This is a genomic window from Microtetraspora niveoalba (assembly GCF_001570405.1).
GTDB classification, from domain to species: domain Bacteria; phylum Actinomycetota; class Actinomycetes; order Streptosporangiales; family Streptosporangiaceae; genus Microtetraspora; species Microtetraspora niveoalba.
Genome location: NZ_BBYM01000002.1, coordinates 31402 through 89072, shown reverse-complemented (window position 1 = coordinate 89072; position 57671 = coordinate 31402). Strand labels below are relative to the sequence as shown.

Here is a 57671-nt window from a genome sequence, read left to right as displayed (position 1 = left end):
CATGGTCGACTACTCCACCACGACGCATCGGCACGACGTCGTCGTGGACGTGGACCCGGTGCTCGACGCCAAGCTCGACGCCTGCCTGGCGCACGCCTCGCAGTTCCTGGAGTACGCGCCCTGGCAGCGCGGCTTCCTCGATCGGGCGCCCGCCCCTGGTGACGTCCCGGCCGGCCGCGCCTTCGTCCGGGAGCACTGGGCGCGCTTCCTGCGGGCCGGGGAGGAGATGCGACCGGCGCTGGCGCGCCGCTACGGCGCCGCGGAGGTCGGCCACGCGGAGACCTTCCAGCTCGCCGGGTACGGCAGGCAGGTCGACGAGGATGAGCTGCGGCGCCTGCTCCCGATCTTCGGTGACCCCTCACCCGCGGCGTCCGGCGCTGGTCAGGGGTGAGGGCCGCGCCGCCTGGTCCGGGTGGCGGTGACCGGGTTGAAGTGCGGGTCGCTCCACTCCTGGGCCATCCGCATCGACAACTCGCGGCCGGCGGCGGCGTGGGCGCGGGCGAGCGCGCCGGCCTTCTCGGGATCGCGCGCGGCGATCGCCTGGTAGAGCCGGGCGTGCTCGGCGCACTGCTCGCCCGGGTCCCGGACCGCCGTCAGGCGGAAGAGCCAGCGCAGCTTGGTGGCGAGCGGATCCATGATCGACTGAAGCAGCGCGTTGCCGGAGGCGTCGACGACCTCGGTGTGGAAGGTGGCGTTGGCGAGGGCGAGGCCGCGCTCGTCCCCGCGCGCCCGCGCGTCCTCCGCGGCCCGGAGGGGTTCGCGCAGGCGGGACAGGACGCCCTCGTCGGCGCGTTCGGCGGCACGGCGCGCGGCCAGTTCTTCGAGGTGCTCGCGGATGTCGAACAGGTCGGAGACGTCCGCCGGGGTGAAGGGGCTGACCAGCGCTCCCTGGCGGGGGACGAGGATGACGAGGCCCTCGTCGTGCAGCCGCCGCAGCGCCTCGCGCAGGGGGATCCGCGAGATGCCGAGCTCGGCGGCCACGTCGCGTTCGACGATGCGCCGGCCGGGGTGCCAGACGCCTTCGACGATGCGCTCGCGCATCGCCTCGTAGGCGAGGTCGCGCAGCGAGCCGGGAGCGGGTGCGGGCTGGTTCATCTCCCGGCCGATTCTGCCCTCGCCGCAGGTACGCCGCAAGCTAGCGGTATACCGAAGTCGTCGTGCGTCGCCCGCGCCTGGCGGGAGCTCCCGCGCCGGCACCTCCGTATGCGCCCGATTCTCGGCCAGTTCCACGGCGACCCCGGAACGGCCTACGCCGCACGTGCCGCCAACCGGTAACCAGGCAGCCCGCGAATCTCGCGAGGTGCTGGGGCCGACGACTCCCACTCAGGCGAGCGCCTCGGCCAGGGCGACCACGTCTCCGACAGCCGGCCCCACCACCACGATCAACGGGCTGCCCTTGAGCGCCTCGACCGCGTGGAAGCCGAGGTCGCGGTATTCGGCCATGCCCTCGGCGCCCGGCAGCACTAACGGCTTGTGGCCGCCTTCCCGATCAGCAAGCCGGACATCCGCTCGGTGATGTAGGGCGCCGACTCGGGGCTTCGGCCCCGCCCGTTCGAAGATCCCCGGGGCGCGGCGACCCGTCGAGCGTGGCTCGGTGCGCCTCCTGTCCGGGAGCGCGCCTCTGGGCGCCGCCGCCCTTTGTCCCTCGCATGATGGCTGGAGGGGGTGCTCGCGGAGGGGCCGGGCAAGGTCACGTGGCGTCGTACGGTGCCGGTCGCGTGAGCGGTCCGGCGAACTTGCCGTGCCCGCGTTGTAGATCGCAATATCTGATGTTAACGTCAGATTCAGTTTTTGTGCCGCCGTCATGCCCCCTGCCCTGTGGGCTGCCTCGAACGATCGGTGCCAGGCAGAAAGAGGTGTCCGTACATGCTCGACGACGATCAGAAGGACCTCCCGCCCTCCGCGCGCGCCCGCGGCCCGCTGGCCGGGCTGCGGGTGGTCGAGACCGGCTCGCTCATAGCCGGGCCGTTCTGCGGGCAACTCCTCGGGGACTTCGGCGCCGAGGTGATCAAGGTCGAGGATCCGGGCGGCGGCGATCCGATGCGGCAGTGGGGGAGCCATCGCCCGCAGGGACTGTCGTTGTCGTGGCCGATCATCGCCCGCAACAAGAAGTCGATCACCTGCGACCTTCGGCAGGCCGAGGGGCAGCGGCTGCTGCGGGACCTGCTCGCCGACGCCGACGTGCTCATCGAGAACTTCCGCCCCGGCACCCTGGAGCGCTGGGGGCTGGGTCCCGAGGCGCTGGCCGAGCTGAACCCCCGGCTCGTGATCACCCGGATCACCGGTTACGGCCAGGACGGCCCCTACTCCAAGAGGGCCGGCTTCGGTTCGATCGGAGAGGCGATGGGCGGCCTGCGGTACGTCACCGGGGAACCGGATCGTGCCCCCAGCCGCGCGGGGATATCGATCGGCGACTCGCTGGCCGGCACGTTCGCCGCGCTCGGCACCGTCATGGCGCTGCTGTCCCGCGAGCGCACCGGCCGCGGCCAGGTGGTCGACTCCGCGATCTACGAGGCGGTGCTGGCGCTCATGGAGTCGATCCTTCCGGAGTGGGAGCTGGGCGGGGCGCGGCGGGAGCGCACGGGCTCCATCCTGCCCGGGGTCGCGCCCAGCAACGTCTATCCCACCCGCGACGGCTTGGCCGTGCTGATCGCGGCCAACCGCGACACCGTGTTCGACCGGCTGGCCGACCTCATGGGCCGGCCGGAGTGGCGGGCCGACGAGCGGTACCGAACGCACGGCGCGCGCGGTGAGAACCAGGAGGAGCTCGACAAGCTGGTGGCCGAGTGGACCCGGGAGCAGGACTCCGACGCGCTGCTGGAACGCCTGCACGAAGCCGGGGTGCCGGCCGGTCTCATCTACACGGCGCAGGACATGTTCGCCGATCCGCACTTCGCCGCGAGGAAGGCGATCGTACGGCTGACGCACGACAAGCTGGGCGCGTTCCCCATGCAGAACGTGGCTCCGCGCCTCTCCGAGACCCCGGGCGACGTCCGGACCCTGGGCCCGGAGCTGGGGCAGCACAACGACGAGATCTACGGCGGCGTCCTGGGACTGGACGCCGAGGCCCTGGCCGGGCTCCGGTCGCGGCGGGTCATCTGAGGACGGGCCGCGGGCCCGCGACGAACCGGGGAGAGTCATGACCGTCAGGATCTGCGAGGTGGGCCCGCGTGACGGCCTGCAGAACGAGCCGGAGCACCTGAGCCCGCGGCGGCGGGCCGAGCTCGTCGACCGGCTGTCCGTCACCGGGTTGACCGGCGTGGAGGTGGGCAGCTTCGTCAATCCCGCCCGTGTGCCGCAGATGAGCGGCGCGGAGGAGGTGCTCGCCCTCGCGAAGCCGGTGGAGGGTGTCGACCACGTCGCTCTCGTGCTCAACGAGCGGGGCTACACCCGCCTGGCGGCGACGCGCTGCGTGGAGGCCAGGCTGGCCTTCTGCGTCACCGAGACCTTCAACCGGCGCAACCAGGGGCGCGGCGTCGAGCGGTCGCTGGCCGAGGCCGCCCGGATCGTCGCCGCGGCGCACGCCGACGGGCGGCGCGCGAGCATCACGCTGGCCGCGTCCTTCGGTTGCCCCTTCGAAGGGGCGGTCGATCCGGGACACGTGCTGGCGATCGCGGAGCGGGCCGCCGCGACCGGCGCGGACGAGCTCATCTTCGCCGACACGATCGGGGTCGGCGTTCCCCGGCAGGTGACCCGCCTCCTCGCCGGCGCGGCCGGGTTCGGCGTCCCGCTCGGCCTGCACCTGCACAACACCCGCAACACGGGCTACGCCAACGCGATCGCCGGGCTCGACGCGGGGGTGGCGGTGCTCGACAGTTCCGTCGCGGGCATCGGCGGCTGCCCGTTCGCGCCGAACGCGACGGGCAACATCGCCACGGAGGACCTCGTCTACCTCCTGGAGGGGCAGGGCGTGGACACGGGCGTCGATCTCGACGCGCTGCTGTCGGTCTCCGCCTGGCTCACCGAGGTGCTCGGCAGGCCGTTGCCGGGCCAGTTGCTGAGGGCTGGAAGGTTCCCGTCCCCGGTCATGTGATCGACCCCGCGAGCACCCGCTCTTCCCTCCGACGAGTCCGCACCAGCGAAACTGAATTTACCTTCAGAATCCGTTGACGCGTCCCTCGCGGGCCAATTACTGTACCGATCGGTCGGTACGCGACACGAAAGGTCTCCCCCATGTCCGAAGCAGTGATCGTGGAAGCGGTGCGCACCCCGGCGGGCAGACGCCATGGCTCGTTGTCCGGGTGGCATCCCGCGGAACTCGCCGCCGAGACGTTGAACGCGCTGCGGGAGCGGACCGGCATCGACCCCGCCGTCGTCGACGACGTCATCATGGGATGCGTCACCCAGAACGGCGCGCAGAGCACGAACGTCGGGCGCACCGCCGTCCTGGCCGCGGGCTGGCCCGAGACCGTCCCCGCCACCACCGTCGACCGTCAGTGCGGCTCCTCCCAGCAGGCCGTCCACTTCGCCGCCCAGGCGATCATGGCGGGATCGTGCGACGTGGTGGTCGCCGCGGGCATCGAGTGCATGTCGACCGTGCCGATGTTCTCCAACGCGCCGGGCGGCGACATCCGCGCCGTCTACGGTCAGGCGGCGCAGAACCGGTACGCCGACCGCGAGGCGTACGGACACACGGGCCTGGTGCCGCAGGGCATCTCGGCCGAGCTCGTGGCGGACCGGTACGGCATCGCCCGGGAGGAACTGGACGCCTACGGCCTGCTCAGCCAGCGGCGGGCGGCCGCCGCCCGCGACGAGGGCCGGTTCGATCGCGAGATCGTCCCCGTGGCGCGCAGGCGGCGCGACCGGGAGACCGGCGAGGTCACCGTGCCGGGCGGGAACCTGGCCGCCGACGAATGCATCCGCGACACCTCGATGGAGGCGCTGGCCGCGCTCAAGCCGGCGTTCGTGCCGGAGGGCCGGATCACCGCCGGCAACTCCTCGCAGATCGTCGACGGAGCGGCCGCGCTCCTCATCATGAGCTCCGGCCGGGCGCGAGCCCTGGGCCTGCGCCCCCGCGCGGTGATCCGGCACATGGCGGTCGTCGGCGCCGACCCGGTCGAGATGCTGACCGCGCCCATCCCCGCCACCCGGCGCGTCCTGGACCGCGCCGGGATGAGCGCGGACGACATCGACCTGTTCGAGGTGAACGAGGCGTTCGCCTCGGTGGTCCTCGCCTGGCAGCGCGAGATCGGCGCCGACCCGGCCAAGGTCAACGTCAACGGCGGGGGAATCTCCCTCGGGCACCCGCTGGGCGCATCCGGCGCCAAGCTGATGGTCACCCTGCTCCACGAACTCGAACGCACCGGCGGCCGCTTCGGCCTGCAGACGATGTGCGAGGGCGGCGGCATGGCCAACGCCACCGTGATCGAGAGGGTGTCATGAACTCCGCCGAGCGGTTCACCGACCTCAGCGGGAAGGTCGCGGTCGTCACCGGGGCGTCGAGCGGGCTGGGACGGCGGTTCGCCCAGGTGCTCGCCCGTGCCGGGGCGACCGTGATCGCCGCCGCCCGCCGTACGGACCTGCTCGACGAACTGGCCGCCGAGCAGGACGGTGTGCTCGCCCACCGGTGCGACGTCACCGACGACGCCGACTGCGCGCGGCTGATCGCCCGCGCCGACGAGCTGGGCGGGATCGACATCCTGGTCAACAACGCCGGCTGGGCCGATCCGCTGCCCGCCTTCGACCAGCCGATCGAGTCCTTCCGCCGGACCCTCGACATCGACCTGACCGCGCTGTTCCAGCTCAGCGTGCTCGCCGGGAAGTCCATGGCGGCGCGCGGCGGCGGCTCCGTCGTCAACATCGCCTCCATCCTCGGCATGGTGGCCTCGGCCCCCGTCCCGCAGTCCGCGTACGGTGCGGCCAAGGGCGCGGTGATCAGCCTCACCCGGCATCTGGCCTGCGAATGGGCGCGCACGGGAGTGCGGGTCAACGCGATCGCGCCGGGCTGGTTCCCCAGCGAGCTGACCGAGCGCATGCTCGCCGACGACTCCGCGCGCCGGTGGATCGAGCGCAACACCCCGATGGGGCGCCCCGGCAGGCCCGAGGAGCTGGACGCGGTCCTGCTGCTGCTCGCCGGGCCCGGGTCGGCGTTCGTCACCGGGCAGACCATCGCCGTCGACGGCGGCTGGACCGCGCGATGAACCAGGAGGAGAGACGGCATGGCCGTACATCGTGACCTGTTCGACGACACCCACGAGGATTTCCGGAGCAGTTTCCGGGCGTTCGTGCGGAGCGAGATCGAGCCGCACCACGAGAAATGGGAGACGCGGGGACGCGTGGACAGAACCATGTTCCTCGCGGCCGGCGCGGCCGGTTTCCTGGGCATGGCGGTGCCGGAGGAGTACGGCGGCCTCGGCGAGCCGGACTTCCGGTACAACGTGATCATCTCCGAGGAGCTGCAACGGGCCAACGTCATCGGCTCGGGCATGTGCATCACCCTGCACAACGACATCGTGCTGCCCTACCTGCTGACCGCCACCACCCCGGAGCAGCGCGCCCGCTGGCTGCCCGGGACGGTCACCGGGGAGACGATGGGCGCGATCTCCATGACCGAGCCGGGAACCGGGTCGGACCTCGCGTCGATCCGCACCACCGCGGTCCGCGACGGCGACGACTACGTCCTCAACGGCTCGAAGACGTTCGTCACCAACGGGCTCAACGCCGACCTGGTCGTCGTGGCGGTCAAGACCGATCCGGAGCGGCGCCACCGCGGGATGAGCCTCATCGTGGTGGAGGAGGGCGCACCGGGGTTCACGCGGGGCCGCGCCCTCAAGAAGATCGGGCTGAAGAGCCAGGACACCGCGGAGCTGTTCTTCGACGACGCCCGCGTCCCGGCGGGGAACCTGCTCGGCGAGCCGGGGACCGGGTTCGGCACCCTGATGCGCAACCTCGCGCAGGAACGGGTCGCCCTGTCGGTGTCGGCGATCGCCGGGGCCCGTGCCGTACTGGAGTGGACGGTCGACTACTGCCGCGGGCGGACCGCGTTCGGCGAGCGCCTGTCCTCCTTCCAGAACACCAAGTTCGTGCTGGCCGAGCTCACCACGGCCACCGAGGTCGCCCAGGTGTACGTGGACTACCTCATCCGCCGGCACGTGGCGGGCGAGCTGACGGCCGAGGAGGCCGCCAAGGCCAAGTGGTGGACCACCGAGCTGCAGCAGGACGTGGTCAACCGCTGCCTGCAACTGCACGGCGGCTACGGATTCATGCAGGAGTACCCGGTCGCCCGGGCCTTTCTCGACGCGCGGGTGCAGACGATCTACGGCGGCACCAACGAGATCATGAAAGAGATCATCGGCCGGTCCCTCGACGCGCCCGGGGAGCGGGCGTGAGCGTCGACGGCGAGGTGCGGGACGGCGTCGCGACGATCACGCTCAACCGTCCCGGCAAGCTCAACGCGATGACCGACGCCATGTGGAGCACGCTGGACGCCATGCTCGCGGAGCTGTCCGCGGACCCGGAGGTCCGGGTCGTGGTGCTCACCGGGGCCGGCGGCGCGTTCTGTGGCGGATCGGATGTCGGCGGCCTGCTCGACGACCTCGACACCCTGCCGGACCGGATCAGGGTGTCCAACCGGTGCGTGCTGGCCGTGCACGAGGCGCCGGTCCCGACCGTCGCGATGGTCGACGGCATCGCGGCGGGTTCGGGCGCGAACCTCGCCCTCGCCTGCGACTTCGTCGTCGCCAGCGACCGGTCCCGCTTCCTGCAGCTGTTCATCAGGCGCGGGCTGTCGCTGGACAGCGGGGCGAGCTGGCTGCTGCCCCGGCTGGTGGGGGACCGGCGGGCGCGCCGGCTGGCGTTGCTCGGCGACTCCCTGGACGCGGCGACCGCGCTCGAATGGGGGATGGTCACCGCGGTCGTCCCGCAGGACCGGCTGCCCGCCGAGGTGGCCGCGCTGACCGACCGGCTCCGCGGCCTGGCGCCCGGGGCCCTCAGCGGTACCAAGTCATTGCTCAACGCCGCGTGGGAGACCGACCTCGCCGCCGCGCTCGAAGCGGAGATCGCCAACCAGGTGGACGTGATCTCCTCTCCCGAGGCGCGGGCGGCGATCGCCGACTTCCTCCGCAAGCACTGAGTCGTTCATCAAGCTGAAGGAGACACAGGTGGATCTGACTGGCAGCTCGGCCATCGTCACCGGCGGAGGGTCCGGACTGGGGGAGGCCACCGGCCGCCTCCTTGCGGCCAAGGGGCTGAAGGTCACCGTCATCGACCTCGACGCCGACAACGGGAAGCGGGTCGCCGCCGACATCGGCGGCGGGTTCGTCGCCGCGGACGTGACCGACACCGAACAGGTCATCGCCGCGATCGACGCCGCGGCGGCGCAGGCCCCGCTGCGGGCCGTCGTCAACTGCGCCGGGATCCCGAGCCTGTCCCGCACGATCGGCAAGGACGGCGAGTACGCTTCGGCGCACAGCCTGGAGGCGTTCCGCAAGGTGGTCGAGGTCAATCTGATCGGCACCTTCAACGTCGTGCGCCTCGCCGCGACCGCGATGTCCCGCAACGAACCCGACGCCGACGGCGCCCGCGGCGCCATCGTCAACACCACGTCGGTCGCCGCGTTCGAAGGCCAGATCGGGCAGGTCGCCTACAGCGCCTCCAAGGGAGGCGTGGTCGGCATCACCCTGCCGCTGTCGCGCGACCTCGGCGTCGTGGGGGTGCGGGTCAACACCATCGCCCCGGGGCTGATCGACACGCCGATCTACGACACGGTGCCGGACCCGGACGCGTTCAAGGCCAAGCTGGCCGAGGACGTGGTGTTCCCCCGCCGGCTCGGTCAGGCCGAGGAGTTCGCCAGCCTCGCCTGGGAGCTGCTGACCAACGGCTACATCAACGGCGAGGTCATCCGGATCGACGCCGGCGTCCGGCTCCCGCCCAAGTAGCCGCCCGGGATCGCGGGGCCGGGGGTGAGGACCCCGTATCGTACCGTCGGCGCCGGAGCTGACCGGTGATCCCCACCCTCGAGAGATCGGCAGGTTCATGGTCCGCGAGTCATCGCAGAAAGCTCGGATTCTGCGCGTCGCCGCCGAGTTGTTCGCCGAACACGGATACCACGGAACGGGAGTGGCGCAACTCGAAGCGGCCGTCGGCCTCCAGCGCGGCGCTCTTTACCATCACATCGGCAACAAGGAGGCGCTGCTGTTCGAGATCAGCACCGCCCAGTTGCGGGTGATGGTCGACGCGGCCCACGACATCGAGACGCGTGTGGCGGACCCCGAGGAACGATTCCGGGAACTGGCCCGGACGCTCATGGAGAACGTCGCGGACCACGTTCTCGAATGGACCGTCCACTATCGCGACTTCACCGCGCTCACCGGCCCGCGCAGGGAGACGATGCTCGATCTGCGCAAGCAGTACGAGCAGGTGTGGGGGCGTGCGCTCGACGCGGGGGTGGCCGAGGGGAAATTCCGGAAACTGCCCGACCCCGTGGTTCTGAAAGGAATCCTCGGGATGTTCAACTACTCCTACGTCTGGCTGAAGAGGGAGGCGGCGCTGCCGCCGAGGGCCGTCGCCGACGTCTTCTGCGACACGTTTCTCGCCGGTATCCGGCGGCCCGATCCGCACGAATCAGAAGAGTGAACGAGTAAGGGTGAATATGGGGAATCGAGAGGACGGCGACGGGACGAGGGAGGTCCTCGTCGAGCGCGTCGGCGGCGTGCAGGTCATCACCATCAACCGGCCGGCGGCGAAGAACGCGCTCAACCTCGCCGTCGCCCGGGGCATAGCCGACGCGGTCGACGAGCTGGACGCGTCCGACGAACTGCGGGTCGGCGTCCTGACCGGCGCCGGCGGGGTGTTCTCGGCCGGCATGGACCTCAAGGCGTTCCTGCGGGGGGAGAGTCCCACGATCGAGGGCCGGGGACTGGCCGGCATCGCCGTGACCCCGCCGCGGAAGCCGCTGATCGCCGCCGTCGAGGGCTGGGCGCTGGCCGGCGGGTTCGAGCTGCTGCTCGCGTGCGACCTGGTCGTCGCGGGCGAGACGGCCAGGTTCGGCGTTCCGGAGGTCAGCCGCTCGCTCGTCGCCGCCGCCGGAGGCGCGCTGACGCTGCCGCGCCGCGTCCCGTTCGCGTTCGCCATGGAGATGCTCCTCACCGGTGAGCCCGTCACCGCGCGGCGCGCGTTCGACGTGGGCCTCGTCAACCGGGTGGCGCCGGCGGGAGAGGCGCTCGCCGGCGCGCTGGAGCTGGCCGCGAAGATCGCCGCCAACGGCCCGCTCGGCGTCGCGGCCACCAAGAGGATCGCCCGCTCCGCCGCCGACTGGACGCTCGCCGAGGGATGGGAGCGGCAGGAGCGGATCATCGCGCCGGTCTTCGCGTCGGAGGACGCGAAGGAGGGCGCCGCCGCGTTCGCGGAGAAGCGCAGCCCGGTCTGGCGGGGCCGGTAAAGCCCTCGTAGCAGGGTGACGGGAGCGGTGAGGACCGTGTGGCGGTCCTCACCGCCCGGTCGCATGCGGTGACCGGTCAGGCCCGCGGGGCCTCGAAGTGGAGCGTCCGGTACCAGATCGCGCTCAGCGTCTCGATCGCGGTCTCGTCGTCGGGCGGCTCCACGTTCGCGTCGCCGCCCGCGGCCATCCACGTCCAGCAGAAGGACTCGAGCAGCGAGACGATCGCGGACGCGAGCGTGCTCTGATCGAGGCCGACCCGGTACCCGTCCTTCTCGGCGTGCTTGATCCCCGCGAGCACCGCCCGGATGCCGGCCGCCCGGTTCTCCCGCCAGCGATCGGCGAAGACCGGGTCGGTCATCGACATCTGGAAGACGCCCACCATCTCCGCGAGGTACTTGCGGTAGGTGGTCCAGTACGCCCGCACGGCCCCGCGTATCCCTTCGAGGGGGTCGTCGGTCTGGCTCTTCAGGGACTCCTCGAGAACCTCCGCCGAGAACTGCTCGAGGAGCGCTTCGAGCAGCTCCTCCTTGTTCTCGTAGTAGTTGTAGAAGGACCCTGGCGACTTGCCGGCAGCCTGCGCGATGTCCGAGATCTTCGCGTTGAAGTACCCCTTCTCGGCGAAGACCTGCCGGGCGGCTTCCAAGAACGCGGCCTCGGTGCGCCGTCCCTTCGGCGTGGCTGGCATGGCCCGCTTCCTCCGTCTCTCATCTACTGGCGAACCGTCTACTGCCGCGTGTCGGCGGACCCGAGTCTAGATGTTCATGCACCGGGTTCTGTTCTCCTCTCACAACCATTGACTAAAACTGAATTTAGCATCAGGATTCTGGTGGTGTGAGGGTGTGCACGAACCGAGGAGTTGCACGATGGCGATGATGACGGGTGGCGAGTATCTGGCCTCGCTCAACGACGGCAGGCGGATCTTCGCGGACGGGGAGGAGGTCAAGGACCTCGCGACCCACCCGCAGTTCGCCACGGCGCTCGACCTGGTGGCCGGGGGGTACGAGCGGCATCACCGCCCCGGAGACGACGCCCGCGGGCCGTACTTCATGATCCCCCGCAGCCGCGAGGAGCTGAAGGACCTGCTGGACCTGCTGCTGGGCTGGGACATGGTGACCGTGACCACCTCGCAGGGCCTGCTCGCGCTGCTCACCGCCGCCGCGCGGATCCGCCCGAAGAGCGAGGAGTACGCCCGGCGGATCGAGGACTACTTCGCGTACTGCCGGGACAACGACCTGCGCTGCGTGCAGGCGATCACCGACGCCAAGGGGGACCGCATGCGGCCCCCGGGCGGGCAGGACGACCCCGACAGCTACACGCGGATCGTCGAGCGGCGGCCGGACGGCATCGTCGTACGAGGGGCGAAGCTGCACATCTCCTCGGCGGCGGTGAGCCACGAGCTGGTGGTGATGCCGACCAAGAAGATGAAGCCGGGTGAGGAGGACTGGGCGGTCGCCTGCGCCATCCCGGTGAACACCCCGGGCGTCAAGATCGTGAACACGAACTACGCGCCTCGCGAGCGGGTGGCGGACTTCCCGGTCAGCTCCCGGCACAACATGCCCGAGGGCTTCGTCATCCTCGACGACGTCTTCGTCCCGAACGAGCGGGTGTTCCTCGCCGGTGAGACCGAGCACTCCGCGACGTTCGCGCACTCGCTCGGGCTCTGGGAGCGCCTGGGCGGGACCGCGCACCTGGCCGAGTACGGCGACACGCTGGTGGGCCTGGCGCAGCTCGTCGCCGAGGCGAACGGCACCGAGCGGGTCCCGCACATCCGCGAGAAGATCGCCGAAATGATCATCTACGCGACGCTCGTGCGGGCCGGCCTGGAGGCCGCCATCGCGAACGCCGAGGCGAGTCCGGAGGGCTGGTACTTCCCGAGCGAGCTGTTCACCAACGCGGCCAAGCACTACGGCGCGGCCGAGTTCAGCCTGATGGTCCGGCACCTGCACGACATCGGAGGCGGCTCCATCGTCACCGCCCCCTCGATCGCGGACGTCGAGCACGACGAGGTCGGGCCCTTCATCAAGAAGTACATGGCGGGCAAGGACACGGGCGACGGCGAGTACCGCACCCGCCTGTTCCACGCGATCCGCGACTTCACGGCCGACGCCTACGGTGGCTGGCAGCTGGTCACCATGATCCAGTCCGGGGGCGGCCTCTTCGCCCAGCGGCTCGTCGCGCGCAAGCACTACCCGATGGACGACGCCAAGGCGCTGGCCCTCAAGCTGGCCGGGATCTCGAAGGACTGAGGGGACCGCACCGTGAACAACCCGAGCGCTCCTCCCAGCCCGGAGGCGTTCCGCGAGGAGGCGGGCGCGTTCCTGCGATCGATCGCCGGCGAGTACGCCGCCGCGGACGCCCGAGCGGCCGACCGGCGCGAATCCGACCGCATCGCCGCGGTCGAGGAGCTGGGGGAGGGGCATGAGCTGCAGGTCGAGCAGGCCCGGCGACTGCAGGCCCGGCTGTTCGACGCCGGATACGCCTGGCCGAGCGGCCCGCCCGACTGCGGCGGGCGCGGCCTGACCCGGGAGCACGACCAGGTCGTCGACGATCTGCTGGCCGAGCTGGGACTCCCGTCCAGGGAGGTGCTGTTCGTCGGGCTGCGCATCGTGGCCCCCGCGATCGACCGGCACGGCTCCCCGTCGCTCCGGTCGCGGACGCTGCCCGCGCTCATGCGCGCGGACATCATCGGCTGCCAGCTCTTCTCCGAGCCGAGCGCCGGATCCGACCTGGCCGGCGTCGCCACGCGGGCCGTCCGGGACGGCGACGACTGGATCCTCACCGGCCAGAAGGTGTGGACCTCCATGGGGCACCTCGCCGACGTCGGCGAGGCCCTGGTCCGTACGGACCCCGACGTGCCCAAGCACGAGGGGCTGACCATGTTCCTGGTGGACATGCGCGCGCCGGGGGTGACCGTGCGGCCCATCCGCCAGATGACCGGCGGGGCCGCCTTCAACGAGGTCTTCCTCGACGGCGTGCGTGTTCCCGACGCGGACCGCATCGGAGCGGTGGGGGAGGGCTGGCGGGTCGCCGCCACCAGCCTGGGCAGCGAGCGCAACTCCATGAGCGGCGACGACGGCCCGGTCAGCCCGTACGTGCTGCGGCGGCTGGCCGCCCTGGTCACGCGGCTGGACGCGGTCGCCGACCCGGCGCACCGCCAGGAGATCGCGCGGACCGTGGCCTCGATCATCGCGATGCGGGCCGCGGCCGAGCTCCCGGACGCGTCCTGGAGCCACAGCCTGGGGCCCGTGTCGGGTTCCGTGCTCAAGCTGCTCATGACGAGGGCGGTCGACCGGATAGCCGGGCTCGCGGGCTCGGTCCTGGGCGAGCGCGCCTTCACCGACGACGGCGGGTGGGACACCTACGCGTGGTCGGAGTTCGTGCTCGGAGCGCCCGCCCTGCACATCGCGGGCGGCACGGACGAGATCCAGCTCAACATCATCGCCCAGCGCGGCCTCGGCCTGCCCCGTCCGCCCAGGCCCGCCGGCCGCGAAACGACACGGAAGTAGAGGACACTGCAGTGGAATCCTTCGTTCAACTGCGCAAGGGACGCACGCCGCGCCAGGTCCACCGCGATCTCGACGGGCTCAAGGACGACGAGATGGGCAGGTCCGGGTTCACCGGACGCACCGCCCACCTCTACCGTCGCAACGATCCGACCGCATACCGCGCCGAGGGCCCCCTGAGCCCGCTGGACGTCCAGACGTGCGACCTCGAGCCCGGCGACCTGCACGACCCGGAAGGCGGGCCGATGCCGCTGTTCGGCAACGAGGACTGCCGCGTCTCACTCAGCCGGCGGCGGGCGGCCGCGCCCTTCTACGAGCGCAACGTCGACGGGGACGAGCTCTGGTTCGTCCACCGGGGGCACGGGCACTTCGAGACGGAGTTCGGCCGCCTCCCCTACCGCCCCGGCGACTACGTCTACCTGCCCAAGTCCACGACGTACCGGCAGGTGCCGGAGGACGACGGGCACCTGCTCCTCATCGAGGCGACCGAGGAGTTCCGGGTCCCCCCGGCGGGCGTGCTCGGCAGGCACTTCCCCTACGACTCCTCGCTCGTCACGGTTCCCGAGGCGGAGGCGTTCGAGGAGCCGGTGCTCGATGAGTACGAGGTCCGCCTCCGCCACGCCGGCGGGCGGACGTCGCTGTTCTACCCGCATCACCCGCTCGACGCGGAGGGCTGGAAGGGCGACAACTTCCCGTTCACGTTCAACATCGAGGACTACGACGTGATCACGTCGGAGAGCGTCCACCTGCCGCCGACGGTCCACCTGTTCATGCAGGCCACCGGCGTGTACGTGATGCACTTCCTGCCCCGCCCGGCGGAGGCGGCCCGCGGCGCGGAGCGCATGCCCTGGTACCACCGCAACGTCGACTACGACGAGGTCGCCTTCTACCACGGCGGCAGCGTCTTCGGCGTGGACATGCCGTCGGGCCTGATCTCCCACGCCCCGCAGGGTGTGCACCACGGGGTGCCCGAACGCGCGCGCGAACGTTCGCGGAGACGGCACGACGTCGACACCCGGGTCGAGTGGAAGGTCATCTCGATCGACACCCGGCGCCGCATGGTGGCCAGCGAGGCGCTGCTGGCCGCCGCCCGGGCCGAGGTCTCCGCGGAGGCGCAGGCATGACCGCCGCCGCCCGCTTCGAGTACGAGCGCATCCCCTACCTGGTGTTGTTCCGCGACGAATCCGCCTACCGCGACACGTACGGCGGCGTCGGGGAGGACGTCGTCCTGGAGAGCTACCTGCTCCGGCCGAAGAACATCCCGTCCGACACCGTCATCCTCTTCATGCACCCGATCGGGGGCGGCGCCTACCTGCCGATGACCAACGCCCTGCCCAGGGCCGGGCACCACGTCATCTACTGCAACAGCCGATACCGCGGCGTGGACAGCGCGCTCATCATGGAGAAGGTGGTCCAGGACCTCGGCGCCTGCGTCCGCGACGCCCGCGAACGGCTCGGCTACCGCAACGTCATTCTCGCGGGCTGGAGCGGGGGCGGCTCCCTGTCCCTGTACTACCAGCAGCAGGCCCAGTCGCCCACCGTCACCCGCACCCCGGCGGGCGAGCCGCCGGACCTCACCGCGCTCGACCTCCAGCCCGCCGACGGGGTCATGCTGCTGGCGGCGCACGTCAGCCGGCACGGCACGCTCACCGAGTGGCTGGACGCGTCGATCCTGGACGAGAACGACCCCGGCAGGCGCGACCCCGAGCTCGACCTGTACGACCCGGCGAACCCGAACCGGCCGCCGTACACCCCGGAGTTCGTCGCCCGATACCGGGAGGCGCAGATCGCCAGGAACCGGCGGATCACCGCCTGGGTCAAGGACACGCTGGAGGACCTGCGCTCGTCCGGTCGCGGGCTGGAGGAGCGCGGCTTCGTCACCCACGGCACGATGGCCGACCCGCGCTGGCTGGACCCCACCCTGGACCCCAACGACCGGGTGCCGGGCACCTGCTACCTGGGCGACCCCAGGATCGTGAACATGGGCCCGGTCGGCCTGGCCCGCTTCAGCACGCTGCGGAGCTGGCTGTCGCAGTGGAGCTACGACGACGCGCACGCCGACGGCGTCCGCTGCGCGGCCGACCTGCGGGTGCCCACGCTGGTCATCGGCAACTCGGCCGACGACGCGTGCACGCCGAGCCACACCGATCGTCTGTACGACGCGGTCGGCCATCCGGACAAGACCCTCCACACGGTCCAGGGCGCCACGCACTACTACTCCGGTAGGAGCCAGCGCCCCCAGCTCGCCGAAGCGGTGGGCGTGATCACTGACTGGATGGCGGAGCGAGGCTGGGCGGGATCGTTGTGACGGAACACCAGAACTGGCCGGTACACACCATCGACATGGCCGTGCGCGAGCACGCCCGGACGCGCCCGGACGCGCTCGCGGTCGTGAGCCCGCGGCTGTCCCTGACCTGGCGCGAGCTCGACGAGGCCGCGGACCGCTGTGCCGGGCACCTGGCCGGTCACGGCGTCGGGCCGGGGGCGCGCGTCGGATGGCTGGGAGGCAACGACGCGGCCTTCCCGGCCGTACTCCTCGCCACCTGGCGCAGGCGCGCGTCCCTGGTGGGGCTGAACTGGCGGCTCCCCGACGCCGGCCAGCGCGCGGCGATCGAGGCCGTGGGGCTGACGCACCTGGTCTCCGGCCCCGGGCTCGCCGAGCGCGGAGCGGCGATCGCGTCCGGACTGGCCGCGCATTCGGCGGTCGGGGAGCGGCTGTGGCCGGACGACGCGCCGGGCGAGGTCCTCGAACCCGAGCCCGGCGACGAGGCCATCGTCTTCTTCACCTCGGGATCGACCGGCGTGCCCAAGGCGGTCCCGCTGACCCGGATCGCCAACGAGCTGGGCGTGGCCAACCGCACGGTGCACCGGTTCGGACCCGAGTCGCGACAGCTGATCGTGCCGCCGGTGTTCCACCTCGCCGGTGCGACCTGGGTCCAGTACGGGCTGCGGTACGGCACCACCCAGGTCTACATCGCCGAGGCCGGACCGGCGGCGATCACGGCCGCGTTCGCCGAGCACGGCATCACGCACGCGGTGCTCGTGCCCACCCTGATCCGGGCGGTCGTCGACCACCTGAAGGAGCACCCGAGGAAGCTCCCCGAGCTGCGGCACATCGCCTACGGCGCGGCCCCGATCACGATGAGCCTGCTGAAGGAGGCCATCGACGTGCTGGGCTGCGAGCTCTGCCAGATCTACGGCATGACCGAGGCGGGCAGCCCGGTCACCTGCCTTCCGCCGGAGGACCACCGGCCCGATCCGGAGCACGCCGGCCGGCTGTCGTCGGCGGGCCGGCTCACCGCCGGCGTCGAGGTGAGCGTGCGCGAGCCGGGCGGCGGCGCCGAGGTGCCGCCGGGAGCCTCCGGCGAGCTGCACTTCCGCTCCCCGTTCATGATGCGCGGCTACATCGGCGGGGGCGACGCGACCCGGGAGGTCCTGGTCGGCGGCTGGCTCAACACCCGCGACGTCGGGCACGTCGACGCGGACGGTTACGTGTACGTCGAGGGCCGGTCCGACCACATGATCGTGACCGGTGGGATGAACGTCCACCCGGGCGAGGTGGAGAACGTCATCGACCAGATGCCCGAGGTCCTGGAGTGCGCCGTGTACGGCGCGGCGGACGAGCTGTGGGGGCGGCGGGTGTGCGCCGTCGTGGTCTGCCGCGACGACGGCCTGACGGAGCAGGCCGTCAAGGACCACTGCAGGAGACACCTGCCCGGATACAAGGTGCCCAAGACCGTGAGATTCCTGTCCGCGCTGCCGAGGACGGCGACGGGAAAGGTCGTCCGGGCCAAGCTCGACGACGGCGCAGGGGAGGCGGGCGCGTGAGCGACGATCTGCTGAGTCCCGACGAGGTCAGGTCGGCGGTGCGGTCGTACTTCGCGGACCACCCGGGGCTGGACGAGGCCCGGTCGCTCCGCGACGGCGCCCCGGACGGCGATGAGCCGGGTTTCGACCGCGGGCGCTGGCGCACCCTCGCCGAAGAGGTCGGCCTGGTCGGCATGGCGGCCCCCGAGGAGGCCGACGGGCTGGGCCTCGGACTGGAGCACGTGGTCGCGGCGGCCGAGGAGGCGGCGGCCTGCCTGTACCCGGGGCCACTGCGCGCCTCGGTGCTCGCGGCCTGGGCGCTCGGCCTGGGCGGCCCGCTGAGCGAGGACCTGCTCGGCCACGCGGCGGGGCTGCTGTCCGGCGCGGTGGTCGTCGGCATGCCGCAGGCGTTCGCGTCGCAGGAGCCCGGGCCGGTGCTGGACCCGGAGGGCCGGGTGTCCGGCACGGTGCGGCACGTCACCCACGGCATGACCGCGGACGCGCTGCTCGCGGTCGCCGCCGGGCCGCGGGGTCCCGCCGTCGTCCTGGTGCCGCTCGCGCCGGACGCGGACGGACGCGCCCGGGTCACCCGCCGTCCGGTCAGGTCCGTCGACCTCACCGCGCGGCTGGGCGACCTCCACCTCGACGCGGCTCCGGCCGTGCCGATGACGGCGCCCGGCGACACCGCGGCGGTCGCCCGCCTCGGCGACGTCGCCCGGCTGCTGCTCGCCGCCGAGCAGGTCGGCGGTGCCCAGGGTTGTCTCGGCCACATGGTCGAGTACGCGAAGATCCGCAGCCAGTTCGGCCAGGTGATCGGCGCCTACCAGGCGATCCAGCACCGCTGCGCCGAGGTCGCCGTCGCCGTCACGGCGGCGCGGGCGCTCGTGCTCGCCGCCGCCGGGGCGACCGACGCGGGCGACCACGAGCAGGCGCACCGCATCGTCCTGCTGGCCAAGGCCGAGGCGTCCGAGGCGTTCGCCGCCGCGGCCGACACCCTCGTCCAGGTGCACGGGGGGGTCGGGTTCACCTGGGAGCACGACGCCCACCTGTACTTCCGGCGGGCGAGGGCGGCCGCGGCGCTCGACGGGCGGCCGGCGCGGTTGCGGGACGCCGCGGCGGCGGCCGGCTGCCTCTCGCTGCTCACCGGAGCGGCGGAATCCCGGCGGACGACCGAAGGAGGACAGTGAGAGTGTCGCGACCCTACCGGGTGGTGCAGTGGGCCACCGGCGCCATCGGCCGGGTCACCGGCCGCCACGTGATCGACCGGCCCGGCCTGGAACTGGTCGGCCTGCTGACCTACAGCGACGACAAGGCCGGCCGCGACGCCGGAGAGATCCTGAGGCGGCGGCCGATCGGCGTGACCGCGACCAAGGACATCGAGGACATCCTCGCCCTGGACGCCGACGTCGTCCTGCACACCCCGCTCAACGGGGAGTCGCCCGGCCAGCATGTGGACGACCTGGTCCGGCTGCTGCGCTCGGGCAAGAACGTCATCACGACGGTCGCCTTCACCTACCCGTGGCCGATCACTCCCGGCGGCACCGGCAAGGCGGAGCCGGAGCACACCGCCAGGCTGCGGCGGGCCGCCGTCGAAGGAGGCGCCACGCTGTTCGGCACCGGCGTGAACCCGGGACTGATCACCGAGCGCCTGGCGGTCGCCGCCACCACCATGTGCACCGACGTCAAGCACATCCACTTCCGCGAGGTCTACGACTGCTCGCCGGTCATCTCGCCGGGATTCATTTACGAGTTGTGCGGATTCGGGATGACCCCGGAGCGGTTCAAGGAGGCGACCGCGGGCCGCGCGGCGTTCTTCACCGAGCTCTTCGGCGAGATCACCGGGTACGTGTCGCACGCCCTGAACGTGGAGTTCACCTCGGTCGAGGAGGACCACGAGATCGCGGTGGCCAAGGAGGACGTGCGCATCGTCGTGGGCACGATCCCCAAAGGCACCGTCTCCTGCGCCCGCTGGCGCTGGCACGCCAACACGGAGGCCGGCCGGTTCCTGACCATCCAGATGGACTGGCGGGCCGACGACGACCAGCCGGACTTCCAGGGCGAGGACGGCTGGACGATCACGATCGACGGCGCGCCCAGGCTCAGGATCCAGGTCGGCCTGGACGATCCCGAGGGCTATCCGGACAAGTCCAAGGCGATGCAGTACGCGGTGGCCGGACCGGTCGTCCGGGCGATCGAGGAGGTGTGCGCGGCGGCCCCGGGGATCCTGGTGCTCCCCACGTTCGCGCCGTGGCGCCCCGCGCCCCTGCCGCGCTGACCGGCCCGCGGTCGGCCGGTGCTTTTCCGTTATCCGACGCCTGCCGTCAAAGCCTTGTCCGCCGCAAGAAGCTGAGGATAAAGTCAGTTTCAGAAATCTCCCTCACACTCTGTTTCCGGGACGTGTGTCCCGCGGAAGGGTGGGCTCCCACATGAAGAAGCAACTGGCGGTCATGGCCGCCGCTCTGGGATTGGGCCTGGTCTCGGCCTGCGGCGGCGGCTCGGGGGGCGGGGCCGCGACCACGGGGTCCGCCGCGGACGGCGTGCTGAAGTTCGGCGCCGTCCTGGCGGGCACGACCCTGGACCCGGACCTCATCCCCGTACGGCAGATGGTGGTCTACACCCAGCCGCTGTACGACTCGCTCACCTATCTCGCGCCGGATCACAGCATCCAGCCGATGCTCGCCACGAAGTGGGAGGCCGGTGAGGACGACAAGGGCCCGTACCTGGACATGACCCTGCGCGAGGGGCTGACCTTCCCCGACGGGACCCCGTTCACCACCAAGACGGTCATCGCCAACGTGCGCCGCTCGCAGACGCTCAAGCAGAGCACCAACGCCGCCGAGCTGGCCGGCGTGACCGTCGAGGAGTCCGGGCCGTCGACGGTGCGGTTCCGCCACGAGGCCGGCGTGGGGGACCTCCCGCGCACGCTCGCCGGACCCTCCGGGATGATGATCTCGGACAAGGCCGTCGCCGACGGCATGGACCTGACCCGGCAGTCCGCGGGCATCGGACCCTTCACCCTGCAGACCGTGCAGCCCAACCGGGTCGTCTACAAGAAGAACCCGGCGTACTGGGACCCCGAGGCCGCGGCCACCGAGACGTTGGAGCTCACCTACCTGACCGACGACGCGAAGCTGAACGCCATCCGCACCGGCGACCTGGACGTCACGGTCGTCCCGGAGCAGATGGCCAAGGCCGCGCAGGACGCCGGCTACAAGGTGGACCGCGCCTACGGCACGGAGAACTTCTCCTTCTCCTTCAACACGCGGACGAAACCGTTCGACGACCCCCGCGTCCGCGAAGCCGTCAACCTGGCGGTGGACCGCGAGGCGGTCTGCGCGGGGCTGTTCCAGGGGCAGTGCGAGCCGACCGGCCAGTTCTTCGCGGCCGGCACCACCCAGTACGACAAGGACCTCGGCCTCAATGCGGTGCCGTACGACCTGGAGAAGGCCAAGAAGCTGGTCCAGGAAGCCGGGGCGGCGGGCGCGAACGTGGAGATCGTCACGGTCGCAGGCAACCAGATCATGGAGCAGCTCGCGTCCGTGGTGCAGGAGCAGATGAACACCATCGGCCTGAAGGCCGCCGTCAGCCCGGTCGCGCCACCCCAGGTGGTCGGCAAGTTCACCGCCGAGAAGAGTGTCGCGATGGCGGTGGGCGCCAGCGGCAACACCTTCGATCCCTCCGCCACCGTCGCCCGCTACGTCCTGCCGGAGGGGCTGTACAACCCCGGCGGCTACACCAACGACGAGGTCGTGAAGCTGGCCGCGGAGGCCGTCCGGGAGACCGACCAGGCCAAGCGCGACGAGATCTACAAGAAGCTCTCGGCCGCCGTGATGGACGGATTCCAGATGGTGCCCGTCCTGAGCGTCAAGACCAGCTACGCGGTGTCGCCCGCGGTCACCGGATGGCGGAACCCCTGGTCCCAGGCCTTCCCGACGTTCCGCGGCGTCAAGGGCTGAGCGGATGCGCCGGATGCCCGGCGGGAGTCGTCCGGTCCGCCGGACGGCTCCCACCGATTCCCGAAGGTCCCCCCGATGCTCACACTGATCCTCCGGCAGGCCGCGCTGCGGGCCCTCGCCGCCGTCCCGACCCTCGTCGTCGTCACCGCCTGCACCTACGTCATGCTCTTCGCCATCGGCGATCCGGCCGCCGTGGTCGCCGGCGAGTCCGCCACCCCCCAGCAGGTGGCGCAGGTCCGCCACAGCCTGGGACTGGACCGGCCCGTCATCGCGCAGTACCTCGACTGGCTGGGGAACGCGGTCCGGGGCGACTTCGGAGCGTCCCTGCACAACAGGGGGACGGTACTGGACCTGATCGGCCAGTACCTGCCGCCGACGCTCCTGCTGTCCTTCCTCGCGCTGACGGCGGCGGTCCTCGCCTCCGTCCTGATGGGCAGCGCCGTCGGGTCGCGGCCCGGCGGGCCGGTGGACCGCGGCCTGGGCGCCGTCGCGGTGCTCGGCATCGCGGTCCCCAACTTCCTCGTCGGCTACGTGCTCATCCTGGTGTTCTCGCTGTGGTTCCGGTGGTTCCCCGCGGGCGGCTACCGGGATCCGGCCGAGGTGGGCTGGGCGACCGCGCTGCAGTTCCTGACACTGCCGGCCGCGTCGCTGGCGCTGGGCCTGATGTGCGTCCAGATGCGCACCTTCCGGGCCTCGCTCATCAAGGAGTACGAGGGCGACTACGTCCGCACCGCGCGCATGAAGGGCGTCTCACCGGGCGGCGTCTTCTTCCGGCACGTCGCCCGCAACGCCGCCGCGCCCTGGGTCACCGTCATCGGCCTGGAGGTCGGCGTGCTCATCACCGGCGCGCTGCTCGTGGAGTCGGTGTTCGCGATCCCGGGCATCGGCACCCTGACCCTGGAAGCCGTCCAGGGCCAGGACTTCCCCGTCGTGCAGGCGCTGGTCGCGTTGTGCGCCCTGGTCATCCTGGCGGCCAACCTGGTCACCGATCTCATCGCGCTCTGGCTCAATCCCGCATCGAGGGGGCTGTCATGACCGAGGTGGTGGCCACCGGACGGCCCCGCTCCACCGGGATACTCGCCGGCCTGGGCGTCACCCGGGCGCTCGCCCTCGGGTTCGTGCTCGTCTGCCTCGCCGTGGCCGTGGCGGTGCCGTTCCTCCCGCTCGGCGAGCCCAACCGGCAGCACCTCGGCGACACCCTGGCCTCGTACTCGGCCGAGCACCTGCTCGGCACCGACCAGTTGGGACGCGATCTGCTCGCGCGGCTGCTGTGGGGCACGCGCACGTCGCTGTTCGCCGCGCTGACGGCGATCGCCGTCGCCACCGCCGTCGGCCTTCCCTTCGGGATGCTGGCCGGGTACCGCCGGGGCTGGGTCGAGGCGGCCACCGGACGGGTCGCGGACGTGATCCTGACGGTCCCCGCGCTGGTGCTGCTGCTCACCGTGCACGCCGCGCTCCGGTCGGGGATCACCGGGCAGATGGTGACGCTGGGGGTGGTCTTCGCACCGCGGATCTACCGGGTGGTGCGCACGGAGACCGTCAAGGTCGCCACCCTGCCGTACCTGATGGCGGGCCGGATGTCGGGCTGCTCCCACACCCGGATCCTGCTGCGCTACCTGCTTCCCGGGATCAGGGCCCAGTCGCTCGTCCAGGTGAGCTACCTGCTGGGGCTCTCCCTCCTGATCGAGGCCGGCATCAGCTTCCTGGGAGTCGGCGTCGAGTCCCCGAACGCGAGCCTCGGCACCATGCTCTCGGGCGCGGCGGCCATGCTGGCCTCCGCCCCCCGGGTCGTGCTCATCCCGGCGGCCGTGCTGTCCCTGCTGATCCTCAGCCTGAACGTGATCGGTGACATCGAGAGCAAGGGGGAACGCCGTGGCTGACGCGCAGGCCGTGCTCAGGGTGACCGGCCTCACCGTCGAGCTGGACCGCCAAGGGGGGAGCACGCCGCTCGTCACGGACGTCTCCTTCGCGATCGGGCGCGGCGAGATGGTGGGCATGGTCGGCGAGTCCGGCTCCGGCAAGAGCCTGACCGCATCCGCCGTCGCGGGGGTGCTGCCGCGCGGCGTACGGCCGGCCGGCGGCGCCATCGAGGTCGACGGCGCGGTCGACGGCGGGGCGACCGGCCCGGCCACGCGTCGCGCCGCGCGCCGCGGAGTGGCGATGGTCTTCCAGAACCCCATGACGAGCCTGAATCCCTCGATGCGGGTGGGGGACCAGGTGGCCGAGGCGATCCGGTTGCGCAGGCCCGGGACGTCCCGGCGCGAAGCCCGGCGCGCGGCGGTGGAGGCGCTGGACCGCGTCGAGATCACCCGGCCCGCCGAGCGGGCCCGCCAGTACCCGTTCGAGTTCTCCGGCGGCATGCGGCAGCGGGTGATGATCGCCATCGCGATCGCCGGCGAACCGTCCGTCCTCGTGGCGGACGAGCCCACCACCGCCCTGGACGTGACCGTGCAGCGCGGGGTGATGGACCTCCTCGACCGGCTCCGCCTCGATCTGGGGCTCGCCGTGCTGTTCGTGTCCCACGATCTCGCGCTGGTCGGCGAGCGCTGCGACCGGCTGCTGGTGATGTACGCCGGGGAACTGGTGGAGTCGGGCGTGACGGCGGACGTGCTGCGGCGGCCGTCCCACCCGTACGTGCGGGCGTTGCAGCAGTGCACCCCGGAGCACGCGCTGGCGGTCGGCGCGCTGCGTCCGCTGCCGGGGCGGGTGCCGCAGGCGGGTGAGGTGCGGTCGGGATGCCGGTTCACGCCGCGGTGCGCACTGCGCACCGAGGAGTGCGAGCGGGATCACCCGGCGCTGGAGACGCGGGGGAGCGGGCATCTCGTCCGTTGCCACCACGCGCGCGGATCGGAGGAGTAGGGGCGATGGCGGAGCTGCTCGTCGAGGTCGAGTCGGTGACCAAGACCTACCGGCTCGGGGGACGCCTGGCACGCAAGCCGCCGACCGTCGCGGTCGGCGGCGTCAGCGTGGCGATCGCCGCGGGTGAGTCCGTCGGCGTGGTCGGCGAGTCGGGATCGGGTAAGTCCACGCTCGCCGGCATCATCTGCGGGCTCGTGCGGCCGGATTCGGGATCGGTGCGGGTCGCCGGCCGGGAGGTGTACGCGCGCCGCGGGCTGGACCGGACCATCTGGAGGACGGTCCAGATGGTCTTCCAGGATCCGTACACCTCGTTGAACCCGGCGATGACCGTCGCGGAGATCGTGGCCGAGCCGTCGCGCCTGTGGCACGGCATGGACCGGAGGGAGGCGGACCGGCGCGCGCTGGAACTGCTGGACCGGGTGGGACTGTCGGCGGGAGCGGCGCAAAGCAGGCCGGACAGCCTGTCCGGCGGGCAGCGGCAGCGCGCCTCGATCGCCCGCGCGCTGGCCGTCTCCCCGTCCCTGGTCGTGCTGGACGAGTCGGTGTCGGCCCTCGACGTCTCCGTGCAGGCGCAGATCCTCCAGCTTCTGCTCGACCTCAGACGCGAGAACGACCTCGCGTACATGCTGATCAGCCACGACATCAGCGTCATCCGGCTCGTCTGCGACCGGATCCTCGTCATGAACGGGGGTGAGGTGGTGGAGGAGCTGCTGTCGGCCGGCCTGACGGAGGAGGCGGCCCGGCATCCCTACACGCGCCGCCTGCTGTCGGCCGTTCCCACGATGGCCGTCGACCGGCAGGGATGACGGAGCCGGGCACTCCCGCGCCAGTGCTCTCAGGGGGCTCCGGCCCCGCGTGGGGGAGGCTCGGTCGTGCGCCGTCCGGTCCGTGCGCCGTCCGGTCCGGCCGCTCATGCCCGGGGCCGGAACCCGCTCGGGCCCCGGGCATGAGGCCGGTCAGCCCATCGCCGTCGGGCGGAGCCGCGGTTCGCGCGCGGGGGCGAGACTCGCGTGGAGGTCGGCCACGAGTGCGGCGCGCACATCGGCCGCAGCCGGGTCGTCCCACCGGTTGACCCACTGGTGCGGGTCCTCCTCCAGGTTGTAGAGCTCACCCTCGCCGCCGTCGTAGACGATCTCCCGATCCGGCGGGACCATGCCGAAGCTCGCGTACCGCTCCGCCTTCGGCATGCCGTACTCGCGATCGGTGGGCTCGTACGCGGTGCACAGCCAGCCGTCCTTCACGATCGTCCTGAGCCGGTAACCGGTGTCGAGCTGGCTGTCCCACTCGATGACCGCCCGATCCCGGCCCGACCCCTTCTCGGTGGGCAGCGGGGCGCCCTGCATCCACTCCGGGACGGGGACGCCGGCGATCTCGCAGAACGTCGGCGCCAGGTCGACCTGCCCCACCGGATCGGGCACCACGGCGGCGGGTGTCCCCGCCGACCTGGCCGGGCGCCAGATCAGGGGCAGCCGCAGCAGTGCGTCGACGTGGTAGGGCCCCTTGAACAGCAGCCCCAGATCCCCTTGGAACTCGCCGTGATCGGTCGTGACGAGGACGTCCGTGTCGTCGCCCCATCCGCGCCGCTCGATCGTGTCGAGTACACGTCCGAACGCCTCGTCCAGCATCTCGTTCTTCGCGTGGATCACGGCGTTGATCTCGCGGATCTGGTCGTGGGTCAGCTTCGCCGGGACGAAGTCGCCGGGAGCGCCGTCGATGTTGGGGACCGACCCGTCGTACCAGGCGAGCCAGTGCTCCGGCCGACCGGCCAGGATCTCGCGGATGCGCTCGTCGGAGCCCGGGTGCCCGGCGGGAAGGTCCAGATCGCGCCAGTCCACCCGCCCGGCCTCCGAGGCCGGCAGGTCCCAGGGGTGGTGCGGGTCAGGGAAGCTCATCCAGCAGAACCAGTCGTCGTCGTCGGACAACGAGTCCAGCCACGCGATCACCCGGTCGGCCACCCAGTCGGTGTGGTAGTGCTCGCGGGGGATCGGGTTGGGCGCGACGGCCGGGGCGCCCGTCTCCCCGCCGGGGGCGCTCGCGAAGGTCCGGAGGAAGCCGCCGGTCTCGTCGGGGTGCTCGTTCCGCAGCCAGTTCGCGTAGTGCGAGGCGCCGAAGGTGCCGTGGCCGGCGAAATCCACGTACTCGAACCCGCGATAGGGCCCGTGCTCGTCGGCCAGGGCGAGCCGGTTCTGCTCGTAGCGGCCGGTGGGGTCGGCGATCGGCTCGAAGTGGACCTTGCCGATGAGCGCGGTGCGGTAGCCGGCGTCGTTCAGCACCCGGGCGACGCTGGGCGCGTCCTCCGGCAGCGGGACTCCGTTGGCGATCACGCCGTGCGTCCGCGGGTACTGTCCGGTGAGGATGCTGGACCGCGCGGGGCTGCACACCGCGTTCGCGCAGTAGGCCCGTTCGTACCGGACGCCCTCCGCGGCGAGTCCGTCGGTCACCGGAGTCCGGGCGATCCTCCCTCCGTTGCACCCGTACGCGTCGTAGCGCTGCTGGTCGGTCGTGATGAACAGAATCTTGCGACCCATACGTGCCGTCCTCCGGTCTACGCCGACGCGACCGCCCGCGGGCGTGCTCCGCGGAGGCGTGGGCGAAAACTGATCCTAATGTCAGAATCATAAACATCGCCTCCGGGCCATGACCAGCCGCTTCCGGCAGGGGGATCGGGAGCCGCGTCAGGACGTGTCCAGCCGGGCCGCGCGGGTCAGCAGGTAGCGGCGCTCGGGGAGACTGGTCGTGAGCCGGGCCGCGGTGCGGTACTCCGCGATCGCGCCCGCCGTCTCGCCGGCCTGCTCGAGCAGGTGGCCGCGCACCGCGTGCGGCCGGTGGTGGCCGGCCATCCGCCGGTCGCCGGCCACCGTCTCCAGCACGGCCAGCCCAGCCGCGGGGCCGCTCAGCATCGCCACCGCCACGGCGCGGTTCAACGTGACCACCGGGTTGTCGGCGAGCCGGTCGAGCACCTGGTACAGGGCGACGATCTGCGCCCAGTCGGTGTCCTCGAACCGCTCCGCCTCGGCGTGCACGGCGGCGATCGCGGCCTGCAACTGGTAGGGCCCCGGCCGCCTGCGCGGCAACGCGTCGGTCAGCAACGCGATCCCTTCGTCGATCAACGCCCGGTCCCACCGGCCGCGGTCCTGCTCCGCGAGCGGGACCAGTTCGCCGTCCGGGCCGGTGCGCGCCGGGCGGCGGGCGTCGGTGAGCAGCATCTCGGCGAGCAACCCGCTCACCTCGGGCACATCGGGCCGCAACCGGTGCACCATCCGGGCCAGGCGGATCGCCTCGGCGCACAACTCGCCCCGGTGCAGCGAATCACCCGCCGTGGCCGTGTGGCCCTCGGTGAAGATGAGGTACACCACGTGCAGGACGACGTCGAGGCGGCGTGCGAGGTCGCGCTCGTCGGGCATCCGGAACCGGCCGCCCGCTTCCAGAACGCGTTTCTTGGCGCGGCTGATCCGCTGCGCGAGCGTCGCCTCGGGCAGCAGGAGCGCGCGGGCGATCTCCGCGGTGGTCAGGCCGCCGACGGCCCGAAGGGTGAGCGCGACCTGCGCCGGCGGATTCAGCGCGGGGTGGCAGCACAGGAACAGCAGCAGCAGGGTGTCGTCGGCGTCCCCGGTCGGCGGCACGTCGGCCGCCGGGGACAGCAGGTCGGACGGCAGCGCGCGGAACGCCTCCTCCTGCTCTCGCCGGCGGCGGGCCTGTTCGCTGCGCAGCAGGTCGGTCATGCGTCGGGTGGCGACGGTGGTCAGCCAGCCCGGCGGGTTGTCCGGCAGGCCCTGGCCCGGCCACTGGGTCGCGGCCGCGAGCAGCGCCTCCTGAACGGCCTCCTCGGCGAGGTCGAAGTGGCCGTACCGGCGGGTGAGCGCGGCGAGGACCCGCGGCGCGAGCTCGCGCAGCAGGTCCTCCATCCGCCGGAGTCCGCTCACATCTCCCGGCCGGCGTCGTCCATGACCGGCCGCAGCTCCACCCGGCTCCGCACGATCGCGGCGAATCGCGCGGCCAGCTCGACCGCGCGGTCGTGCGAGGCCACGTCGATGATCCCGAACCCGGCGAGCACCTCCTTGGCCTCGGCATGCGGTCCGTCCGAGGCGACGGGCCGCCCGTCCCGGATCTCCACCGTCATGGTGTGCGAGGGGTCCGCCAGCCCGAAGCCGGTGACCATCTCGCCGGAGGCCGCGAGGTCGGCGTAGAACGCCGACATGGCGCGGAAGTGCTCGGCGACCTCCTCCTGGGACCAGGTCGCCTCCTCGGCGCCGAGGCCCAGCGTGTCCCACGCGGACGCGTCGCCGAAAGTCATGATCATGTACTTCATCGGGCCGGCTCCTCCACTCGCGTCATGTTCGACTCGTAGCCTCCGCCCGGCCACTGCCAGGCGCCGGTGTTGCGCACGCCGTCGGCGTCGAACCTGCCGACGAACCTGGCCGGGGAGTCGACGTCGCCGTACCAGATCGTCAGGGTGTCGCCGGCCAGCTCGTAAACGTACTCCAGGAGCTCGCCGTTGTCGCCGAAGTAGTGCGAGCGCAGCCGCCCGCTCTCGGCATGGAAGCCGATGTACTCGACGCCGCGGGTGGCCTCGCCGTCGTGGACGAGCTCGACGTGCTGCACCAGGAAGCCGCCGCCGTCCGTCCACGCGTAGCGGACCGTCCCCGAGAGACCGGGTCCGTCGATGGCCCAGGTGCCGATGAGCGGCTCGAGCGTGCGCAGGGTGTTCGTCGTCGTGCTCATGGTGTTCTCCCTCTGATGTGAAGACCGTCGCCGTGCTTTCACCTCCTCTGTCGGAGACGTACGGGCGGTCTCGACAACCGAGCCGAGATTTCTTTTCGCCGCGCGGCGACAGGGCCGGCGACACCCTAGGCGGCCGCGGCACGGTCGCCGGGCCCCGGCTCCTCGCCGGCGGGCGGACCGGGGGCGCCCCGCCTGCCGGGGAACCCGCGCCCGGGCGGGGCGAAAGCCGCGATCAGCGCGGTGAGCAGGGGCGATCCGGCGGCGAGGGCGGCGATCGACGGCCACGGGACGCCGAAGTCCGGGCGGGGGACGGGGTCCCAGTCGATCGAGGCGGTCATGGGCCAGACGAGCAACAGGCCGATCAGACATCCGGCGGCCACGCCCAGCACCGTGCCGCAGGCGGCGCGGAAGGCCGCGCGGGACGCGATGAGAGCGCGGACCGGCGAGCCGGCGCCGGCCCTCAGCAACACGCGGCGTGACCGCGAACCGGGCGGGGCCGGCCAGGCGGCGACCAGCGCGCCGCCGAGGGCGAGCGCGGCCGTCGCCGCGGCGAACGGGATCCATCCGGTCCGGGCCTGGAAACCCCGTTCGGCGTAGACGGCCGCGTCGTCACCGAGCCGATCGGAGAGCGGTCGCGGCAGCCGTCCGGCGTGCCGCTCGGCCGCCCGCAACAGCCATGGGACGAACGGGCCCAGTCCGAGAAGCAGCGTCAGGCCGCCCAGCACGCCCGCCAGGGAGGTCATGGCCGAGCCGAAGTCGTCATAGTGGACGTCCTCACGGGTGGCGAGCGCGGTGAGCGCCATCACCGCCGTTCCGGCGGCGCAGAGTCCCGCTCCCAGAGCCAGATGACGGAGGGAGACCGGCGACCGGCGGTCGCGAGGGGCTGAATTCGCCGCCCATGCCACCGAGCCGCACAGGAACCCCAGCGGGATGGCGAATATCACCGATAACGCCCAATCCACCTCGGTCATGCGCGTGATGGTAGGTCAGTTCGACACCGTCCGCCCGGGTTCCCGGAGAGGTTCTCAGGAGGAGTTCAAGTACGCGTCGATCGCGAGGGGCCCCGATCCCGCGAGCGTCGGCGGGGATCCGGTCGACGTGCAGGCTCTGGCGCCGGTGGAAGGATGGCGCCGACAAGCTGTCAGGCCACGCTCTCACATATCCACCGTTCAAGGCGATTCGGCAAGCCGCCAGCGCGACCGACTGTCGTAAGCGTTACCAGGACCTACGGAGTGCCCGCCCCGAACTCGGTCTGCCGCCCGCTGGAAGCGCGAAAGCAGTGGACGACGCGCTGACTGCCTGGGAACGGGCGCACCCGGACGATCTCGAAGGGGTGGAACTCGCCGCGGATACTCACTTCTTCGGGTTCGCCGGTCAAGCGAAGATGACGGGGCTCTTCGACTACGTGTTCGTCAGCGCCGACCTGCGCGCAGGGGAGGAGGGCCGCGACTCCAAGGGGTCCATCATCGGCCGCATCCTCGATCAAGCCATCAAACGTAGCCAGGCGGAGCCGAGATCGCCGACCTCCAGATGCTGGTCAACGCGAGCCGTGAGAGTGACCCAATACGGCGCGGAATTACCGATCGCCCACCACGCGGCTATCGGACCCGAACGGCGGACCCGATGGCTCCCGTCAGGCGGCGGGAGGGGGGAGCAGGCCGCGCACCAGCGCCCGTATCCCCTTGTCGTAGGTGTCGCGGGCCGTCAGCTCCTCCCACTGTGCGCCGAGCGCGGCCAGGCGCGGGAGCCGGGCGGCGTCGAGGTTTTCGAAGACCTCGCTCCGATGCGTCGGCCGGTCGTCCTCGCGCCGGCGCGCGGCGGCCGCCCGCGCGGTGATCTCGCCCGCCGTGTAGTGCCAGATGATCCGGTACACGTCCACGGCCTCCTCCGGAGTGAGGCCGGCGAGGACGGACGCGTCGATGATCTCCTCCGGGTACCACAGGGCGCGGACCGACATCAGGTCGTCGGCCCTGAGCACCTCGATGATCCAGGGCACCCCCATGAGCGCCCCGCGCATGGCGACGGCGGCGGCCACGACGCGCTCGCCCGGGGCCGCCCCGGCAGGCGGCTCCGGGCGCGGCACGCCGGCCGCGTAGTCGTCGAGGAGCATGAGGAGCAGCTCGTCCTTGTCGCGCACGTGGTGGTAGAGGGCCATCGGCGTCGTGCCCACCTCGCGGGCGAGCCTGCGCATGGTCAGGGCTTGCGTGCCCTCCGACCCGATGACGCGGTGCGCCGCGGCGAGGATGTCCGTCTTCGAGATTCTCGGGGGTCGTCCCGTACGCGTCGGCATCCTGCCATGCTACTTTCTATACATGTATAAAAAGTCTCCCTGGACAGCCGTGTGCGTGCTCGCGTTCGGCGTGGCCGTCGGCACCCTGCAGATGACGGCGGTGGTGCCGATGCTCCCCACGCTGCAACGTGAGCTCCACGCGCCGCTGACCTCCACCTCCTGGGCCCTGACCGCCTCATTGCTCTCCGGAGCGATCTCCATCCCCCTCCTGTCGCGCCTCGGCGACCTGTACGGGAGGCGGCCCATGGCCATGGCCTCCCTCGGTCTCCTGGTCGCGGGGTCGATCGCCGCCGCGCTGGCGACCACGCTCGCCGGAGTCATCGCCGGCCGGGTGCTCCAGGGAATGGCCGCGCCCCTGCTCCCCCTGGCCATGGGCATCGCCCGGCAGGAGGTGCCCCGTGACCGGCTGCCCACGGCGATCGGACTACTGAGCGCCATGATGGGCGTCGGCAGCGGGGGCGGCATGATCCTCGCGGGGCTGGCCGGAGGCGGCTACCAGGCGTTGTTCTGGATCCTGGCGGGGCTCGCGGTCCTGGGGCTGGCCCTCGTCGCCCTGTTCGTCCGCGAGCCCGTCCGCCCGCGGACCGGCGGGCGCCCCGACTTCGCGGGCGCGGCTCTGGTGTCCGCCTGGCTGATCTGCCTGCTCCTGGCCATCAGCAAGGGAACGGCCTGGGGCTGGACGTCGGCGCCCACCGTGGGGCTGCTGGCGGCGGGCGCCGTGCTGTTCGCGGCCTGGGTGGTGTCGGCCCGGCGCGCCGCGTCGCCGCTCATCGAGATCCCGATGCTGCTGCACCGGGGGACCGTCGGAGCGACCGTGGCCTCGCTGCTGCTGGGGTTCGCCCTGTTCGGCGCCATCACCACGCTGTCGTCCGTGGCCCAGGCCGCGCTCGGCGCCTCGGTGCTCCAGGTCGGCCTGTACCTGTCGCCGACAGCGCTGCTGATGCTCGCGGTCTCGCTGCTCGCGGGCCGGCTGATGCGCCGGTTCACCGCGTCGTCGCTTGTCGGCGTCGGATCGTCGGCGGTGGCCGTCGCGACGCTCTGGCTGGCCGTCTCGCACGGGTCGGCGGCCGATCTGTACGGTGCGGCGACCGTCCTGGGCCTGGGCGTCGGCCTCGGGTACGCGGCACTCGGCACGATGGCGGTCGAGCACGTCGAGCCGGCCAAGACGGCGGCGGCGGGAGGCGTGAACGCGCTGGTCAGGGTCGCCGGAAGCAGTGTGTCGGGCGCGGTGACGGCGGTGGTGCTGGCGAACGCGGGGGCGGGATGGAGTTTCGCCGCCTCGGCGATCGCGGCCCTGGTCTCGGCGGTCTTCGCCTTCGCGCACGGCGCGCTCGGCCGCACGCCGGTCTTCGTACAAGGGGAGACGGCGTGACCGGCGGCGGGAACACGCCCGATGAGCGCACCGTCGCCTGGGGCGACGAGCTCGTGAAGCTGCACGCCGCGTTCCGGCGCGACCTCGCTGAGCTGCGCGGCGGGTCGATGCGCGCTCCCGACCTGCGGGAGCACTGCCTGACGTTCTGCGAGGCCCTGCACGCCCACCACACCGGTGAGGACGACGTGCTCTTCCCGCATCTAGACGGCCTGCATCCCGAGCTGACCGCCGTCCTCGACCGGTTGAGGGAGGAGCACCGGGTGGTGGGCCGGCTACTGGCCCGGATCCGGGCCCTCGCCGGAGCGGGCGGGCGAACGGAGATCGGGGCCGAGCTGGACCGGCTCGCCGGCGAGCTTGAGGCACACCTCGACTACGAGGAGGAGCAGCTCGTGCCCCTTCTCAACGCGATGACCGACATGCCGGAGAACCTCTAGCGGCCTCGTCGTCCGGCCTTCCGCACGGAAGCGGGAGGCGGTCCGGAGGCGAATGAACGATCGGTGACACGGACCGCGCGGGTCACCCCCGCCCGGTTCGGCGTCCGCCGCGCCGGAGGCCACCCGGCCATGCCGTGCGTCACGTCGGCGCACGTCCGGCACGTGGTCAGTCGAGCCAGCCCAGCCGCGTGGCGCGTACCCCGGCCTGGAAGCGGCTGCCCGCTCCGAGCATCGCCGTGAGCTCGCCCACGAGACGGGTCACCGTACGCGTCGAGACGCCCAGGCTGCGAGCGATGGCGTCGTCCTTGGCGCCGGCGGCAAGCAGGCGCAGCACGGCCCGCTGCTGCACGGTGAGAGACGCGCCGTCCGCCGATCGCGGGACGTCGACCAGCTCGGACGCGTTCATCCAGCAGAACTCGTAAAGCGCCGCGAGGGACCTGACCACGTCACTTCCGCGGATCAGCACCGCGCCGCCGCCCAGATCCTCCGGGTCGGCCTGGACGATCGCGACCTGCCGGTCGTAGATGAGCATCCGCGTCGGGATCATCGGCGCGACCCGGACCTCCATGCCCCCGTCCCTGCGCGCCCGCAGCCGGTCGCGGACCAGCGGGTTGGACAGCATCACTTGGGCGTACAGACTGCGCACCCGCATGCCTTGGCCGATGCGGTGTTTGGTCCTGGCGTCGCCGGCGTCCAGCGTCTCCCGCGTCCAGTTCGCCGCCGGATGCATCGCCATGACCTCCGACCGGGCCAGGTCCGCCAGCTCGTCGATCCGGTTGTAGAGCGCCGCCACCCGCTCGCGCTCGTAGAACTCGACCCGGAGGTCGTCGTTCGCGTGGCGCGTGAACCCGAGGTAGTCCCGCGCCAGAGTCGCGACCATCACATGCTGCTCGACCAGCCGGTCCAGTACACGATGGTTGTTCTGCAGGCGGCGGGCCAACGCCGCGGCCGCGTCGACGGTGGTCTCCGTCTCGGTGTCCAGCAGGCCCAGACGCACCAGCTTGTCCCTGATACGAGTGATCTCCTCGGCCGCCAACCCGAGGTCCTCCGCGGCGTCCGCGAGCGACTCGCCCCGCTCGTGCATCCGCGCGTAGAGGGTCTGGGCGGCGTGCTCGTCCTCGGTGTGAGACCCGTCGGTCACCGGCGCCTGCCACTCCCGTTCAGTGTCTAGGAACGCGACAACGATGACAGGGAGCGCGTCTTCCACCAAATCCGGACGGGCGCCGCCGACTGGCTGATTCGCGACATGGCGTTCTTCGGCAACCTCGCCTGCCCCCGTTCGCCTCGGAACTGGGGCAGGCTCTTCAGCGGCGAACTCGATCGAGTCGCCTTCCCCTCCACATCTCGACCGAGGAGATCGGTGTGATCACCATTGCCTACAGTCTGGTCGCCTACCACGTCACGGGCCTGTCCTCCGCCACCTGCGGGCATTGTGTGGCCGCGCTCAAGGCCGACCTCATCCAGGTGCCCGGTGTCGTCGGCGTGGACGTGGATCCCGCCGCCGGGAAGGTCAGCGTGCTCACCAACCGGGCGGTGGAGGAGGAGCTCGTACGCGCGGCGATGGACCTGGCGGGCTGCGAGATCATCGGGGCCACGACGGAGGAGGGTCCGAGGGAGTGAGCTCCCCCCACGCCCTGCCGCGCGCGACCGTCAGCCGGCGACCATGTCGACCAGGCCGGCCAGGCCCTCGTCGCCGTGGCCGCCGGCGAGGCGGCGTTCCATCAGCGTCGTGAACGGGGTCAGCAACTCGGTGCTCACCCCCTGCGCGGCGGCCGTTCCCAGCAGGGTGGAGTTGCCCTGGACCATCATGGCCAGGTTCGAGGTCACCCCCTTGGTGTAGTCGCCGCTCTCCAGGTGCTCGGCCAGCCCGTACGCGTACCCGGCCATGGCCGTGAGCCATTCGGCCAGCAGGGGCGCGAGGTCCCCGGGCGCGACGTCCTCCTTGCGGACCAGCGCGAAAGCGTGCGTCACGCCGGCGAGCATCCCCGTCATGGCGCTCAGCAGCGCCACGTCGTGGAGAGCGGCGAAGCCGGGGTCCTCACCCACGTACCTGGTACCGGCCGGTACGGCCAGCGTGCCCTGGTGGGCGCCGAAAGCGGCCTGCGACCCGCTGTAGAAGACGTAGCCGCCCGACTCCGGGGAGCCGATCATCGGAGGGACCGCCATGATGCCGCCGTCGAGGTAGCGGGCGCCGCGCTTCTCCGCCCACTCCGCGCGGGCCCGGGCCTCGGCGGGCGTGCCGGTGGTCAGGTTGACCACGTCCTTGCCGGTCAGATCGACGCCGTCCAGCGTCTCGCCGACCGAGGCGTCGTCGAGCAGGCAGACCACCACGAGGTCGCTCGCGGCGACCGCCTCCGCGGCCGTACCGGCGACCTTCGCGCCCTCGGCGGCGAGCGGCTCCGCCCGGCCCGGCGTACGGTTCCACACGGTCAGCGGGTGCCCGGCGGCGAGCCAGGCGCGGGCGAGCGCCGCGCCCATGGCGCCGAGTCCGAGAAGGGTGAGACGAGCCTTGTCGAATTCCATGTCAGTCATGCCGATTAGGCTGGCGGCCGGCTCCCGGACGCTCAAGTACGCACTTCGAAGTGCGCGCTTACCCGGGGGTGAGTGAGCAGGCAGAGGGGGCGGGACATGGCGATCGGCCGGAGGCCGGGGGCGTACGTCTGCGGGATCGACGCGGCGATGGACGTGATCGGCGGCAAGTGGAAGGTGCTCATCCTGTGGGAGCTCGACGAGCGCCCGTGCCGCTTCGGGGAGCTGCGCCGGCTGCTTCCCGGGGTGACCGAGAAGGTGCTCGCCTCGCACCTGCGGGAGATGGAGGCGGACGGCATCGTGCACCGGGAGGTGTTCGACGAGGTGCCGCCCCACGTCGAATACTCGCTGACCCCGCTCGGCGCCTCGCTCAACGAGGCGCTGCGGCCCCTGGGCGCGTGGGGGAGGGAGAACGTCCTCGGCGCCGACCATGTCGCCGACGCCGCCGTCTAGCGGTCCCGGCGGTCGCCTCGGCGGTGCGCCCAGTCGTTGGAGCGGCACTGGCCACGGGAGGCGTCAGCCGGGAGGAGCGTGACATCTGGGTGGCCGAGCAGGCGTGGCGGGCCGGTCGAGACCGCATGTTCCTGGCCATGCCGATGTTCCTGGCCGCGGCCCGTCGTCGCTGAAGGGGCGGACCTGGCCGACGCGAACACGATTGCGGTAGCGGGTCAGCGATACGCGCATCTCGTGGGAGAAGACCCGGCTCAGCCGGTACGGCGAGACCTTCAGGAGCCCGGCCAGCGAGCACAGCCCCGCCGCCTCCGGCGCCCGCTCGATGACCGCCTCACGGGCCGCCGCGACCAGTGCCCGGTCGGAGGGCCTCGGCCGGCCGTCCGGAGGCCGTCGCGACGAGACGGAGCGACTCCTCCGTGAGCGCGTAGTCGATGTCGCCGCCGCCGGCGGGGGCGAGCAGACGACGGTGCGCCAGATCGACGCGCGCGTCCACGTACACCGTCATGCCGCCCGCGAGCCCCTCCCAGAGCCAGGGCTCGAAGCGCACCGAGGTGCAGACGTCGCCGCCGGTGGGATGCGCGAACCGCTCCTCCTTACCCGGGGCGCCCAGGTAGGCCACCGTCGAATCCGGATCGGTGTCGGCCCCGTCGGCCCACTGCCGGAACCTGCCGCGCCGTACGAGCACCATCCGGTGGTCGCCGCGCGCCTCCGGCTTGTCGCCGGCCCCCGTTCCCGAACGTGAGAAGTGCCTTTGACGGAGCGCTGACAGGACTTCGGCCCCGCTGCGCTTTCCGCTCAAAGGCACTTTCTTTCACGGTGTGTTCATCAGCAGCAGTGCGCCTGGTCGGCCGAGGCGGACGACGCGACGGCCACCCCGCCGGCCGTGGCGGACACGGCGAACAGCACGGCGGCCGCCAGGCGTATCAACGTGCGCTTCATGGGATCTCCTTCGTTGGCGACAGGCGGCCTCCTCGGTCCGGGCGGTGGATCCGTCGGCGACCGCATCCCGGTTCGTAGATGACGATGCGCGGCCGACCCTGGACAATCCTTGCGAACAACCTTGAAGCGGCAGATCGGAACCGTTCCCCACGGGTGATCGAGAGATGGGGGTGTGGCGTGCCGGTGGAGTTCCGACTTCTGGGTGACCTGGAGGTCCGCGTGGACGGCCGGTACGTCGAACTCGGGCATCACCGCCAGCGGTGCGTGCTCGCGGTACTGCTGGTCGAGGCCGGCAGGAGCGTGTCGGTCGATCAGCTCCTGGACCGGGTGTGGGGGCACCACCCGCCTCGGCATGGTCGCGACACGCTCTACAGCTATCTGTCCCGACTGAGGCGGATGCTGGCGGCGGTCGACGGCGCGCGGATCGCACGGCAGAACGGCGGTTATGTGATCGGCGTCGATCCCATGACAGTCGACTTGCACAGGTTCCAGCGCTGGGTCGGAGCAGCCCGAACCGCCGACGACGACGCCACCGTCCGGCATCTGCTGGAGCAGGCGCTCGCCCTGTGGCGTGGGGACGCCCTCGCCAACCTGGACACCCCCTGGCTGAACACGCTGCGCGAAGGGCTGGTCCAACAGCGGCATGCCGCCGAACTCGACCTCGCCGACGCCCACCTCCGTTCGGGGCGGCACGCCGAATTGGTGCCCGAGTTGACGGTACGGGCGGCACGCCACCCGCTGGACGAGCGACTGGCCGGTCAGCTCATGCTCGCCCTGTACCGCAGCGGCCGGCCGGCCGAGGCCCTGCGGCACTACCAGCGGATCCGGCTGCACCTCGTCGAGGAACTCGGCGCCGATCCCGGCCCGTCACTGCAGGACCTGCACCGCCGCATCCTGGCCGCCGACCCCACGACGACTCCGCCTGACCCCACGCCGGCCACAGGGGCCACAACGGCCACACTGTCCGGGCCGCCCGGCATCGTGCCGCGTCAGTTGCCGGCCCCGCCGGCCGGGTTCACCGGCCGAAGAGCCGAACTCGGGCAGCTCAGCAGAGCATCGGACGAATCCGGCCGGCCAGGGGGCACGGTGGTCATCTCCTCCGTCGGCGGGATCGGGGGCATCGGGAAGACGTGGCTGGCCCTGCGCTGGGCACACGAGAACATCGACCGCTTCCCCGACGGACAGTTGTTCGCCAATCTGCGGGGCTTCGATCCGATCGAGCAGCCGCTGTCCCCCGCCACCGCCGTACGCGGCTTCCTGGAGGCGCTCGGCGTCGATCCCCAGGGGATGCCCACAGACCTGGACGCGCAGGTGGGCCTCTACCGCAGTCTGGTGGCCGGACGGCGGATGCTGATCGTGCTGGACAACGTCCGCGACGCCGACCAGGCCGCGCCCCTGTTACCCGGCAGCCCCACCTGCACGGTCGTGGTGACCAGCCGCCATGACCTGGCCGGAATGACCGCGGCCGACGGCGCCCGGCCGGTGGCTCTGGACGCGCTCGACGACGCCGAGGCCCACCAGTTGCTCCTTCACCGGCTCGGCGCCGAGCGGTTGGCGGCGGAACCGGAGGCCGTGGCCTACCTGCTGGCCTGTTGCGCGGGTCTGCCGCTGGCTCTGGCCGTCCTCGCCGCCCGCGCCGTGCTCAGCCCGCGGTTGCCGCTGGCCGCACTCGCCGCCGAACTACGGGACACCACCGGCCGGCTGGACGCGTGGGACACCGGGGACCTGCGGACCAACCTGCGCGCCGTGTTCACCACCTCCTACCTCGGCCTCTCCACGCGAGCCTCAGAGGTGTTCGGGCTGCTGGGCCTGGCACCGGGCCCGGACATCGGCCTCGGCGCCGTCGCCGCCCTGACCGGCCTGCCTCCCGCCGGAGTACGCGGACCGCTGCGAGAACTGGAAGGGATGTCCCTGATCCACCAGCACACCCCGGGCCGGTGGCGCATGCACGACCTGGTCCGCCTCTACGCCGCCGGACAAGCCCGCGAGGACCAGCCCGAGACCGCTCGGCAGGCCGCGCTGCGGCGGTTGGTCGATTTCCACCTGCACACCGCCTACGCCGCCGAACGGCTTCTCGCGCCGCATCGCGCACCGATCACGCTCGGCGCCCCCGCTCCCGGATGGTGGCAGGGCCCGCCGGCCGACCACACCGCCGCCTGGAACTGGTTCGCCGACGAACACGCCTGTCTGCTGGCCGTCCGGCACCTCGCCGCGAAGCAGAACTGGCACGAGGCGGTATGGCGGCTCGCCTGGAGCCTGGACACCTTCCACTTCCGGCGCGGAACCGTACAGGACCAGTACGACGACTGGCTGGCGGGACTGGACGCCGCTCGCCGTCTCGACGATCCCGAGGCTCAGGGGCTGGCTCACCGGATCCTCGGCCACGCCTGCGCCCGGCTGGGCCGGCACGACCTGGCCATGGATCACTTCCAGCAGGCGCTCAGCCTCGCCCGGCGCACCGGGGACCTCGCCGCCCAGGCCCAGATCCATCAAGGTCTGGCGGTGTCCTGGGCGCAGCGGGAGGAGTTTCGGCAGGCTCTGGAGCACACCACCCATGCCCTGCACCGCTACCGAGCCCTCGCCGACCCTGTGCGGACCGCCGACGCGCTCAACGACTTGGGTTGGTACACGAGCCGGCTCGGACTGCACGCCGAAGGCCTCGCCCACTGCGAGGCCGCCCTGGCCCTGTTCCGCCGCCACCGGCACCGCGACGGAGAAGCCAACACGCTCGACAGCCTGGGATACATCGCCCACCAGACGGGTCGGTACGACCAGGCCCTGAGCTACTACGACGAAGCTCTCAGGCTGCTCCAGGAGATCGGCAACGCGTTCGACGAAGCCAACACCCTGGAACACCTCGGAGACGTCCACGCCGCGATCGGTGACCACCGACAGGCCCGCAGCGCCTGGGGGCAGGCGCTACGGCTCTACCAGGCCCAGAACCGCGCCGAGGACGCCGACCGCGTTCAGCGCCGGTCGCCGGCCGGCTGAGCGTCGACCCGAGTTCCAGCCGGCCGGCCGCCGCGTGACCGCGCGTCCGCTTCGGCCGGGCCGCTCACGGCGCAGGAGCGGCCGAGCCTCGTCTCCCGCCCCCGAACCGGGGCGTACGGCCCTCACGCTGGCACAGAACCCGAGATCAGGGCCTTGATCACGACCGCTCACTGGTGATCTACAAGTTGCCCGCCATCGCCTCCAAGCCCTTTCCAAGGTGCCCGGGAAATGGTGATCAAGCACGTCCGAAAAAGCGTGTTCGGAGCTGTCTCGATATCGGAGGGGCGGGGTGGCAGAGGCATTCAGCGGTGCGGTCGGGACACCGTCCGCGACGTCCTCGGAGGAGGACGGACCCGGCAGGGAGGACGCCGACCGGGCCGTGGTGGTTCTCGGCACGGAGACGGCGGGCCGGGACCTGGCCGGGGAGTTCGCCGGCCGGGGCTGGCGGGTGTGGACGGCCGGAGTCTCCGGCGACGCCGGCGTCGAGGAGATCACGGACTTCCTGGCGGCGCCGGAGAGCCCGGACCGCGCGGTGCTGCTCGGGCGCGGTGCGTCCGGTGCGGCGGCGGTTGAGGTCGCGGACCGCCATCCGGAGCGTGTGGTCGCGGTGGTCGTGGTCGGCGCCGACGCGCACGACGAGGGGCCGGGGTCCGGAGACGACGTCTCGGACGCGCCCTGCCCGGTGCTGGTGCTCCACACCGCCGACCCGCGGGATGTGGTCGCGGCGGCCGACGCCCTTCTGGCCGGACCTGACCGGGGGGCGGGCGTCCCGGAGCCGCCTCCGGCGCGGCTCCAGCCGCTCACCCCCACACGCCTGAACGACCCCGACGCGATAGGGCGACTGCGGGAAGCGGGATCGGTCCACCGGATCGACTCGGCGGGCGTGGCGGCGTCCTGGATCGTGACCGGGCACGCGGCGACCACCGCGCTGCTGTCGGACCACCGGTTGATCGGGGACGTGGAGATCACGGCGGGCTTCCGGCTCCAGTCGGACGATCCGGCCCTCGCGCACCGGGGCGAACTGGACCTGATCACGATCAGCGGGACGGAACACGCCCGCCTGCGCCGGCTGCTCCACGACCACCTCACGCCCGAACGGGTGGAGGCGCTGCGCCCGCGCATCGAGCGCGAGGTCGACGCGCTGCTGGACACGGTCCCCTCCCGCGAGGTGATCGATTTCCTGCCGGCGTTCGCCTACCCCGTCCCGGTCATCGTCCTGTGCGAGCTGCTCGGCGTGCCGGCGAAGGACCGCGACTACCTGTACGAGTGGATCGTGGAGCGGCTGGCCTCCCCGCCGCCCAAGGCGCACGGCGACATCGACGACTACCTGCGCGGCCTGATCGCCGCCAGGAGGGGACGCCCCACGGACGACCTGCTCGGCCGGGTCGTCGAAGCGGAGGGGGACCGGCTGTCCGAGGAGGACCTCGTCTCCGCCGCGAGGTTCCTGATGGTGAACGGGCACCGAGCGCCGACCACCGTGCTGGCGAGCGGGGTCGCGGCCCTGCTGCGGCGGCGCGACCGGTGGGAGCGGCTCGTGGCCGATCCCGCGCTGGTCCCCACGGCGGTCGAGGAACTGCTCCGGGTCGTCACGCCCTTCCCGGTGACCATCGCCCGGCACGTGGCGGCCCCGATCGAGGCGGGAGGCAGGCGGCTCCCGGAGGGGGACCTCCTCGTCGCGTCGCTCGTCGCCGCCAACCGGGACCCGTCGTTCTTCACCGACCCGGACGTGCTCGACATCGGGCGGGAGGACAACCCCCACCTGGCCTTCGGCCACGGACACCACCACTGCCTGGGGGCGGAGCTGGCCCGGGCCCAGCTCCAGGTCGCGCTCGGCACGCTCGTACGGCGCTTCCCCCGCATGGAGCTCGCCCGCGACTCCCGGAGTCTGCACTACCGGCAGAGCAGCGTGCGCTACCTCCTCGGGTTGCCGGTCGTCCTCGACCCGGACCCCGCCCGGCCCGCCCCGGCCGGCACGTGACGCGGGGAGACCGCCGCGTACGCATGATCCTCTTCACGCTCTCATCCAGGAGTCCGACCCGATGAAAGAGACGCTTCCCCAGCTGGTGGCCTACTGCCAGGCCGATCCGCTGTTCTTCGAACCGGTCTGGCGCATACCGGACGACGACAACCGGTTTCCCACGGCGCGACGTCCTCTCCCGAGCGGATGGCGCGTCGGTGAGAGCGAGCTGTGGGTCGTGATGCTCCCGCCCGGCGTCGCGCTCCCGGAGCAGGGCTGGAAGATCCACGTCTCGGCGACCGACGCCGACGCGGGCGCCGTCTGCGACCTCGTGGTGGACTTCTGCGTCAGCCGGAACATCGCCGTGAAGTTCCTCAGGAGCAAGATGGCGGTGCGGCTGCTCAACAACAAGTACGCCGACCGGGGGAGCAGCGGCAAGCTGCTCACGCTGTACCCGGTGGACGACGAGCAGCTCGGCGAGGTGCTGCCGGAGCTGGCCGACCTCCTGCGCGACTTCACCGGCCCCTACATCCTCAGCGACCTCCGCTACGAGGACTCACCCGTCTACGTGCGGTACGGCGCGTTCCAGCCGATCACCTACACCAAGTCGGACGGCAGCCTGGGGTACGCGATCCGGACCCCCGACGGGCGACTGGTGCCGGACCAGCGCACTCCCGCCTTCACCGTGCCGGAGTGGGTCACGCTCCCCGAGGTGCTGCGCGCCTCAGCGGAGAGACGCGGCTCGGGCGAGGGGGAGGAGTTCCCCTTCCAGATCGAGAGGGCGCTGCACTTCTCCAACGGCGGAGGGGTCTACCTCGCCCGCGACGGGGCGTCCGGAGGATACGTGGTGCTGCTGGAGGCCAGACCGCACGCCGGACTGGACACGGGCGGCACCGACGCGGTCGCCCGGCTGGAGCACGAACGCGACATGCTGGAGCGGCTGAGCGGCCTCGACTGCGTACCCCGCCTGCTCGGCCACCGGGTGATCTGGGAGCACCACTTCCTGGTCGAGGAGTACATCGAGGGCAAGACCCTGCTGGACGAGGTGTTCGAGCGCTATCCGCTGACCAGCCCCGACCCGAGCCCCGACACGCTGGCCGCGTACACCCGGTGGGCGACCGACGTCCTGGCCAGGGTCGACCACGCGCTCATGTCCGTGCACGCGAGAGGGGTGCGCCTGGCCGACCTGCACCCCGAGAACATCATCGTCCGCCCGGACGGGCGCGTCGTACTGATCGACTTCGAGATCTCGTCGGACCTGACCGACACGCGGCCCCCCGGGCTCGCCGCGGCGGGGTTCGCCGCGCCGCGCGACGTCTCCGGCCGTGACGCCGACAACTACGTCCTCGACTGCCTGAGGCAGTGGATGTTCCTCCCGATCAGCCCGCTTCAGGAGCGCGACCCCGTCAAGCTCGCCAGCCTCACCGACGTCGTCACCGAGCACTTCCCGCTTCCGCAGGGGTTCGCAAAGCGCCTGGTCCGGCGGTTCGAGAAGGTCAGAGGCCCACTCGGCGATGACGGACCGGCCCGGATGTTCGCCGCCGAGGAGTTCGACTGGCCGGCCGTACGCGACTCGATCGTGGCGGGGATCGCCGCGAGCGCGACACCCGACCGCGAGGACCGGCTCTACCCGGGCGACCCGCAGCAGTTCGCGACCGGCGGGTTCACGGTGGCCAACGGCGCGGCGGGAGTGCTCTGGGCGCTGCGGCAGGTCGGCGCCGAGGTGCCGCCCGGCCACGTGGACTGGCTCGTCGCGGCCGCCCGCCGCGCCGCCGACCCGCGCCCCGGCCTCCTGAACGGCCTGCACGGCGTGGCGGCGACCCTGGAGGCGCTCGGGCGCCGGGACGACGCCCTCGACACCCTCGACCGCGCCCGCAAGCTCCACGACGGCCTCGACGTGCCCGGGGTGCACGGCGGGCTGGCCGGAGCCGGCCTCAACCTCCTGCACTTCTTCGGGATCACCGGAGACGAGGAACTGCGCGCCGAGGCCGTCCGCATCGGCGAGAGGCTGGCCGCGGAGCTCGGCGACGGCGGGTCCGCGATGTTCCCGCCGGAGGGCAGGGTCGGTCTCCAGCACGGACTGACCGGGGTCGCGTCCTACTTCCTCGCGCTGCACGACGGCACCGGGGAGGAACGCTACCTCGACCTGGCCCGGACGGCGCTGGAGCGTGAGATCGCCCGGGGCCAGGTGCTGCCGGACGGCGGCTTCTGCCTGCTGGAGAGCAACCGCTACCTCGCCTACCTCGGCGGCGGCAGCGGCGGGCTGGCACTGGTCCTGTCCAAGTACCTGAGCCTGCGTGCCGAGCCGGGCTTCGCCGACGTCGTCGAGGGCGTCCGCCGTGCCTGGCGGGCGGTGTTCACCCGGCACCCGGCCCTGCTCATGGGACGGGCGGGCACCATCGCGGCCCTCCATCTCCTGGGCCTGCCGGAGGACCGGCCCCTGATCCGTGACCACACGCGCCGGCTCTCGTGGCACGCCCTCTCCTACCAGGGCCACCTGGCCTTCCCCGGCAACCAGCTCATGCGGCTCTCCATGGACCTGGAGACGGGGTCGGCCGGCGTCCTCGTCGCCCTCGGCGTCGCGTTCGGCCAGAACGCGTCGCTCCTCCCGGCTCTCGACCTGCGGACCCCGCGGGCGAGCTGACAGACCTCGACCCGCGGAACCTCCGCGGGCGAGCAACAGAAAGGAAACCGGAAATGGCACAGATCCTCCAGCTCCAGACGCTGAGCACCGCCGAGAGCAAGGCGCACCCCTGCTCCAGCCTGGTGACGTCGTACAACGGCACCGCCTGCTACATCTGCGTCTGATGACGCACCGCCGGGGACCGGCGACGGTCCCCGGCACCAGTCGGCCCCGGCCCGGCGTCCCCCTCTGCGCCCGGCCGGGGCCGCACTGCGGGGGAGGACAGGAGTCCCCGCAGTCCCCGCTCCCCGACATCCTTGTGAGGAACCCGTGGACACGCAGCGCGACCAGTTCGACGCCCCAGCGGTGGCGGCCGAGGCTCGCGTTCCCGGACCGGATCGGCCCGCTCCCGGCGAGGCGGCTCTCCGGGAAGCGGCCGGCCCCGCGCCCGCCTGGCGCGTCCTGCTGCGCTACATGCGCCCGTCCTGGCGGCGGCTCGCCCTCGGCGGACTGCTGAATCTGGCGGCCGGAGCGGTCGGCCTGGCGCTCCCTCTCGCGGCCAAGCGGCTGCTCGACGACCTCGGCGCCGACCGGCCCCTGTCCGGAACGCTGGCGCTGATGGGCGTCCTCGTCGTGGTCACCGCCGCGGTCGGGCCGCTGGGCGAGTACGTGCTGCGCCGCGCCGGCGAGACGATCGTGCTCACCGCCCGCCGCCGCCTGGTCTCCCACCTGCTGCGGCTGCGGATGTCCGCCGCCGACCACACCGAGCCCGGCGACCTGATGTCCCGGGTCACCTCCGACACCACCCTGCTCCGCCAGGTCACCACCGACTCGCTCGTCGGCGTGGTCACCGGCAGCGTCACGGTCCTGGCGACCGTGACGATGATGGGCCTGCTCGACCCGACGCTGCTTGCGGTGACGGCCGGCGTGCTGGTCCTGGCCGGGACGGTCGTCCGCGTGGCCATGCCGCGTCTCAACCGGGCGAGCAGGGACGCCCAGAAGGCGGTGGGGCGGATGAGCGCGGCTCTGGAGCGGACCCTGGGCGCGCTGCGCACCGTGAAGGCGTCCGGCGCCGAGCACCAAGAGGAGGCGGCCGTCAACCGGGCCGCCGAGGAGTCGTGGCGGGCCGGCGTGCGCGCCGGCAAGTGGCTGGCGGTCGCCGGGCACACCGCCGAGCTGGCCCTCCAGGTGGCCTTCTTCACCGTCCTCGCCGTGGGCGGCGCCAGGGTGACCTCGGGGACGATCGGCGTGGGCACGCTGGTCGCGTTCCTGATGTACGTGTACTACCTGGTGCCGCCGCTCCAGCAGCTCGTCGGCGCGGCCGGGCAGTACCAGATCGGAGCCGCGGCGGTCGCCCGGATCCGGGAGGCCGAGCGGCTCCCGGCCGAGCCGGCGGCGCCGCCCGCGGAGCTCCCCGCGCCGGGCGCCGCGCCCGCGCGGCTGGAGTTCCGCGACGTCCGCTTCCGCTACACGCCCGACCTGCCGCTCGTGCACCGCGGGGTGACCTTCACCGTCCCGCCGCGCGGCATGACCGCCTTCGTCGGACCCTCCGGCGCGGGCAAGACCACCCTCTTCTCCCTCATCGAGAGGTTCTACGACCCGACCTCGGGAAGCATCCTCCTCGACGGCCGCGACCTCGCGAGCTGGGACATCCCGACGTTGCGGTCGGCGATCGGGTACGTCGAGCAGGACGCCCCGATCCTGTCGGGCTCCCTCCGCGACAACCTCGTGCTCGGCGCCCCCGGCGCCACCGAGCACGACCTGCGGCGTGTCCTGAGCGTCGCCCGTCTCGACGACCTCGTGGCCCGGCTGCCCCGGGGCCTGGACACCCCGGTCGGCCATCGCGGCACCAAGCTCTCCGGCGGCGAGCGCCAGCGGGTGGCCATCGCCAGGGCGCTCCTGCGCCGCCCCCGGCTCCTGCTGCTGGACGAGGCCACCTCGCAGCTCGACGCCGTGAACGAGGCGGCGTTGCGGGACACGGTCGTCGACGTCGCCGGGACGACGACGGTGCTCGTCGTGGCGCACCGGCTGTCGACGGTCACCCTGGCCGACCGCATCGTCGTCCTGGACGCGGGCACGGTCCAGGCCGTCGGCACCCACGCCGAGCTGGTCGCCTCGGACCCGCTCTACGCCGAGCTCGCCGCCACCCAGTTCCTCACCGTCGCCCCCTGACGCGCCCGGGGCCGCCCCCGGCAGGAGGGCGGCCCGCGGCGCGCCGGGGAGGCCGCCGGGAGTTCCCCCGTCCGCAGGGCCGATCGGGCCCGTACCGCCTCAGGAGCGCAGCCATGGAAATACCCGACCGCCCACTCGAGATCATCTGGGATGTCACCTACGCCTGCCCGCTCCGGTGCTCCCACTGCTATTCGGAGTCCGGGCGCCGCCCGTCCCGGCAGCTCGACCGCGAGCGCATGCTCCGCGTCGCCGACGCCATCGTCGCGATGGAACCGTACGGCGTCTCCATCGCGGGCGGCGAGCCCCTTCTGGTGCGCGGCATCGTCGAGGTCGCCGAGCGGATGACCGCGGCCGGGACGAAGGTCGCGCTCTTCACGAGCGGCTGGACGTTGCGCCCCGAGATGGTCGACGACATCGCGCGGGCCTTCTCCAGCGTCAGCGTGAGCCTCGACGGCGCCACGGCCGAGGTGCACGACCGGATCCGCGGGCGGCGCGGGTCGTTCGAACGGGCGCTGCGGGCGTTGGAGCTCCTGGACGAGGCCGCACGGGAGCGGCGTCTGGGCGGGCGGGAACGCCTGTCCTTCGGGATCGACTGCGTCGTGGTCCGCGGCAACTTCCACCAGGTCGAGGACGTCTGCACCGCGATCGCGCCCAGGTTCCCGGACCTCGGGTCGCTCTCGTTCGGGGCGGTGGTGCCGGAGGGGCTCGCCAGCCGCGCCGGGTTCGCGGAGCACGAACTGCTCTCCGACGACCAGGCCGCGCTGCTGGGAAGCGGAGAGTACGGCGCGCGGCTGCGCTCCCTGGCCCCGCCGTTCGTGCGGGTGAGCGCCACGGACAACCTGGCGCTGCAGATGCACCCGGACCGTGTCCGCGAGGGGATCTTCTTCCCCGTGTTGCAGATCGAGCCGGACGGAGCCGTACGGGCGATGGCGGCCTACGAGGGGACGGTCGGCAACGTGCTGACCGACTCCCCGGCGGAGCTCTGGCGGCGCGCCGTCGAACGCTGGCACGATCCCTTCGTGGTCGGCACGCTGGCCCCCGTGCGGACGATGCGGGAGTGGGCGGAGGCCACCCGGGCGATCGACCACCGGTTCGGGTCCGAGGCCGACCGCGCGCGCATGGACCGCCGGCCGGAGTTCCGCCCCACCGCCGCGCCGGACATGGGGTGACCCGGGTACGGCGCGATTCACGCTGATCTCCATCCTCGTTCCCGAGGAGGACCGCGCCAAGGCGACGGGGATATCACAGGCGACCTGATCCTCGACCCGGCCCCCGCTCGATCCGCGCCCCCCTCGATCCGAGCCCCCGCGCGGTGTGCTCCGGCCCGTGAATCCCTCCTCAACCGTGGCACAAGTCACTACGCTTTCGGAAGTTTCGTCTGTTGCCCCAGTTGGAGAACTCCATGTCTTTCGCCGGCCCCTCGGCCCGCTCGGAGGCGACCGCGGATGTCGCCCTCGCCCGCAGGCAGTCCCTCGCCGACCTGCTGCGCCGCTCCGCCAGACGCCACCCCGGCCGGCTCGCCGTCTCGGACGGCAGGACCGCCCGCACCTTCGCCGAGCTGGACGAGGACGCCTCCCGGGTGGCCGGAGCGCTGATCGCGCGAGGCGTGCGGCCGGGGGAGCGGGTCGCGGTGCTCGCGCGCAACAGCGTGGAGTACGTGCAGACGATCTTCGGGGTCGCCCGCGCAGGAGCGGTCCTCGTGCCGATCAACTTCATGCTCGGGGCCGACGAGGTCGGCTACGTGCTCGCGCACTCCTCCGCCGTCGCGCTGATCGCGCAGGACACGCTCCTTCCGGTGGCCCGGGACGCGGTCAAGGCCGCCGAATCCCTCAGGATCCGCGTCGTGTACGGCGACGCCGACGAGTGGGAGCCGTTCGCCGCGCTGCTCGCCCACGAGGACGCCGAGGACCCCGCCGTCCTCATCGGCGCCGACGACCCCGCCCAGGTCCTCTACACCTCCGGCACGGAGTCGCGCCCGAAGGGCGCGGTGCTCTCCCACTCCGCGCTGATCGCGCAGTACAGCAGTTGCGTCATCGACGGCGGCATGGACCGCCACGACGTCGAGCTGCACGCCATGCCGCTGTTCCACTGCGCGCAGCAGCACTGCTTCCTGGTGCCGGACATCCAGCTCGGCGCGGTCAGCCACATCCTTCCCGGCCCCGACCCCGCCGCCGTGCTGGAGGCGATGGAGCGCCACCGGGTGACGAAGTTCTTCGCGCCGCCGACCGTGTGGATCTCCCTCCTGCGCCACCCGGACTTCGACCGGCGCGACCTCTCCTCCCTCCGGAAGGGCTACTACGGCGCGGCGATCATGCCGGTCGAGGTGCTCAGGGAGATCGGCGAGCGGCTGCCCGGCGTGCGCCTCTGGAACTTCTACGGGCAGACCGAGATGGCCCCGGTCGCGGTCATGCTCCAGCCGGAGGACCAGATCCGCAAGGCGGGGTCGGCGGGCCAGGCCGCCCTGAACGTCGAGACGCGGGTCGTGGACGCCGACGGCCGCGACGTGCCACCGGGGGAGATCGGGGAGATCGTCCACCGCAGCCCGCACGCCGTCCTCGGATACCTGGACGACCCGGAGAAGACGGCCGAGGCCTTCCGCGGCGGCTGGTTCCACTCCGGCGACCTGGGCGTGATGGACGAGGAGGGCTATCTCACGGTCGTCGACCGGATCAAGGACATGATCAAGACCGGCGGTGAGAACGTCGCCAGCCGGGAGGTCGAGGAGGTCGTCTACGAGCACCCGGCCGTCGCCGAGGTCGCGGTGGTCGGGGTCAGGCACCCGAGCTGGATCGAGGCGGTCGTCGCGATCGTGGTGACCAAGCCGGGCGCGACCGTAACCGAGGAGGAACTGCGGGCCCACACGCGGTCGCGGCTGGCCGCGTTCAAGGTGCCCAAGGCGATCGCCTTCGCCGACGCGCTGCCGAAGAACCCGAGCGGCAAGATCCTGAAGCGCGAGCTGCGGGACCTGCACGCCGGTCTCGCCGACCGCATCCCGGGCGCCGGCCGCTGACCCCGGCCCGCCCGCGCCGGGCGGAAAACCGTTTGAACGAGTGAGTACTCGCTCATTACGCTCGTCCCCATGACGAAAAGGCGACGGGTGCCGGCCATGGCGCCGGAAGACCGCCGTGCCGCGCTCATCGCGGCCACGCTCCCCCTGCTGCGCGAGCACGGTACGGCGGTGAGCACCCGTCAGATCGCCGAGGCCGCGGGTGTGGCCGAGGGCACGATCTTCGGCGTCTTCCCCGACAAGGCCTCGCTGCTGCGGGCCGCGCTGATGAGCGCGTTCGACCCGCGGCCGGCCGAGGAGGCCCTCGCGGCCATCGGCACGCGGGCCGAGCTGCGCGCCCGGCTGCGCGCGGTGGTCACGACGCTTCGGGCGGGGATGCGCGCCAACGCCAACCTCGTCGCCGCGCCCAGGGAAATGGCCGCCGACGACGCCGAGTTCCGCGAGCGGATGATGGACGGCCGGTGCCGGATACTGGCCGGGATCGCCGCCCTGGTCGAGCCCGACCGCGACCGGCTGCGCCGTTCCCCGCAGGCCACGGCGCAGTTGCTGCTCATGCTGATCGCGGTGAGCGTGCACCGCGGCTTCGGCCATGGCGGCGAGTTCGAAGACATGGACGACGAGGAGATCGTCTCCGTTCTGCTCGACGGGCTGCTCGTGCGGCCCTCCCCCACCCCTTCGACAGGAAGCGCTTCTTGATGCTGCTCCGTCTCCTGCGGGTCCAGCTCAGGCCGTACGGGAAAGAGATCGCGCTCGTCGTCCTCTTCCAGTTCGTGCAGACGCTGGCCACGCTCTACCTCCCAACACTCAACGCCGACATCATCGACAACGGCGTCGTCACCGGCGACACCGGCTACATCGGACGCATCGGGCTGGTGATGCTCGGTGTGACGCTCGTCCAGATGATCTGCTCGATCGTGGCCGTGTACTACGGCGCGCGGACCTCGATGGCCCTGGGCCGGGACCTGCGGGCCGCGATCTTCCACCGGGTGCAGGGCTTCTCCGCCACGGAGGTCAACAGGTTCGGCGCGCCGTCCCTGATCACCCGGACCACCAACGACGTGCAGCAGATCCAGCTGCTCGTGCTGATGACGTTCACGATGATGGTGGCCGCGCCGATCATGTGCGTCGGCGGCATCGTGCTGGCGCTGCGCCAGGACGCGGCGCTGTCGTCGCTGCTGCTCGTCGTGCTGCCCGTGATGATCGTCATCGTGAGCCTGATCGTGATGCGGATGCGCCCGCTCTTCCGCACGATGCAGGAGCGCGTCGACCGGATCAACCAGGTGCTGCGCGAGCAGATCACCGGCATCCGGGTCATCAGGGCCTTCGTCCGCGACAGGCACGAGCACGAGCGCTTCGGCGTGGCCAACGACGAGCTGACCGACGTGTCGCTGCGGGTCGGACGGCTGATGGCGCTGATGTTCCCCACGGTCATGCTGGTGGTGAACCTGTCCAGCGTCGCCGTGGTGTGGTTCGGCGGCCACCGCATCGCCGACGGGACCATGCAGGTGGGCGCGCTGACCGCGGTCATCTCCTACCTGATGCAGATCCTCATGTCGGTGATGATGGCGATGTTCATGTTCATGATGATCCCGCGGGCCGAGGTCTGCGCCGAGCGCATCGAGGAGGTGCTCGACACCGAGCCGGCCGTCCACCCGCCGGCGAGCCCCGTCACCCCGGAAAGACGCCTCGGCGAGCTGGAGCTGCGGTCCGTGGACTTCCGCTACCCGGGCGCCGAGGAGCCGGTGCTGTCCGGCGTGAGCTTCACGGCGCGGCCGGGCCGCACCACCGCGATCATCGGCAGCACGGGCAGCGGCAAGACGACGCTGCTGAACCTCGTCCCCCGCCTGTTCGACGCGACCGGCGGCGAGGTGCTGGTGGACGGTGTCGACGTGCGCGACCTCGACCCGGACGCGCTCTCCCGCGCGGTCGGCCTGGTCCCGCAGTCGCCGTACCTCTTCTCCGGCACCGTCGCCTCCAACCTGAGGTACGGCAAGCCGGACGCGACCGACGAGGAGTTGTGGCGGGCACTGGAGGTGGCCCAGGCGCGCGAGTTCGTCGAGGCGATGCCCGGCGGCCTGGACGAGCCGATCTCCCAGGGCGGCACGAACGTCTCCGGCGGCCAGCGCCAGCGCCTCGCCATCGCCAGGACACTGGTGCACCGGCCCGAGATCTACCTGTTCGACGACTCCTTCTCCGCACTCGACTACGCCACCGACGCCCGCCTGCGCGCCGCGCTGGCCGAGGAGATCGAGGACGCCACGATCGTCATCGTGGCCCAGCGGGTGAGCACGATCCGCGACGCCGACCGCATCCTCGTGCTGGACGACGGCCGGGTGGTCGGCAGCGGCGGGCACGCCGAGCTCATGGACACCTGCCCGACGTACCGGGAGATCGTGCTGTCCCAGCTCACCGAACAGGAGGCCGCGGCATGACCGGGCCTGTCGAGGTCGCAGACACGCGCAGTGCCTCGGTCACGGGACCGGGGAAGGAGGGGTCATGACCACCCAGGCGCCCGCGCGCCGCCCGCAGCCCGCTTTCGGCCCGGGCAGGATGATGTCCGGGCCCGCCGAGAAGGCCATGGACTTCGGCGGCTCGCTCCGCCGCCTGCTGCGGCTGCTGCGTCCCGAACGCGCGATGCTGGCCGTCGTCCTGGCCCTCGGCGCCGGCAGCGTCGCGCTGACCGTGACCGGCCCCAAGATCCTCGGCCACGCCACGGACCTGATCTTCTCCGGCATCATCGGGGCCCGGCTGCCCGCCGGCGTCACCAAGGAGCAGGCCGTGGCCGGGCTGCGTGCCGAGGGCCAGGGCACGTTCGCCGACATGGTGTCGTCGATGAGCGTGGTGCCCGGCCACGGCATCGACTTCACCGCGCTGGCCCAGGTGCTGGGCTGGGTGCTGGCGATCTACCTGGTGGCGGCGCTGCTCGGGATCTTCCAGTTCCGCCTGACCACGATCGTCGTGCAGCGGGCGGCGTTCCGGCTGCGCGAGCGGATCGAGGCCAAGCTGGCGCGGCTGCCGCTGAGCTACTTCGACGGCCGGCCGCGCGGCGAGATCCTCAGCCGCGCCACCAACGACACCGACAACATCGCGCAGACGCTGCAGCAGACGATGAGCCAGCTCATCACGTCGGTGCTGACGGTCCTGGCGGTGCTGGTGATGATGTTCTGGATCTCGCCGATCCTGGCGCTCATCGCGCTGGTCACGGTGCCGCTGTCGGTCTACGTCACCGCGGTCATCGGCAAGCGGTCGCAGCCGCAGTTCATCAAGCAGTGGTCCTCGACCGGCAAGCTCAACGGCCACATCGAGGAGATGTACGGCGGGCACACGCTGGTCAAGGTGTTCGGCAGGCAGCAGGAGGCCGCCGAGACGTTCGCCGAGCACAACCAGGCCCTGTTCACCTCCAGCTTCCGCGCCCAGTTCATCTCCGGGATCATGCAGCCGGCGATGATGTTCATCGGCAACCTCAACTACGTGCTCGTCGCCGTGGTGGGCGGGTTCAAGGTGGCCTCGGGCTCGATCTCCCTGGGCGACGTGCAGGCCTTCATCCAGTACTCGCGGCAGTTCAGCCAGCCGCTGGCGCAGGTGGCCGGCATGGCGAACCTGGTGCAATCGGGCGTCGCGTCGGCCGAGCGGGTCTTCGAACTGCTGGAGGCCGAGGAGCAGTCCCAGGAGCCCGCCGAGCCCGCGCGTCCCGCGCGCGTCAGGGGCCGCGTGGCGTTCGAGAACGTGTCCTTCCGCTACGCGCCGGACCGGCCGCTGATCGAGGACCTGTCCCTCACGGTGGAGCCCGGCCAGACCGTGGCCATCGTGGGTCCGACGGGAGCGGGCAAGACGACGCTGGTCAACCTCGTCATGCGCTTCTACGAGGTGACCGGCGGCCGCATCACGCTCGACGGCGTCGACATCGCCGAGATGTCCAGGGAGGAGCTGCGCGCCAACATCGGCATGGTGCTGCAGGACACCTGGCTGTTCGGCGGCACGATCGCGGAGAACATCGGCTACGGGGCGGAAGGCGCCACGCGCGAACGGATCGAGGCCGCCGCGGAGGCCGCCCACGTGGACCGGGTCGCGCACACCCTGCCCGACGGCTACGACACGATGATCGACGAGGAGGGCGCGACGGTCAGCGCGGGCGAGAAGCAGCTCATCACGATCGCACGGGCGTTCCTGTCCGAGCCGGCGATCCTGATCCTGGATGAGGCGACCAGCTCGGTCGACACCCGGACCGAGGTGCTCATCCAGCGGGCGATGAGCTCGCTGCGCGAGGGGCGCACCAGCTTCGTGATCGCCCACCGGCTGTCCACCATCCGCGACGCCAGTCTGATCCTGGTCATGGAGAACGGGCGGATCGTCGAGCAGGGCACGCACGAGTCGCTGCTGGCCGCGGGCGGCGCCTACGCCCGGCTGTACTCGGCCCAGTTCGCCCAGGCCGTCGTGGAGGTGGACTAGAACCGGGACCCGGTCACCCGGACCGGCCGGTCGGGACCGGGCGCGGACAGGCGGGTCGGGCGGGGGCGGGTCAGCGGGGCGCCGCGCCGCCCGCGGGTGGTCCGCCGCCCGGCTCCGGGGGGCCTCGCTTCGCCGCCAGGATCGCCTCCTGCAGGAGGGGTTCGACGACGAAGGCGTTCCGCAACCCGGCGATCGTCAGGATGCGCTCCAGCCGGGAGGGCAGACCGGTGAGGACGAGGGCCGTGCCCCGTTTCCGGCTCTGCCGGAGCAGCGACACCAGCACGCTGACGCACCCGGAGTCGCAGAAGCTCAGCCCGCTGAAGTCGAGGACCAGCGGCGCGGAACGCCTGGCGGACCAGGCCTCCGTGACCTTCCGGTGGAAGAACTCGGCGGACTGGTAGTCCAGCTCCCCGGCGGCGCGCGCGACAACGCAGTCGTCGTTCAGCCCGATGGACATCCTCAACCGCTCGGGCGGGCCGGTCTGTCCAGACATGAATTCCCTGCCGTCGGAAGCCCTGGGACGAAACGCCGTCCCGTAACACCAGCGTCTCATCTGCTCGCCGGACCGGCCGGTCGGGCTCTTCCCGAACTCAGAAGATGTCCGCAAACATTCTGACAACTTCTGACATCTCATGATGCATGGGATTTCATACGGCTCTCGCGACACTTTTTCTGACCGTCCCGACGGTGACCGGCCCCACGCTGACCGGTCCACCGCCGGCCGGTCCGATGCTGACCGTCCCGACTGCGACCGGCGCGGCCGCCGCGCCCGCCACGATCGCGTACGCGCAGCGGACACAGGCGTGGGAGCTGGTGCTGACCAACGGAGACGTGGTGGAGGTGCCGGAGGCGCTCGCCAAGGCTCCGGCTGACGCGGTCAACGCGGGCTCGCGGGCGCCCTTCCTGGTCAGTGGCGATGGGCGGCATTTCTTCTATTTCAGGAAGTCGGATACGCGGTTCGTCGAGCGGACTCTGAACGGCAAGGAACGGGTGGTGTCACGGCAGTACACGGCGCACACGATCGGCGAGGAGTGGCCGTCGGTGTCGGACGACGGCAGCTACGTGGTCACCGAGACGTCGGGGCCGGGGGTCGGTGTCCTCGCGGACCTGCGGAAAGACAAGGTGTTGCCGCCTCCGGGAAAGACGGACGCGTGGGGCCTCCTGGGGTTCAGCCCGGACAGCAAGCGGCTGCTGCTGGGAGGCGAGCGCGGGGTGGTGGTGTTCGACCGGGGGCTGCGCACCCGGCTGCGGCCGAAGACGCGGATGACGCCGACGGCGCTGGCGAACGACTACGTCACGGCGGCGGAACGTGTGGGCAAGTGGCCCAAGTACCGCAAGCTGCGCCTGGTCAACCTGCGCACCGGCAAGGCGGGCCGCACGGTGACCGTGGGCCTGCCGCGCGGGCAGTACATCGACGACCTCGACTTCGACCGGGCCGGCCGCGTGATCGTCCGATCGAAGACCCGGACGGGGGTGGCGATCTACCGGGTCTCGAAGGCGACCGGCAGGGCGACCCTGCTGCGGACGCTCGACCGGCCCGACGTGGACGTCTGGGTGCTCCCGGGGGACGGCGATTACGAGCCGTGGGGGGAACGGAAGGGCAAGGCGTAACCGGCGCGGGCCGGCTCACCTCCCGGTGTCGGTGGGAGGCGACGGCCGGCCCGCCTCGACGAGCGCGGCGAGGTTCGCCGGCGCCATCCGCGTGCCCGTCTCGTTGCCGGCGGCGGGCACCGCGTCGGGGCCCCCGCCGGTCAGAATGGGGTGCCGGTCAGAATGGGGTGATGGTCGTATCGCGCACCCCTCCCTCGCCTCCCGGCACGCCGTCGACGGTACGGGTCCGGCTTCGGACGCTGGCGCTGCTGGAGGCGGGCAACATCCCGTTCCAGGCGTGGATCTGGTTCGGGCTGGTCGGGCTGCCGACGACGGCGCCGAACCTCGTCGGGTTCGCTCTGGTCGCGGCGCTTCTGGTCCAGGGGGCGCTGTATTGGGCGGCCAAGCTGCGGCAACTGCGCGAGCGAGGCGCTCTCCCGGGCGTACGGGCCTTTCAGATCGCGCGAGCGACCGACGTTCCCGTCCTGGTCGCCGGGCTGACCTTCACCGGCTGCGCGGTCGCCGCCGATCCCGGCCGCGGTTCCTGGCCGGGCCTGCTGTTCGCCCTCTTCGCCGTGCTGGAGTACGTCAACTACTTCCACGTCCAGCTCATGCATGACACCGCGGCGGATCTGCGGCGCCTGCTGACGACGGGACCGCGGCGCTCGCATCTCGCCCGGGACCTGGCCCGCCGTCGGCGGCGGTGACATGGGGCGGCCGCCGCGCCCACGCCGGCCTTCATACCTGAGTGGCGGCTCGTGGCCTTTGTCGCGGATCACACGTTTGACCGTAAGGTGACTCCGATGAATGTGATCGGCGGATACGTGCTCAGGCGTGAGCTGGGCCGGGGCGGCATGGGCGTGGTGCACCTCGCCTCCACCCCGTCCGGCGGCCTGGCCGCGGTGAAGGTGGTCCACCCGCACCTGGCCCGCGATCCGTCCTTCCGGCGCCGCTTCGACCGGGAGGTCGCGGCCGCGCGCAGCGTGGCCCGGTTCTGCACCGCTCCCGTGCTCGACGCCGGCATCGAAGAGGGCGTCGCCTATCTCGTCACCGAGTACGTGAAGGGGCCCGACCTGGCGCGGGCCGTACGCGAGCAGGGGCCGCTGACCGGCGGCAACCTGGAGGCGCTCGCGGTCGGGATCGCCACCGCGCTCCACGCCATCCACGGGGCCGGGGTGATCCACCGCGACCTCAAGCCGTCGAACGTGCTGCTGTCGCCGCTCGGCCCGCGCGTGATCGACTTCGGGATCGCGCAGCTCGTCGACAACCCGAGCCTGGCCAGCCAGGCGATCCTGGGCACACCCGCGTTCATGGCGCCCGAGCAGGTACGCGGCGAGCCGCTGACGCCCGCGGTCGACGTCTACGCGTGGGGTGGGGTGATCGCGTTCGCGGGCACGGGGCGGTTGCCGTTCGGCGGCGGGCTGCCGCCCGAGGTGCTCTACCGGATCGTCAACGACGGGCCGAACCTCGACGGTCTCGACGAGCGCATGCGCGCCGTCGTCGAGCGGGCCATGGCCAAGGACCCCGCCCGCCGCCCGACCGCCCAGATGTTGCTCGACGAGCTGGTCGGCGGCCGTCAGACCCCGGCGACGGCCACCCAGGTCGTCGAGCGCACCTGGTCCGGCACCGCCGTGCCCGCC

At 72.0% G+C, this 57671-nt stretch carries 52 protein-coding genes (1 of these 52 running past the window's edge); 39 read left to right on the top strand and 13 right to left on the bottom strand.

Going from position 1 to position 57671, the window contains the following annotated elements:
• Positions 1-391 carry the 3' portion of a PIG-L deacetylase family protein gene (locus AWQ70_RS00405; RefSeq protein ID WP_067168594.1) on the top strand. The gene continues 452 nt to the left of window position 1, outside the view, so only the last 391 of its 843 coding nucleotides appear in the window; its start codon lies off the left edge, out of view; it ends in the stop codon at positions 389-391.
• Here AWQ70_RS00405 and AWQ70_RS00400 read toward each other — a convergent pair.
• Positions 382-1095 (bottom strand): GntR family transcriptional regulator, encoded by a 714-nt coding sequence (locus tag AWQ70_RS00400; protein ID WP_067168592.1) that lies wholly within the window; start codon positions 1093-1095, stop codon positions 382-384. The two genes, AWQ70_RS00405 and AWQ70_RS00400, sit on opposite strands and share 10 nt — an antisense overlap.
• Before the next feature lie 228 nt (positions 1096-1323).
• Positions 1324-1464 (bottom strand): hypothetical protein, encoded by a 141-nt coding sequence (locus AWQ70_RS38480; RefSeq protein ID WP_157529819.1) that lies wholly within the window; start codon positions 1462-1464, stop codon positions 1324-1326.
• A 402-nt stretch (positions 1465-1866) separates the two neighbouring features.
• On the opposite strand from AWQ70_RS38480, the gene AWQ70_RS00395 reads away from it, so the two are divergent.
• The 9 genes from AWQ70_RS00395 (at position 1867) to AWQ70_RS00355 (ending at position 10378) form a co-directional block, all read left to right on the top strand.
• Positions 1867-3102, top strand: coding sequence for a CaiB/BaiF CoA transferase family protein (locus AWQ70_RS00395; RefSeq protein ID WP_067168590.1), 1236 nt, complete (start codon positions 1867-1869; stop codon positions 3100-3102).
• Between the two features lie 37 nt (positions 3103-3139).
• Positions 3140-4033, top strand: a complete 894-nt coding sequence (locus tag AWQ70_RS00390; protein WP_067168588.1) for a hydroxymethylglutaryl-CoA lyase — start codon at positions 3140-3142, stop codon at positions 4031-4033.
• 140 nt (positions 4034-4173) lie between these two features.
• Positions 4174-5382: a thiolase family protein gene (locus tag AWQ70_RS00385; RefSeq protein WP_067168586.1), complete on the top strand. Its 1209-nt coding sequence runs from the start codon at positions 4174-4176 to the stop codon at positions 5380-5382.
• Entirely contained in the window at positions 5379-6140 is a 762-nt protein-coding gene (locus tag AWQ70_RS00380) for an SDR family NAD(P)-dependent oxidoreductase (RefSeq protein WP_067168584.1), read from the top strand. The genes AWQ70_RS00385 and AWQ70_RS00380 overlap by 4 nt, the downstream gene beginning before the upstream one ends.
• Before the next feature lie 18 nt (positions 6141-6158).
• Entirely contained in the window at positions 6159-7328 is a 1170-nt protein-coding gene (locus AWQ70_RS00375; protein WP_067168583.1) for an acyl-CoA dehydrogenase family protein, read from the top strand.
• A complete protein-coding gene (locus AWQ70_RS00370) occupies positions 7325-8071 on the top strand; it encodes an enoyl-CoA hydratase/isomerase family protein (RefSeq protein ID WP_067168581.1) in 747 nt (248 codons plus the stop codon). Before AWQ70_RS00375 ends, AWQ70_RS00370 begins: the two co-directional genes overlap by 4 nt.
• A gap of 28 nt (positions 8072-8099) precedes the next feature.
• Positions 8100-8876 carry an SDR family NAD(P)-dependent oxidoreductase gene (locus tag AWQ70_RS00365; protein ID WP_067168579.1) on the top strand — a complete coding sequence of 259 codons (777 nt, stop codon included), beginning with the start codon at positions 8100-8102 and terminating at the stop codon, positions 8874-8876.
• A 97-nt stretch (positions 8877-8973) separates the two neighbouring features.
• Positions 8974-9573 carry a TetR/AcrR family transcriptional regulator gene (locus AWQ70_RS41860; protein ID WP_067168577.1) on the top strand — a complete coding sequence of 200 codons (600 nt, stop codon included), beginning with the start codon at positions 8974-8976 and terminating at the stop codon, positions 9571-9573.
• A gap of 16 nt (positions 9574-9589) precedes the next feature.
• Complete coding sequence (locus AWQ70_RS00355) at positions 9590-10378, top strand: crotonase/enoyl-CoA hydratase family protein (protein WP_067168576.1); 789 nt, start codon at positions 9590-9592, stop codon at positions 10376-10378.
• A gap of 76 nt (positions 10379-10454) precedes the next feature.
• On the opposite strand, the gene AWQ70_RS00350 is transcribed toward AWQ70_RS00355, so the two are convergent.
• Entirely contained in the window at positions 10455-11063 is a 609-nt protein-coding gene (locus AWQ70_RS00350; RefSeq protein WP_067168574.1) for a TetR/AcrR family transcriptional regulator, read from the bottom strand.
• A gap of 178 nt (positions 11064-11241) precedes the next feature.
• Here AWQ70_RS00350 and AWQ70_RS00345 point away from each other — a divergent pair, with 178 nt between their 5' ends.
• The 12 genes from AWQ70_RS00345 to AWQ70_RS00290 all read left to right on the top strand — a co-directional run bounded on the left by AWQ70_RS00345 (position 11242) and on the right by AWQ70_RS00290 (position 25309).
• Positions 11242-12624 (top strand): 4-hydroxyphenylacetate 3-hydroxylase N-terminal domain-containing protein, encoded by a 1383-nt coding sequence (locus AWQ70_RS00345; protein ID WP_067168572.1) that lies wholly within the window; start codon positions 11242-11244, stop codon positions 12622-12624.
• Positions 12625-12636: 12 nt separating this feature from the next.
• Positions 12637-13884, top strand: a complete 1248-nt coding sequence (locus AWQ70_RS00340; RefSeq protein ID WP_084516383.1) for an acyl-CoA dehydrogenase family protein — start codon at positions 12637-12639, stop codon at positions 13882-13884.
• Between the two features lie 11 nt (positions 13885-13895).
• The gene (locus AWQ70_RS00335; protein ID WP_067168570.1) at positions 13896-15005 is read left to right on the top strand and encodes a homogentisate 1,2-dioxygenase; all 1110 of its coding nucleotides are present in this window, start codon (positions 13896-13898) and stop codon (positions 15003-15005) included.
• On the top strand, positions 15002-16189 hold the full coding sequence (locus AWQ70_RS00330; RefSeq protein ID WP_067168567.1) for an alpha/beta hydrolase: 1188 nt from the start codon (positions 15002-15004) through the stop codon (positions 16187-16189). The genes AWQ70_RS00335 and AWQ70_RS00330 overlap by 4 nt, the downstream gene beginning before the upstream one ends.
• A complete protein-coding gene (locus tag AWQ70_RS00325) occupies positions 16186-17709 on the top strand; it encodes a class I adenylate-forming enzyme family protein (protein WP_245646595.1) in 1524 nt (507 codons plus the stop codon). The genes AWQ70_RS00330 and AWQ70_RS00325 overlap by 4 nt, the downstream gene beginning before the upstream one ends.
• A complete protein-coding gene (locus AWQ70_RS00320) occupies positions 17706-18875 on the top strand; it encodes an acyl-CoA dehydrogenase family protein (RefSeq protein ID WP_218004358.1) in 1170 nt (389 codons plus the stop codon). The genes AWQ70_RS00325 and AWQ70_RS00320 overlap by 4 nt, the downstream gene beginning before the upstream one ends.
• 2 nt (positions 18876-18877) lie before the next feature.
• A complete protein-coding gene (locus AWQ70_RS00315) occupies positions 18878-19963 on the top strand; it encodes an NAD(P)H-dependent amine dehydrogenase family protein (RefSeq protein WP_067168566.1) in 1086 nt (361 codons plus the stop codon).
• 151 nt (positions 19964-20114) lie between these two features.
• Complete coding sequence (locus AWQ70_RS00310; protein WP_067168564.1) at positions 20115-21644, top strand: ABC transporter substrate-binding protein; 1530 nt, start codon at positions 20115-20117, stop codon at positions 21642-21644.
• A 75-nt stretch (positions 21645-21719) separates the two neighbouring features.
• The gene (locus AWQ70_RS00305) at positions 21720-22679 is read left to right on the top strand and encodes an ABC transporter permease (RefSeq protein WP_067168562.1); all 960 of its coding nucleotides are present in this window, start codon (positions 21720-21722) and stop codon (positions 22677-22679) included.
• Positions 22676-23524, top strand: a complete 849-nt coding sequence (locus AWQ70_RS00300; RefSeq protein ID WP_067168560.1) for an ABC transporter permease — start codon at positions 22676-22678, stop codon at positions 23522-23524. The genes AWQ70_RS00305 and AWQ70_RS00300 overlap by 4 nt, the downstream gene beginning before the upstream one ends.
• Positions 23517-24503 (top strand): ABC transporter ATP-binding protein, encoded by a 987-nt coding sequence (locus AWQ70_RS00295; protein WP_218004357.1) that lies wholly within the window; start codon positions 23517-23519, stop codon positions 24501-24503. Before AWQ70_RS00300 ends, AWQ70_RS00295 begins: the two co-directional genes overlap by 8 nt.
• A gap of 5 nt (positions 24504-24508) precedes the next feature.
• Entirely contained in the window at positions 24509-25309 is an 801-nt protein-coding gene (locus AWQ70_RS00290) for an ABC transporter ATP-binding protein (protein WP_067168557.1), read from the top strand.
• A gap of 150 nt (positions 25310-25459) precedes the next feature.
• Here AWQ70_RS00290 and AWQ70_RS00285 read toward each other — a convergent pair whose 3' ends face one another.
• The 6 genes from AWQ70_RS00285 to AWQ70_RS00255 all read right to left on the bottom strand — a co-directional run bounded on the left by AWQ70_RS00285 (position 25460) and on the right by AWQ70_RS00255 (position 31515).
• Positions 25460-27031: a sulfatase family protein gene (locus AWQ70_RS00285; protein ID WP_067168555.1), complete on the bottom strand. Its 1572-nt coding sequence runs from the start codon at positions 27029-27031 to the stop codon at positions 25460-25462.
• Between the two features lie 147 nt (positions 27032-27178).
• Positions 27179-28426 carry an RNA polymerase sigma factor gene (locus AWQ70_RS00280; RefSeq protein ID WP_245646594.1) on the bottom strand — a complete coding sequence of 416 codons (1248 nt, stop codon included), beginning with the start codon at positions 28424-28426 and terminating at the stop codon, positions 27179-27181.
• Complete coding sequence (locus AWQ70_RS00275; protein WP_067168551.1) at positions 28423-28812, bottom strand: YciI family protein; 390 nt, start codon at positions 28810-28812, stop codon at positions 28423-28425. Before AWQ70_RS00275 ends, AWQ70_RS00280 begins: the two co-directional genes overlap by 4 nt.
• Positions 28809-29225, bottom strand: coding sequence for a hypothetical protein (locus tag AWQ70_RS00270; protein ID WP_067168549.1), 417 nt, complete (start codon positions 29223-29225; stop codon positions 28809-28811). The genes AWQ70_RS00275 and AWQ70_RS00270 overlap by 4 nt, the downstream gene beginning before the upstream one ends.
• Positions 29226-29350: 125 nt before the next feature.
• A complete protein-coding gene (locus AWQ70_RS00265) occupies positions 29351-30196 on the bottom strand; it encodes a hypothetical protein (RefSeq protein ID WP_157529817.1) in 846 nt (281 codons plus the stop codon).
• 662 nt (positions 30197-30858) lie between these two features.
• Complete coding sequence (locus AWQ70_RS00255; protein WP_067168544.1) at positions 30859-31515, bottom strand: helix-turn-helix domain-containing protein; 657 nt, start codon at positions 31513-31515, stop codon at positions 30859-30861.
• A gap of 22 nt (positions 31516-31537) precedes the next feature.
• Here AWQ70_RS00255 and AWQ70_RS00250 point away from each other — a divergent pair, with 22 nt between their 5' ends.
• Both AWQ70_RS00250 and AWQ70_RS00245 read left to right on the top strand, forming a co-directional pair.
• The gene (locus AWQ70_RS00250; RefSeq protein WP_067168542.1) at positions 31538-32887 is read left to right on the top strand and encodes an MFS transporter; all 1350 of its coding nucleotides are present in this window, start codon (positions 31538-31540) and stop codon (positions 32885-32887) included.
• Positions 32884-33321 carry a hemerythrin domain-containing protein gene (locus AWQ70_RS00245; protein ID WP_067168541.1) on the top strand — a complete coding sequence of 146 codons (438 nt, stop codon included), beginning with the start codon at positions 32884-32886 and terminating at the stop codon, positions 33319-33321. Before AWQ70_RS00250 ends, AWQ70_RS00245 begins: the two co-directional genes overlap by 4 nt.
• A gap of 166 nt (positions 33322-33487) precedes the next feature.
• On the opposite strand, the gene AWQ70_RS00240 is transcribed toward AWQ70_RS00245, so the two are convergent.
• On the bottom strand, positions 33488-34462 hold the full coding sequence (locus tag AWQ70_RS00240) for a helix-turn-helix transcriptional regulator (RefSeq protein ID WP_067168539.1): 975 nt from the start codon (positions 34460-34462) through the stop codon (positions 33488-33490).
• Positions 34463-34683: 221 nt separating this feature from the next.
• Between AWQ70_RS00240 and AWQ70_RS00235 the strand changes: the two genes are divergently transcribed.
• On the top strand, positions 34684-34941 hold the full coding sequence (locus tag AWQ70_RS00235) for a cation transporter (protein WP_084516381.1): 258 nt from the start codon (positions 34684-34686) through the stop codon (positions 34939-34941).
• Between the two features lie 30 nt (positions 34942-34971).
• On the opposite strand, the gene AWQ70_RS00230 is transcribed toward AWQ70_RS00235, so the two are convergent.
• The gene (locus AWQ70_RS00230) at positions 34972-35853 is read right to left on the bottom strand and encodes an NAD(P)-dependent oxidoreductase (RefSeq protein WP_067168537.1); all 882 of its coding nucleotides are present in this window, start codon (positions 35851-35853) and stop codon (positions 34972-34974) included.
• Between the two features lie 96 nt (positions 35854-35949).
• Here AWQ70_RS00230 and AWQ70_RS00225 point away from each other — a divergent pair, with 96 nt between their 5' ends.
• Positions 35950-36303, top strand: coding sequence for a winged helix-turn-helix transcriptional regulator (locus AWQ70_RS00225; protein ID WP_067168536.1), 354 nt, complete (start codon positions 35950-35952; stop codon positions 36301-36303).
• 23 nt (positions 36304-36326) lie between these two features.
• Positions 36327-36476, top strand: coding sequence for a hypothetical protein (locus tag AWQ70_RS39725; RefSeq protein WP_169808596.1), 150 nt, complete (start codon positions 36327-36329; stop codon positions 36474-36476).
• Positions 36477-36634: 158 nt separating this feature from the next.
• Here AWQ70_RS39725 and AWQ70_RS00220 read toward each other — a convergent pair whose 3' ends face one another.
• On the bottom strand, positions 36635-37102 hold the full coding sequence (locus AWQ70_RS00220) for a hypothetical protein (RefSeq protein ID WP_174552351.1): 468 nt from the start codon (positions 37100-37102) through the stop codon (positions 36635-36637).
• Positions 37103-37425: 323 nt separating this feature from the next.
• Here AWQ70_RS00220 and AWQ70_RS00215 point away from each other — a divergent pair, with 323 nt between their 5' ends.
• From AWQ70_RS00215 to AWQ70_RS00175, 9 genes are all read left to right on the top strand, one after another.
• A complete protein-coding gene (locus AWQ70_RS00215; RefSeq protein WP_245646593.1) occupies positions 37426-40233 on the top strand; it encodes an AfsR/SARP family transcriptional regulator in 2808 nt (935 codons plus the stop codon).
• Positions 40234-40522: 289 nt separating this feature from the next.
• Positions 40523-42211 (top strand): cytochrome P450 family protein, encoded by a 1689-nt coding sequence (locus AWQ70_RS00210; protein WP_084516380.1) that lies wholly within the window; start codon positions 40523-40525, stop codon positions 42209-42211.
• 61 nt (positions 42212-42272) lie between these two features.
• Entirely contained in the window at positions 42273-44834 is a 2562-nt protein-coding gene (gene lanKC, locus AWQ70_RS00205; RefSeq protein ID WP_067168531.1) for a class III lanthionine synthetase LanKC, read from the top strand.
• Positions 44835-45143: 309 nt separating this feature from the next.
• Positions 45144-46985: an ABC transporter ATP-binding protein gene (locus tag AWQ70_RS00200; protein WP_218004356.1), complete on the top strand. Its 1842-nt coding sequence runs from the start codon at positions 45144-45146 to the stop codon at positions 46983-46985.
• A gap of 113 nt (positions 46986-47098) precedes the next feature.
• Positions 47099-48154, top strand: a complete 1056-nt coding sequence (locus tag AWQ70_RS00195; RefSeq protein WP_067168530.1) for a radical SAM protein — start codon at positions 47099-47101, stop codon at positions 48152-48154.
• A 233-nt stretch (positions 48155-48387) separates the two neighbouring features.
• The gene (locus tag AWQ70_RS00190) at positions 48388-49995 is read left to right on the top strand and encodes a fatty acyl-CoA synthetase (RefSeq protein WP_067168528.1); all 1608 of its coding nucleotides are present in this window, start codon (positions 48388-48390) and stop codon (positions 49993-49995) included.
• Positions 49996-50064: 69 nt separating this feature from the next.
• On the top strand, positions 50065-50688 hold the full coding sequence (locus tag AWQ70_RS00185; protein WP_067168526.1) for a TetR/AcrR family transcriptional regulator: 624 nt from the start codon (positions 50065-50067) through the stop codon (positions 50686-50688).
• Positions 50688-52424 (top strand): ABC transporter ATP-binding protein, encoded by a 1737-nt coding sequence (locus AWQ70_RS00180; protein ID WP_157529816.1) that lies wholly within the window; start codon positions 50688-50690, stop codon positions 52422-52424. The genes AWQ70_RS00185 and AWQ70_RS00180 overlap by 1 nt, the downstream gene beginning before the upstream one ends.
• 64 nt (positions 52425-52488) lie before the next feature.
• Entirely contained in the window at positions 52489-54441 is a 1953-nt protein-coding gene (locus AWQ70_RS00175) for an ABC transporter ATP-binding protein (RefSeq protein WP_067168524.1), read from the top strand.
• 70 nt (positions 54442-54511) lie between these two features.
• Here AWQ70_RS00175 and AWQ70_RS00170 read toward each other — a convergent pair whose 3' ends face one another.
• On the bottom strand, positions 54512-54934 hold the full coding sequence (locus tag AWQ70_RS00170) for an STAS domain-containing protein (RefSeq protein WP_169808597.1): 423 nt from the start codon (positions 54932-54934) through the stop codon (positions 54512-54514).
• A 194-nt stretch (positions 54935-55128) separates the two neighbouring features.
• Here AWQ70_RS00170 and AWQ70_RS00165 point away from each other — a divergent pair, with 194 nt between their 5' ends.
• The 3 genes from AWQ70_RS00165 to AWQ70_RS00155 form a co-directional block, all read left to right on the top strand.
• The gene (locus tag AWQ70_RS00165; protein ID WP_067168521.1) at positions 55129-56052 is read left to right on the top strand and encodes a hypothetical protein; all 924 of its coding nucleotides are present in this window, start codon (positions 55129-55131) and stop codon (positions 56050-56052) included.
• A 170-nt stretch (positions 56053-56222) separates the two neighbouring features.
• Positions 56223-56738, top strand: coding sequence for a hypothetical protein (locus AWQ70_RS00160; protein WP_067168519.1), 516 nt, complete (start codon positions 56223-56225; stop codon positions 56736-56738).
• Between the two features lie 96 nt (positions 56739-56834).
• Positions 56835-57671 (top strand): serine/threonine-protein kinase (locus AWQ70_RS00155; protein WP_157529835.1); only part of this gene is annotated, 837 nt, incomplete at its 3' end.

Coding starts and splice junctions, on each gene's coding strand:
- AWQ70_RS00400 (WP_067168592.1), bottom strand. CDS start 1,095: ATGAACCAGCCCGCACCCGCTCCCGGCTCGCTGCGCGACCTCGCCTAC.
- AWQ70_RS00395 (WP_067168590.1), top strand. CDS start 1,867: ATGCTCGACGACGATCAGAAGGACCTCCCGCCCTCCGCGCGCGCCCGC.
- AWQ70_RS00390 (WP_067168588.1), top strand. CDS start 3,140: ATGACCGTCAGGATCTGCGAGGTGGGCCCGCGTGACGGCCTGCAGAAC.
- AWQ70_RS00385 (WP_067168586.1), top strand. CDS start 4,174: ATGTCCGAAGCAGTGATCGTGGAAGCGGTGCGCACCCCGGCGGGCAGA.
- AWQ70_RS00380 (WP_067168584.1), top strand. CDS start 5,379: ATGAACTCCGCCGAGCGGTTCACCGACCTCAGCGGGAAGGTCGCGGTC.
- AWQ70_RS00375 (WP_067168583.1), top strand. CDS start 6,159: ATGGCCGTACATCGTGACCTGTTCGACGACACCCACGAGGATTTCCGG.
- AWQ70_RS41860 (WP_067168577.1), top strand. CDS start 8,974: ATGGTCCGCGAGTCATCGCAGAAAGCTCGGATTCTGCGCGTCGCCGCC.
- AWQ70_RS00355 (WP_067168576.1), top strand. CDS start 9,590: ATGGGGAATCGAGAGGACGGCGACGGGACGAGGGAGGTCCTCGTCGAG.
- AWQ70_RS00350 (WP_067168574.1), bottom strand. CDS start 11,063: ATGCCAGCCACGCCGAAGGGACGGCGCACCGAGGCCGCGTTCTTGGAA.
- AWQ70_RS00345 (WP_067168572.1), top strand. CDS start 11,242: ATGGCGATGATGACGGGTGGCGAGTATCTGGCCTCGCTCAACGACGGC.
- AWQ70_RS00330 (WP_067168567.1), top strand. CDS start 15,002: ATGACCGCCGCCGCCCGCTTCGAGTACGAGCGCATCCCCTACCTGGTG.
- AWQ70_RS00310 (WP_067168564.1), top strand. CDS start 20,115: ATGAAGAAGCAACTGGCGGTCATGGCCGCCGCTCTGGGATTGGGCCTG.
- AWQ70_RS00305 (WP_067168562.1), top strand. CDS start 21,720: ATGCTCACACTGATCCTCCGGCAGGCCGCGCTGCGGGCCCTCGCCGCC.
- AWQ70_RS00300 (WP_067168560.1), top strand. CDS start 22,676: ATGACCGAGGTGGTGGCCACCGGACGGCCCCGCTCCACCGGGATACTC.
- AWQ70_RS00290 (WP_067168557.1), top strand. CDS start 24,509: ATGGCGGAGCTGCTCGTCGAGGTCGAGTCGGTGACCAAGACCTACCGG.
- AWQ70_RS00285 (WP_067168555.1), bottom strand. CDS start 27,031: ATGGGTCGCAAGATTCTGTTCATCACGACCGACCAGCAGCGCTACGAC.
- AWQ70_RS00275 (WP_067168551.1), bottom strand. CDS start 28,812: ATGAAGTACATGATCATGACTTTCGGCGACGCGTCCGCGTGGGACACG.
- AWQ70_RS00270 (WP_067168549.1), bottom strand. CDS start 29,225: ATGAGCACGACGACGAACACCCTGCGCACGCTCGAGCCGCTCATCGGC.
- AWQ70_RS00265 (WP_157529817.1), bottom strand. CDS start 30,196: ATGACCGAGGTGGATTGGGCGTTATCGGTGATATTCGCCATCCCGCTG.
- AWQ70_RS00255 (WP_067168544.1), bottom strand. CDS start 31,515: ATGCCGACGCGTACGGGACGACCCCCGAGAATCTCGAAGACGGACATC.
- AWQ70_RS00250 (WP_067168542.1), top strand. CDS start 31,538: ATGTATAAAAAGTCTCCCTGGACAGCCGTGTGCGTGCTCGCGTTCGGC.
- AWQ70_RS00230 (WP_067168537.1), bottom strand. CDS start 35,853: ATGACTGACATGGAATTCGACAAGGCTCGTCTCACCCTTCTCGGACTC.
- AWQ70_RS00225 (WP_067168536.1), top strand. CDS start 35,950: ATGGCGATCGGCCGGAGGCCGGGGGCGTACGTCTGCGGGATCGACGCG.
- lanKC (WP_067168531.1), top strand. CDS start 42,273: ATGAAAGAGACGCTTCCCCAGCTGGTGGCCTACTGCCAGGCCGATCCG.
- AWQ70_RS00195 (WP_067168530.1), top strand. CDS start 47,099: ATGGAAATACCCGACCGCCCACTCGAGATCATCTGGGATGTCACCTAC.
- AWQ70_RS00190 (WP_067168528.1), top strand. CDS start 48,388: ATGTCTTTCGCCGGCCCCTCGGCCCGCTCGGAGGCGACCGCGGATGTC.
- AWQ70_RS00185 (WP_067168526.1), top strand. CDS start 50,065: ATGACGAAAAGGCGACGGGTGCCGGCCATGGCGCCGGAAGACCGCCGT.
- AWQ70_RS00180 (WP_157529816.1), top strand. CDS start 50,688: ATGCTGCTCCGTCTCCTGCGGGTCCAGCTCAGGCCGTACGGGAAAGAG.
- AWQ70_RS00175 (WP_067168524.1), top strand. CDS start 52,489: ATGACCACCCAGGCGCCCGCGCGCCGCCCGCAGCCCGCTTTCGGCCCG.
- AWQ70_RS00170 (WP_169808597.1), bottom strand. CDS start 54,934: ATGTCTGGACAGACCGGCCCGCCCGAGCGGTTGAGGATGTCCATCGGG.
- AWQ70_RS00160 (WP_067168519.1), top strand. CDS start 56,223: ATGGTCGTATCGCGCACCCCTCCCTCGCCTCCCGGCACGCCGTCGACG.